The sequence below is a fragment of the Bradyrhizobium elkanii WSM2783 genome, from assembly GCF_000472865.1.
GTDB classification, from domain to species: Bacteria; Pseudomonadota; Alphaproteobacteria; order Rhizobiales; family Xanthobacteraceae; genus Bradyrhizobium; species Bradyrhizobium elkanii_A.
This window is the reverse complement of the sequence record NZ_AXAP01000059.1, coordinates 1-53,334: the sequence shown is the minus strand read 5'-3', so window position 1 is coordinate 53,334 and position 53,334 is coordinate 1. Positions and strand designations below refer to the sequence as shown.

Genomic DNA, 53,334 nt, shown 5'->3' with positions numbered 1-53,334 from the left:
CCGCTGGATCAAGCAGCACCTCGATATTCGCAAGTTCCTCGGCACCAACGACAATGCTATCCGCCTGCAGGTGCTCGCTGCGATGATTGCCTACCTGTTGTTGCGCATCGCCGCGCGCGCCAACTGCGTCAAGATGCTCCCTCTCAGGCTGGCCGAACTGATCCGCCAGTTTCTGTTCACCCGTCGATCCCTGGCCGCGATCAACGAGCCGCCACCTATCAATCCCAGTAAGCCCAAATCGCGAACTTCCCCGAACCAATTGGCATTTTGCTATGGCTGATTTTCCCCGGACAGCCCTGCGTAAGAACGGGGCGGGGAGAGGGAGAAGTCCGTGCCTAGCGCAATACCAGCCCGGTTGCCGCCTCAAGCTCGGAAATCGCCTGGTCCGCGCTGACCACCTTGATTGTGGTCATGCCCATTTCGCGCGCGGGCTTCAGGTTGACGCCGAGATCGTCGAGATAGACGCAATTGCTTGGATCGACCTTCAGCGTTTCTACCATCAGCTTGTAGATGCGCGGATCGGGCTTGCGCAGGCCGATCTTGGCGGATTCGATCACGTGATCGAACAGCGCCATCACCTCGGCGACATAGAGTGTGCGGCCGCTTCTGCTTCCGATTGCGTTCGCCGGCAGATTGTTGGTGATGCAGCCGGTCTTGAATTTGGCATTGATGCGCTTCAGCGCTTCTACCATTTCAGGGCGTAGGTCGCCCTGCAGCAGCGGCAGCACGTCCCTGCCGCGCACCTCGGCGCCGAGCGCCAGCGATTCGGCGGCGAACAGCATATCGAAGGTTTCGATATCGATCTCGGCGCGCTCGAATTTCGCCCAGGCGTTTTCGAGGTGGTTGGCGGCGTTGGTGCGGCGGACGATGTCGGCGGGCAGGCCGCGTTCGGTCTCGAACCGGGTGAATGCCTCGAACGGCGAGGTGGTCAAGACGCCGCCGAAATCCCAGATCACTGCCTCGATCATTTCCTGCTGCCTGTCGTTATGTGTGTTGACCGAGCCGCTAACACGGATCGATTTGCGGAGCCAGCCTGAATCCGCCGGCTTGGCGATGCGCGCGGCGCAAGCTATTGCTGTGCCCATGAAAGCCTTGCTCGCGATATCGGCAGCGCTCGCGCTGCTCTCCTCCATGCCGGCCTCCGCCATTGTCGGCGGCGGCGTGCCGTCCGCCGAAGGTGTCGGTCGTTCCATCATCACCATCGTCGGCTCGCGCGGCAACTTCTGCACCGGCGCGCTGATCGCGCCGAAAGTGGTGCTGACGGCGGCGCATTGCGTGCAGCCCGGCGCGGACTACAAGATCGTCGAATATGGCCCGGACCGGCAGCCGCAATTGAAGGACGTCAAGAGCATCGCGATCCATCCCGCATTCAGGATGGACGCCATGACGTCCCATCGTGCCACGGCCGACGTGGCGCTGCTGCAGCTTGCCGCGCCGGCCGCCGGCAAGGCGCCCGCGGCACTCGGTGCGCCGAACATTCCGGTTGTCGTCGGCAGCCGCTTCACCATCGCAGGGATCGGCGTCACCGTGCGCGGCGATGGCAAAAGCGGCGGCATGGTGCGCGTCGCCGGCCTGATCGCGACCGGCCAGCCCGGCACGCTGCAGATCCGCCTCGTCGATCCGCTCGCCAAGGGCGCGCGCGACGGGCTGGGGGCCTGCACCGGCGATTCCGGCGGCCCGGTATTCGAGGACAAGCAGACCGGGCCTGCGATAATCGGCGTCATCAGCTGGTCGACCGGACCGAACAATGCCGCCGGCTGCGGCGGCATCACCGGCGTCACGCCACTGACGCTGTATCGCGACTGGATCTTGCAGACCGCAAGGCAGTGGGGCGCGGGGTTTTGACGTCCACTCGCAATGGGTGGGCACGCGACGCTTTGCCCAGCCTACGGATTTCACGAATTTTCCGCTGTCATTCCGGGGCGCGCGAAGCGCGAACCCGGAATCCATTTCTCCGCCTGCGCCCGTGGCCCGATGGATTCCGGGCCTGCGTGCTTTGCACGCATCCCGGAATGACGACAGAGAATTCGCTCACAGCCTGCAGGATCAATGCCCCGCCGCTTTATTTGCCGCGGCGTTGTTCAGCACGATCAACGCATCCACTGCAATGCCCAGCTTCGTGTTGATCAGGAACGGATTGATATCGATCGAGGCGATGCGGTTGCCGGCATCCGCGATCAGGTTGGAGAGCCCGACCAGCGCCTTCACGGCGGAGGCTTCGTGCAGTGCCGGCCTGCCGCGATAGCCCTTCAGCTTGATGCCGGCTTTTGTCCTCGCGATGAGCTGTTTTGCCTCTTCCGCATCAAGCGGCGCGCCGGCCAGCGCGACGTCCTTCATTAGTTCGATATCGACGCCGCCGGTGCCGAACAGCACCACGGGGCCCATCTCGGCGTCGAGTGAGGCGCCGACCACGAGTTCCAGATCGGCCTTGACCTGCTGCGCGATCAGGATGCCCTCGAGCTTCGGCTTGTTCTTCAGCTTCCTGACCCGCGCCGTGATGTCGTTGAACGCCTTCTTCACCTCGGTCGCGCTGTTGAGGTTCAGCACCACGCCGCCGATATCGGACTTGTGCAGGATATCAGGGCTGACCACCTTGGCGACCACGGGGAAGCCGATCTTCCTGGCGATCGTCGCAGCTTCAGTTGCCGTCTGCGCGATCTCCTCCTTCGAGATCGGAATGCCGTACGCCTTGAGCAGCTTCTTCGACGCGACCTCGTCGAGCGCAGCCGTGCCGTTGGCGCCGTTCAGCGCCTTCTCCAGCATCGCGCGCGCGGATGCCGTCGAGCTCGAGACGATATCAGGTACTTCCTTGCGAAGCTGCGCGTATTCGATCAGCGACTTGATTGCGCCGACCGCGCGGTCGAGCCCCTGCAGCACGGCGACGCTCTGCAGCGTCTTGCGCAGAGCCTTGGTATGTTCGGTGAAGCCGATCGACATCGCGCTGATATAGATCACGGGCTTGCCCGCCTTGGCAGCCATCTCGTTGACGATGCGAAGATTGCGTTCACGCAATTCATGCGGCGCCTTCGGCAGTTCGGCGTCGATGATGACGATGTCGGTATCAGGGTCATCGATCATGATCTTGATCGACTTCATGTAGACGGAGGGATCGACCACGGCGGCAAAGCCGGCGTCCAGCGGATTGCCGACAATGCTGCCGGGACCGAGCATCTTGGCGAGTTGCTCGGTAGCGTTCGGGCTGAGCGGCGCGAAGTTCAATCCGGCCGCATAGAACGCATCGATCAGGAGCCCGCGCTTGCCGCCGGACAGCGATACCGCGGCGAGCCGGCTGCCCTTCGGCAGGTCGGCATGCACGAAGCATTCGGTGGTCTCGATCAATTCATCGAGGCCACGGACGCGGATCACGCCTTCGCGGGTCGAGATCGCGTCAAAGGTTTCGATCGAGCCGGCGAGCGCGCCGGTATGCGCCATCGCCGCGGCGCGGCCGCCCTCGGAGGCGCCGAGCTTGAGCGCGATCACCGGCTTGCCGGCGGCACGCGCGGCCTTGCAGGCATCGCGGAACGCCTTCGTGTTACGCACGCCCTCCAGGTACACCACGATGACGCGGATGCTCGGGTCAGTGGCGAAATAGGTCATCAGGTCGGGCGTGGTCAGCCCGCTCTCGTTGCCGGTCGTCACCATGTAGCCGACACCGACGCCGCGATCCTCCAGCGTCTGTCGGATCGCCATCACGATCGCGCCGGATTGGCCGGCGATCGCCACCGGCCCGGCTTCCATCGTGACGATGCGGTCGTCGATATTGGTGAAGAGGTTTTCGCCGGCGCTCAAATTGCCGAGGCAGTTAGGTCCGGTCACCGCAAGCCCGGTCTCCTGCACCGCCTGCTTCAATTCCACCGCGAGGCGTTGACTTTCTTCGTCCTGCAACTCGCTGAAGCCGGAGGTGACGATGGTCGCCGAGCGCGCGCCGGCGGCAGCCGCATCGCGGATCACCTGCACCGCAAAGCGCGCCGGCACAAGCACCAGAACATGATCTGGCTTGTCGGGGAGGCTCGCAAAATCCTTGTAGCAGGTGACGCCCCAGATCGTCTCGCGCTTGGCGTTAACCGGATAGAGCCCGCCACGGTATCCGTATTTGATCAGGTTGTTCCAGATCCGCTCGGCGTAGTTGCCGGGCTTGTCGGTGGCGCCGACCAGCACGATGTTGCGCGGGTGCAGCATCGCATGGATCTGCTTGACCACGTCGCTGGCATCACGCGACGGCGACCATTTCTCAGTCGGAGCAGACGCGGGGCTGAATTGAGCTTCCATGGACTCTGCCTTGTCGTTTCCTGTGGCGCTGCAGCGAACACTGTGCGCCATGTTTTTTGCTATTTCTATTGAGCCCTGCGCGGCGTGGCAACTCACCTTGGCTGCATGCCGCTACGCTTTGATGCGATATCCCACCGCGCGGACAATATTCACGGTGTTGTCATCCGCGAGGAGCCGGATTCGATCATCGTCGCGTGCAGGAGATAGCGTTCCGGCCCCGATGTCAGCGCGTCGAATGGCCAACAGGTCGAGAGCACCAGCTCGTATCCGTTCGAGAGCGGATCGATGCCGGAGGCATCGAAGCGCACCACGGAGCTTCTGTCGGCGCGATAGCGGAAGGTCTTGCCGTCGCTGCGGGTGATATCGATCGCGTCCTCGATGACGACATCTTTCAGGAAGCGAAAATGGGTGTCGCGATGCGCGGAGTAGACGGCAACGCCGCGTTCGCCGGCGTCGGGTGTGAGTTCGAGATGGCCCGGGCCGAAGGCGAGCGCCTGACCGCTGGAGCCCGCGAGCACGATGGTGCTGGCATCGAGCCGCTTCACCTCGATGCGTGCGACCGGCCAGGTGTCGGCCCATGACCATGGCTTTGTCGGATGCCCGGTTGCGATGGTTTTGCTGAAGGCGCGTTCGAGCAGGACCTGAGCGAGGAGGGCTTTGGCGTGGATGTAGGCGCCCTGGCCGAACAGGATCAAGCCGAGAAGGGCGAGGAGGAGAGGGGCAAGGAAACGCGGCATTTGACCGATACTCCGCCGTCATTGCGAGGAGCGCAGCGACGAAGCAATCCATCTCTCCGCAAGTGGTGGCATGGATTGCTTCGCTGCGCTCGCAATGACGCGTGTGGAAAGAGACGCGCGCGCCCTGGGGGACGGGAGGCCGCGCGCGCCAAGAGGAGGTGGGGACGCCTCCTCTGTTCATTCGGCATCAGTGGGCGAAGTTCTGACGCCGGATGAATGCGAACAGGAGCAGGCTGAGCACGAGCAGGATCGCGCCCGCGATCATCTTCAGTTCGGCGTCGGTCGCGGTCTTCGGCAGCTTGACCGTGTCGGGCGCCTGCACCACTGCCGGGCGTTTCAGGGCGGCGAGCTGCGTCCGGCCATCGCCTTCCGCGCGCCGCTCGATCGGTGCCACCGGCAATTGCGGGCCATCGCCGAAGACCTTTGCGAAATCCCAGCCGGCGGGCAGGTTGAGCGGCAATTCGCTCACTTTCAGCGGCTCGCCATCGGGCCGGCTCGGAGTCTTGTCGATCGCAACCAGGCTGGTGAGCCGGGTCACGAGCTGATGCTCGAGCGCCAGTGCCAGGATGGTCTTGTTGGCATCGTCAGGACTCGCCTGCCGCGTGGTGCGCGCAACCTCGGCATCGTCGATCTTGCGCCGCGCCCACAGCTTCGACAGGCCCTTGCCTTCGGCGGCGTTCGCCAGTGGCAGCGTCACGAGCCAGGGGCGATCGCCGATGCGGCCCTTGATCTCGACCGAGCCTGCGAGCTTGTCGAGCCTGGCTGCTAGCACCAGCGGCTCGCCGCGATAGAGGTCGGGAAGGATCGCCGGCGTGACCTCGGCATGCGCCTCGGAGAATTTGGCCGAAAGATTGGTCACCGCGGGATTCTCGAGCTTGGCGAACAGCGCGCGCATGCGCTCCTCGACCTGGTCGGTGGAGCCGATATGGGTAAAAGCGCCGCGGCCAAGCTCGGCGGCGCGCGTCATCAGATAGGTGTTGGGCGCCGAGCCGATGCCAACCATGAAGATACGCGAGCGGCCGCGCATCGCCGTGATCGTCTCGAACAATTGCTGCTCGTTGCCAACAGCGCCGTCGGTCAGGAACACGACCTGGCGGACATGATCGGAATCACCATCCGAACGGTCTGTCAGCGCCGCCCGCATCGCCGGCACCATTTCCGTGCCACCATTGGCCCGCAGCGCGCTTACGAAGGCGGTGGCGCGGCCGAGGTGCTCGCTGTCGGCCGGCACCGCTGATGGAAACAGCGCGTCCATGGTGTCGTCGAAACGGATCACGTTGAAGCGGTCGTTCGGCTGCAGCCGTCCGAGCGCGTAAATCAGGCTCGCTTTTGCCTGCACGATCGAGGTACCGCCCATCGAGCCGGAATTGTCGATCACGAAGATCACTTCGCGCGGTCGTGGCTTCTGCTCGGCCTCAACGACGGCAGGCGGGGTGACGAAAGCGAGCAGATAGTCGGCGTCGCCGACATGCTCGCGGAACAGGCCGACTGATGGCGCCTTTTCGGCGGCAGGCTTCCAGGTCAGTTCGAAATCGCGGTCCGCCGGCACGAGCCCTTCGGCGAGCTTGATGAGCCGCGTCGCATCGTCGACGTCTTCGATCTTCACGATGTGATGATGGCTTTTCACCTCGCCGAGCGGAAAGCCAGCCTGCAGGCGAACGGTGATGTTGGTCGGATTGACCGGCGCATGCTTGGCCGGGTCGAGCACCGTCGGCGTGATGCGGTCGCGATCGGGAACGGGATCGGACTTCGTTGCACCCCAGCCGCCGCCATCGGGGCGAAGGTCGACGCTCTGCACGATCGGCGCGGGATTGTAGCGTGGTGCCACCACCATCGGAACGCGCAGCGAGAATTCGTTGCCGGACTGCTGCACCGGCTCCTGATATTCGATCTGCACCAGCACGGTCTCGCCCGGGCCGATATTGGCGACCGAGTTGGTGAAGATGTTCGGCCGCTCCTGTTCGGTCAGCGCGGCCTTCTGGCCGTTCCGTTTGGCCTGCTCATAGATCACGCGCGCTTGGCGGCGCTCCTTGATGTCGCCGACCACGATGCGATCGCCGACCACCATCTTCAGCGTGTCGACTGCGCCGCCCGTCGGTAGCGGATAGACGTAGACCGCTTCGACCCAGTCCTTGGTTGGGTTGCGGAAAATTTGCGTGACGCGGGCGCGGATGGTCGGGCCCGACACCGTGAGGTCGACATCCGTGCCGAGCCTGACGGCGTCGTCATAACCCTCGTCGGTCTTCAGCAGCAGCGACCCGGAACGGGCATCGCCCGGCTTGATGTACGCTGCCGGTGGCTTGATCTCTGCCGACCATGCCGGCGCGAAGTTCACAAAGAGTGTCGCGAACCCGATCATGAGCGCGGCAATGCCTTCCGCCAGAAAGAACAGCGCTATTCGCATCCTGCGCGACAGGCGCGGGCGGCCGGTCGCGATACAATCGCACGTCGTCATTTCCTTCTCCCGAGGGACGTCTTGGATACGCAAAATCTTCGGGAAAGTGCGTCGAGGCGCGAGCAGAATGATCGGCATTGTTCAGCCGCGGGCAGGCGCCGTACGCCGCGCCGTCGGCGGCTTTGTGCGGTTTTGTGCTGAAATGTACGGTCTGGTAGAGTTGGCGTGAATCAGCATGGGGTGACGATGCCGACGCCGGACAAGCAGCTTTCCGAGGAACAAAGTCGGCAGATCGCGGAGCTGATCCGCGAGGAATTGGCGCGCCGGCGCATCTCGCGGCAGGCGCTGGCCGAGCAGGCCAAGCTCAGCCTGTCGACGCTGGAAAAGGTGCTGGGCGGGCGCCGCCCGTTCACGCTGCAGACCACGGTGCGGCTCGAACAGGCACTCGGCGTCTCCTTGCGCAAGGTCCAGCCGGCGCCGGCGATGCCGGTGGCCAATGGCGAAGTCGCGCCCGACGGGCTGGGGGCCTATTCGCGGCGGGCGGTGCAGTGGATCGAGGGCACCTATCTCACGGTCCGGCCCTCATTCGGGGACAAGGACGCGGTCTACGCCTATCGCACCGAGATCGCCTGGGATGACGCCGTCTCATCGCTGATTTTTCGCGAGGGTGAACGGGCTGATGCCGCCTACACCCAGTTCGGCGAAGTCGCCGTTCCGAACCAGTCCGGCTTCGTCTATCTCGTCACCAACCGGCACGGCCAGCATCGCCTGATCACGGTGTCCAGGCCGCGTAACACCGGCGAGATGTACGGCATCATCACGACACTGCTCGCCGGCCGCGGCTCACTGCTGACGCCGATTGCTGCACCCATCGCATTCGTACCGATCAAGAACATCGCCAATCCCTCGGTCGGTCGGGTATCGCCCGATGACGAGAACTACGCGCTCTATCGCGAGCATCTGCGCCGCACCGTCGACGAACCGTTTGCGATTTTCCTGCCGGGTTAGCGACGCGCTACGAGGCGCGGTGCAGGGGCGAGGGTGAAACGATGGCGGCGAGCAACACCGCGAGGATGCCGGTCAGGAACACGCCATCAAACGTGCCGGCGCCGCCAATCGAGGCGATGGGCGCGCCCAGGCTGCCGATCTTGTCCAGGTTGAGAATATCGGCGCCGATCAGTGTTCCGACTGAACCTGCGATATAGGCGAGCGGCGCGGCATAGATACGCGAGAGCAGGAGCGCGATGATCGCGACGCTGACAACGGGCACGAACACCGGCACCGCGATGCCGATGCCCGGCACCGGCGTCGCCAGCCAATGGACGATGAAGGCGATGATGGCGGTACCGATCGCGGCCCTGACCCAGAGCTCGTATCTGACGACCAGGTAGATCGACACGAATGTCGGAATCACCGCGCCGCCGACATTTACGGCCAGGATCGTGCTGGGCGCGGTCACCAGCGGCACGACATAACGCATGCCGAAGAAGTCGACGATCTCGCCGGATCTCACCGGCGGTCCCGACAATTCCGTGATCGGAATATTGACATAGCTGCCGATCAGCGAGCCGAACAGCAAAAGGAACGCAGCTCCTGGACTGACACCGAGGCTCAGATAGGCATAGCGGAGAATGCGGAGCTGGATCAGGATCACCAGCGCCAGTGCCAGGAACACCAGGATCGAGAACGATCCCGGTGTCATCGGCAGATAATGCATCTGGCTTTCCACGATCGGCGGCTCGCTTTGTTGGGCCACTCGTTCAAGTGGGGAGCCGTCCGCACGATCTCAAGGATACACAAAGATGAACCGTCATTCCGGGGCGCTCGCGACAGCGAGCGAACCCGGAATCCAGAGATTGTGGGGCGAGATTCCGGGTTCGCGCTTCGCGCGCCCCGGAATGACGGCAGACGATTAGCCGCCCGTCTCGGCGCTGATGATGTCGCCGAACAATTCCCACTGCCCCTTGGTGAACCGCATCATCTTGAGCTGCTCGATGGGGGCGAAATCATTCGGGCCGGTGTTGATCTTGATGCCGGGGATCAGCGTATCCGGTGCGAAATCCTTCAGGCTGGCGGCCTGCTTCATCACATTTTCGCGGGTGAGATTGTCGCCGCACTGTTTCAGCACCTGCACCAGCGTTTGCGCCGCGGCGTAGCCATAAACGGTGTTGGTGTCGGTGACGTTGGCGCCCGGCATGTATTTATCGATGAACGCCATGAACTTCTTCATGCCCTCATCGTCCTTCCATTGCGGGTCGGACGCATCCTTGAGATAGCCCGCCGACAGCACGCCTTCGGATGCATCGAGACCGGCCGGCTTCATGACGGCGCCGATCGAGATCGAGACGTCGGTCATCAGGTGCATCGGCTTCCAGTCCAGTTCGGCGATCTTCTTGATCGCTTGTGCTGCGAATTTCGGCGTCGCGATGTTGACGAAGACGTCGGCGCCGGTGCCCTTCAGCTTGACAATGTGGGAATCGATCGAGGGCTCGGTGGTCTCGTAGCTCTCCTCGGCGACGATCAGGCTGGAGGCCTTTTCGCCGAAGATTTCCTTGAAGCCTGCGACGTAATCCTTGCCGAAATCGTCGTTGGCGTAGAAGATCGCGACCTTGGCATTGGGCTTGTTCTTGAGAATGTATTTCGCGAAGATCCTGGCCTCGACGCGGTAGCTCGGCTGGAAGCCCATGGTCCAGGGAAAATCCTTTGGATCGTTCCACTTGCTGGCACCGGTGGCGAGGAAGAGCTGCGGCACCTTCTTGGCGTTGTGATATTTCTGCACCGCGGTCTGGGTCGGCGTGCCCAGCGCGTTGAACACCAAAAACACCTCGTCGCCCTCGATCAGCTTGCGGACCTGCTCCACCGTCTTCGGTGGCGAGTAGCCGTCGTCGTAGGAGATCCAGTTGATCTTGCGACCGTTCACGCCGCCCTGGTCGTTGATCATCTTGAAATAGGCTTCCTCGGTCTTGCCGATGATGCCGTAGGCGGAAGCCGGGCCGCTATAGGCCTCGACATTGCCGATCTTGATCTCAGTGTCGGACGCGCCGGTGTCGTATTTCTTCTGCGCAAATGCGCCTTGGGTCGAGAGCAGGGAGAACGCCGCGACGGCGGCAAGCAAAGCGATTTTCTTGTTCTGCATAAAGCAATTCCCTCGGGCTTTTTGTGGTTGGGGACGAACGCACGAAAATCGCCGCCGGTCCCGGCAGGCGGCGGCGAAACCTGTCAGCGTGTCATGTCACGAGGCTTGCGCCAGATCGGTCGGCTTCTGCTCGGCGAATTGCTTGCGCAGCGTCGGCTTGTGGATCTTGCCGGTCGCATTGCGCGGCAGCGCATCGACGAATTCGATTGTGCGCGGGCATTTGAAGCGTGCCAGATTGGCCGCGCAATGGGCGTGGATCTGTTCCGGCGTCAGAGTCTGTCCCGGCTTCACCGCGACGATCGCCATGCCGACCTCGCCCCATTGCTCATCAGGGATGCCGATCACGGCCGCTTCGGCGACCGCCGGAATCTGGTGCAGCACGTTCTCGACCTCGGCCGGATAGACGTTCTCGCCGCCGGAGATGTACATGTCCTTCCAGCGGTCGACGATATAGTAGAAGCCTTCCCCGTCGATGCGCGTTGCATCGCCCGTGTGCAGCCAGCCGTCGGTGAAGGAGGAGGCGTTGGCGTCAGGCCGGTTCCAGTAGCCCGGCGTGATGTTCGGTCCCCTGACCCAGAGCTCGCCGAGTTCGCCTACGGCGGCGTCGGTGCCGTCGGGGCGTACGATCCGCACTTCGGTGTGCAGCACCGGCTTGCCGGCCGATCCCGCCTTGCGCGCGGCATCCTCGCGATCGAGCGCCATCACCGCGGGCGAGGTCTCGGTCATGCCGTAGCCCTGCTGCAGCGCCACGCCGCGTGCTTCCCACACCTTCAAGAGCGGCACCGGCATCGGTGCGCCGCCGACGCCGCCGATGATCAGCCGGCCGAAATCGGCGCTCGCAAACGACGGATGCTGCGCCATGAACTGGTAGATCGCGGGCACGCCGAAGAAGGCGTTGATGCGCTCAGCGGGATCGCTGATCAGCCGCAAGGCTTCGCCAGGATCGAAGGCGCGCATGATCAAGACGGTGCCGCCGGCATGCAGCACCGGGTTGGTGTAGCAATTGAGCCCGCCGGTGTGGAACAGCGGCAGCACGCAGAGGAACACCGAGGATGGCGAGATGTAGGCGAGGCCGCCGAGATTGACGCAATTGAAGAACGTCATGCCGTGGGTGATGATGGCGCCCTTCGGCTGGCCTGTTGTGCCCGAGGTGTACATGATGGTCGAGATGTCATCGAGCGTGACGGGCTCGAATGTCTCGATCGGCTTTGCTGCTGCGATGCCGGCTTCATAGGAGCCATCGGGGCCGAGCCGCAGCGCCGTTGGCACGTTGCAGAGCCTGGCGACGCTGAGCGCGGTCTCGGCGAGGTCGCCATCATGGATCATGACTTTCGGCGAGGCGTCGCCGACGATGAACTGCAGTTCCGGTACCGTGAGGCGGGTGTTAAGCGGCACGAACACGGCGCCCAGGCGTCCGCAGGCGAACTGCACTTCCAGCGTGTCAGTGGTGTTCAGCGCCAGCACCGCGACTCGGTCGCCGCGCGCTACCTTGTGGGTATCCCGCAGATGCGCAGCCAGGCTCGAGATCCGCGCGTCGGATTGCGCATAGGTGAAGCGGCGGCCGCTGCCGAGGTCGACCATCGCGACCTTGTCAGGTGTCCGCCGGCCATGATGAGCGATCCAGTCGTAGTAACGAACCGGCAAATGTCCCTCCCACGGTGGGCGGTCTGGCGCCGCCTGATCATGATCCGCAGGGGTACCAGTGGACGGGCCGAGGCTGGAATCTGTCTTGCGTTTAGTGGCTGGACCGAGGGTAGGATCGGGGTCCATTCGCCGCCGGCAGCCACTTGACGCAAGTTGGCGCGGCGATTTCCGGACATCGTTCCGGACACAGGAATCGACGGAGCAAAGGGATGGCGAGCCCATTCTACAGCAGCGAGCACGAGGCCTTTCGCGAGGCGGTGCGCCGTTTCGTGCAGAAGGAGATCGAGCCTTACGCCCACGAGTGGGACGAAGTGGGCGAGTTTCCGCGCGAGCTGTATCGCAAGGCTTCCGAGATCGGTCTGCTCGGGCTGGGCTTCCCGGAGGAATATGGCGGCGTTCCCGCCGACCAGTTCATGAAGATCGTGGCCTCGCAGGAACTGGCGCGGGCCGGCGCCGGCGGCATCAGTGCGAGTCTGATGAGCCACACCATCGGCTCGCCGCCGATCGCGCGCGCTGCCCGTCCCGAGGTCAGGGCGCGTGTGCTGCCGGAAGTGCTGCGGGGCGAGAAGATTTCCGCGCTCGCGATCACCGAGCCGAGCGGCGGCTCCGATGTCGCGAACTTGCGCACCAAGGCGCGCCGCGACGGCGATCATTATGTCGTCAGCGGCGAAAAGACGTTCATCACCTCGGGCGTGCGCGCCGATTATATCACGGTCGCCGTGCGTACCGGCGGCGAGGGGCCCAGTGGCGTCAGCCTGCTGCTGATCGAGGGTGATACGCCCGGCCTGTCGCGGACCAAATTGAAGAAGATGGGTTGGTGGGCCTCCGATACGGCGACGCTGCATTTCGACGAGTGCCGGGTGCCGGCTGAAAACCTGATCGGCGAGGAAGGCCAGGGCTTCAAGATCATCATGCAGAATTTCAACAGCGAGCGCATGGGCATGGCGGCAAGCTGCACGGCCTACGCCCGTGTCTGCCTCGAGGAGGCGATCGCCTACGCCAAGGAGCGCAAGACCTTCGGCAAGCCGATCGCCCAGCACCAGGTGATCCGGCACAAGATCGTCGACATGGCGCAGAAGGTCGCAGCGTCGCAAGCGATGCTGGAGATGCTGGCCTGGCGGCTGGGGCAAGGCGAAAGCCCGGTCGCCGAGATCTGCATGATGAAGAACCAGGCGACCCAGACCATGGCGTTCTGCGCCTCCGAGGCGGTGCAGATCTTCGGCGGCGCCGGTTTCATGCGCGGCGTCAAGGTCGAGCGCATCTACCGGGAGGTCAAGGTCAACGCCATCGGGGGCGGCACCGAGGAAATCATGAAGGACCTCGCCAGCCGCCAGATGGGATTGTGACTAGCGATACACCACCGTCATGCCCGGGCTTGTCCCGGGCATCCACGTCTTTGGTCCCGCGTGATCGGACAGACGTGGATGGCCGGGACAAGCCCGGCCATGACGGCTGACCAAGAACGCCGATTGGAGCTTAGCAAAAAAATGATCTTCACCGCCGACCACGACGAACCCCGCCGTATCTTGCAGAAATTCATCGCGGCCGAGATCAACCCCTATGTTGACGACTGGGAAGACGCCGGCATCTTCCCCGCGCATGAGCTGTTCAAGAAGCTCGGCAGTCTCGGCTTCCTCGGCCTCAACAAGCCCATCGAATTCGGCGGCCAGGGGCTCGACTACAGCTTTGCGCTGATGATGGCAGAAGAGTTAGGGGCCATCAGATGCGGCGGCGTGCCGATGGCGATCGGGGTGCAGACGGATATGGCCACGCCCGCGCTGGCGCGGTTCGGCTCCGACGACGTGAGGCGCGAATTCCTCAGTCCCGCAATTTCGGGCGATCAGGTTGCCTGCATCGGCGTCTCCGAACCGGGCGCAGGCTCCGATGTCGCCTCGATCAAGACGAGTGCGCGCTCTGACGGCGACGATTACGTCATCAATGGCGGCAAGATGTGGATCACCAATGGCACGCAGGCCGATTGGATCTGCCTGCTCGCCAACACCAGCGACGGCCAGGTCCATCGCAACAAGTCGCTGATCTGCGTGCCGATGAAGAGCAAGGGCGTCACCATCGCGCGAAAGCTCGACAAGATGGGCATGCGCTCCTCCGACACCGCGCAGATATTCTTCGACAATGTCCGGGTGCCCAAGCGCAACCGGATCGGCGAGGAGGGCAAGGGTTTCACCTACCAGATGATCCAGTTCCAGGAGGAGCGTCTGTGGGGCGCCGCCGCCTGCCTGAAGGCGCATGAATTCATCATCAACGAGACCATCGAATATACCCGGGGCCGCAAGGCGTTCGGCGGCTCGATCCTCGACAACCAGGTGGTGCACTTCAAGCTCGCGGAGATGCAGACCGAGGTCGAGCTGTTGCGCTCGCTGATCTATCGTGCCGGCGAGGCGCTGGTCGCGGGCGAGGACGTCACCCGTCTCGCCACCATGGCGAAGCTGAAAGCCGGCCGGCTCGGCCGTGAACTCACCGACGCCTGTCTGCAATATTGGGGCGGGATGGGTTTCATGAACGAGACCCCGGTCAGCCGCGCCTATCGCGATAGCCGCCTGACCTCGATCGGCGGTGGCGCTGACGAAGTCATGCTGATGGTGTTATGCAAGATGATGGGTATGTTGCCCAGCATGAAGGGAAGCGCCTGAGATGGTCACGCTTTATCACTGCGAAGCCGCGCGTTCGTTCCGGCCGCTCTGGATGCTCGAGGAAATGGGACTGCCCTATGAACTCAAGATGCTGCCGTTTCCGCCGCGCGTGTTCGCGAAGGACTATCTGGCGCTGAACCCGCTCGGCACGATTCCCTTGCTGATCGATGGCGAGACGCGGATGACGGAGTCCTCAGGCATCTGCCATTACCTTGGTACTAAATATGGCCCGACACCACTGATCGTCGGACCCGACGAGCCGGCCTATGGCGCCTTCCTGAACTGGATGTACTTTTCCGACGCCACGCTGACCTTCCCGCAGACCCTGGTGCTTCGCTACGGCCAGCTCGAGCCGGAGGAGCGGCGCAATCCGCAGGTGGTCGGCGATTACGCCAAGTGGTTCTTCGGCCGCCTGCGCGCGGTGGAGGCCGCGACCGGCAAGGCCGAGACGCTGTGTGCCGGCCGTTTCACCGCCGCCGACATCGCCATCGGCTACGCACTCCGGCTCGCCGACAATATCGGGCTCGCCAAGGATTTCGGTCCCAATGTCGCAGCCTATTGGGCGCGGCTGCAGCAGCGCGAGGCATACCAGCGGGCCGTCGCGGCGGAACGCAAGGCTGGCGTGGAGCAAAACGTCGCGCCGCGGGTGCGTGGGTAAAGCGCCCGCCCCGGCCGTCATTGCGAGGAGCGACAGCGACGAAGCAATCCATTTCTCCACTCGTGGTGGCATGGATTGCTTCGCTTCGCTCGCAATGACGGAGAGAGCCGTTTCCTCGCCCCAATTGTAACGGTGACTTCAGCCAGATTTCGGCTATGGTTGGCGCCGCAACGGCCGGGAAGAGCCGTGCGAGGAGGAACCACCATGGACCACCAGGCCCGCGAAGTAGGCCATCTGATGCTGATCACGCCGGAGCGCGTGTTTTACGCCGGACTGCTCGGCCGCCCGCGCGAGCGCTGTCCGGGCGCATTCCATGTCTATGTCGCGATCAAAGGCGGCCTGCACCTTGCGACCAGCGATGGCCGCGAGTCCTATGGTGATCTCGTCGTGACCATGCCGAACCTGCGCCACACGATCGCGAGCGACTATCGCTCGGCGATCTGCGTCGCCATCGAGCCTGAGAGCGTTCGCGTCGGCGCGCTCGAGTCGTTCTCAAGGCTGTTGACGGGCTCGGAAAGCCAAATCTTCGCCGACCGCATCCGCGCCGCCTATGCCGCACTCGGACGTCGGCAATATAGCGACAACCTCTCGAACGCCGAGTTCGACATCATGTGCTTCGGAGAGGGGCTGCCGCAGCGTGTGCTCGATCCGCGCGTGGTGCGGGCCATCATGCGCATCGGCAAATTCTCCGGCGAGCCGGTGACGGCGGCGGATTGCGCGGCGGATGCCGCGCTGTCGCCCTCGCGCTTCCTGCATCTGTTCAAGGAGGAGACCGGGATCTCGTTCCGCTCCTTCCGTGCCTGGAAGCGGGCGCGGCATCTGTTGCATTTCGCCAACCAGGACATCAATCTGGCGCATCTGGCGCAGGACATCGGCTATCCCGACTCGACCCATTTCAGCCACTCGATCCGCCGCTTCTACGGCCTGAAGCCGCGCGCGATCTTCTCCGGCTCGCGCGATCTCGCGATCTATCGCAGCAGCGGATCGTTCACGGAAGCGGCCGCGTCCTAATCGTCATGCCCGAGCTTGTCCCGGGCATCCACGTCTTCCTTTGGTGTCGCCGGCACGTGGATGGCCGGGACAAGCCCGGCCATGACCGAGAGAGCGTCTACAATTCACTCCTGGGTCCAGCCGGTCGCTGGCCGCCTTCCGTCATCAGTGCGACAGCAGCACGGGCAGCGGCGGGTGTGACATCATGCTGAGCGTGGCGCCGCCGAGCACGAATTGGCGGAAGCGGGAATGGCCGAACGCGCCCATGACCAAAAAGTCGCTGTCATGGCTCGTCAACGCAGCCTCCAGCGCGTGCGCGACCGAGCGGCCCGCGGCATCGACGGTGTCGAGGATCACCTCGACGCCGTGACGGGCGAGATGCTTGGCAAGTTCCGGCCCGGACCGCTTGGTGTCGATGCGCTTCTCATTGGTCACTGTCACGATGTGGACGCGCTTGGCCTGCTTGAGCAGCGGCAGCGCATCCGCGACTGCGCGTGCGGCCGGACGGCTGAAATCCCAGGCCACCGTTGCCGTATTCAGGATGAACGGCTTGCGGCTGGTTTGCGGCAGCAGCAGGACGGGGCGACCGGATTCGAAAATGATCGGTTCGGCATTCCAGGCGCCGAACAGGGCATTGTCCTGGACCGGAATGATGGTGAGGTCGCGAAGCCGCGCATACTCGACCAATAGCTCGCGCTGCTCGGAGGTCAGGCAGCGTTCCAGGATGCGTTCCTCGAAGACGCCGCGCTTTTCCGCGGCGGCCTGGAACGCTGCGAGCGCGGCCTCGGCCTGAAAGCGTGATTTCTTTTCATCGGTCGCGGCGATTCCGGGAACGTCGAGCAGCGCCGGGCTCAGGAAGCTGCCGGGCACGGCGACGCGGATCTCGCAGGCGATCGCGGAAATCTTGGCACCGACGGCGGCGGCGAAATCGGTCGCAAGATCGATCGCCGCCGGCGGCGTCGTTTCGGGGTAGCTCGCGAGCGTCAAGAGGAGGTCTTTGTAGGCCATGTCGTGTCTCCCAGAATCTAGGGAAACTCATAGTCCCGTCGCAGCGTCCGGGTTTGATTCAGAGCAAACCTCCATGCGCGCTATTGCCACGGCGACCGGCCTGCCGCCGCGGCAATAGCCAGTCAACGCAAGAGGGCCCCGGCCAAATCCCGCATCATGCAAAAAACCGAGCCATTCAAACACTTTGGACTGGATGCATGAGCGACAAGGCCGTTATCACCTGCGCGCTGAACGGCGTGCTGACCGATCCAAAACAGCACAACGTGCCGGTGACGCCGGAACAGATGGCGCGCGAAGCCAAGGCGGCCTTCAACGCAGGCGCCAGCATCATGCATATCCATCTGCGCCAGCAGACCCCGGGCAAGGGGCATCTGCCGTCCTGGGAGGTCGGCGTCAGCAAGGAGATCCAGCAGGCGATCCGCGAGGCCTGCCCCGGTGTCATCATCAATCACACCACGGGCACCTCCGGCCCGAACTATCAGGGCGCGCTCGATTGCGTCCGCGAAACCAGGCCCGAGATCGCCGCCTGCAATGCCGGCTCGCTGAATTATCTGAAGGTCAAGGCCGACAACACCTGGGCCTGGCCGCCGATGCTGTTCGATAACGCGGTTGAGAAGGTGCAGGATTATCTCGACGTGATGAAGGATGCCGGCACGATTCCTGAGTTCGAATGTTTCGACGTCGGCATCGTGCGCTGCGTCGGCATGTACCGGCAGACCGGCATGTATTCCGGCCCGCTCGAATATAATTTCGTGATGGGCGTTGCCTCGGGCATGCCGGCCGATCCGGAATTGCTGCCGATCCTGCTCAAGCTGAAGGCGCCGGACGCGCATTGGCAGGTCACCGCGATCGGCCGCGCCGAGATCTGGCCGCTGCACCAGCGCGCCGCCGATCTCGGCGGGCACTTGCGCACTGGGTTGGAGGACACGTTCTATCTCGGCGACGGCACCAAGGTGACGTCCAATGGCCAGTTGATCGAAGCGATCGCCGCCTGCGCGCGCAAGGCCGGGCGCGAGATCGCGAGCCCCGCCGAGGCGCGGCAGATTTTCGGGGTGAGGCACTAGGGCTGCTCCGCTGTCATTCCGGGGCATCGCGAAGCGATGAGCCCGGAATCCATCGGGCCGCATGGACCTGTGGCGAAATGGATTCCGGGCTCGCGCTACGCGCGCCCCGGAACGACGACGGCGGGTGGAGGGGAGGGAATCAAATCAATGGATAGTCTCGCAGCAACCGGCGGCGTGCCGGGTCCGGGGCAGATCGGCCGGGTGGCAATCGGCGATCTGCTCAAGCGTGCCGCACGGCGCTTTCCTGATCGCGTCGCGCTCACCGACGGCGCGCGTCGCGTCACCTTCACCGAGCTCGAACGCGACGCCAATCGCTTCGCCAACTACCTAGTGCAGCGCGGCCTGAAGCCGGGCGAAAAAATCTCGACCATCTGCAACAACTCGGTCGAATTCGTCAAAGCGCTGTTCGGCATTCACCGCGCGGGCCTGGTCTGGGTCCCGATCAACACCATGCTCGGGCCTGCCGATATGGATTACATCCTCGGCCATGCCGAGGTCCGCTTCGCGCTGATCGACGACAATCTGCATGCGCAAGCGGAGCGGCGCGCGACGCTGGAACAGCGCGGCGTCGGGATGGTCGCGATCGATCTTGCCGGAAAAGTCGCGGCGACCGGCCTCGAGAATTTCAACGATCTCATTAAGGGTCAATCCGACATCGAACCCGAGATCGAGATCAACGACCGCGATCTCGCCATGATCATCTACACCTCCGGCACGACGTCGCGGCCGAAGGGCGCGATGCACTGCCACCTCGCCGTGGTAATGGCGGTGATGAGCAATTGCATCGAGATGCAGCTCTCCCGCGATGACGGCATCACCGGCCAGTTTCCGCTGTTCCACTGTGCCGGCCATGTGCTGCTGCTCAGCTATCTCTCGGTCGGCGGCCGCATGGCGCTGATGCGTGGCTTCGATCCCGTGGTCTGCATGGAGGCGATCGTCCGCGACAAGCTCACCGTCTTTGTCGGGCTGTCGCTGATGTATCAGGCGATCCTCGACCATCCGCGGCGGCGGGAATTCGATCTTTCGGGCTTGCGCTGCTGCATCTACACCATGGCCCCGATGGGCAAGCCGCTGCTCGAACGCGCCATCGCCGACCTGTGTCCAAACTTCGTGCTCTCCAGCGGTCAGACCGAGATGTATCCGGCGACCACGATGTCGCGGCCCGAAGTGCAGCTCAATCGCTTCGGCAATTACTGGGGCGAGTCGCTTGTTGTTAACGAGACCGCGATCATGGACGACAACGGCAATCTCTTGCCGCGCGGCGAGATCGGCGAGCTCGTGCATCGCGGGCCGAATGTAATGATGGGCTATTACAAGGACCCGAAGGCGACCGAAGAGGCGCGCAAGTTCGGCTGGCATCACACCGGCGACCTCGCGCTGATCGACGAGAACGGCGAGGTGCTGTTCCTCGATCGCAAGAAGGACATGATCAAGTCCGGCGGCGAGAACGTCGCGTCCGTGAAGATCGAGGAGACGCTGCTCGCACACCCCGCGGTGCAGAACGCCGCGGTGGTCGGCCTGCCGCACCCGCAATGGGGCGAGGCCGTCTCCGCCTTCGTCAAGCTGAAGCCGAATGCTGCGGCTGGCGAAGCTGACATCATCGAGCATTGCCGAAAGCATCTCGGTGGCTTCCAGGTGCCGAAACTGGTGCGTATCCTCGACGAAATGCCGATGACGGCAACCGGCAAGCTGCGCAAGGTCGAACTGCGGCAGGCGTATAGTGAGTATTTCTCGGAGAAGAGCTCGTGATGCTTGCCCAAAACACCACCGTCATTCCGGGGCGCGCCACTTGGCGCGAGCCCGGAATCCATCGGGCCGCGGGCGCCGCAGGAGAAATGGATTCCGGGCTCGCGCTTCGCGCGCCCCGGAATGACGGAGAGGGCTGAACCATGGCCATCATCGAAAACACCGTCTCCGCCGGCAGCGCCGCGTTCCAGGCCAACCGCGACGGCATGCTGGCGCTGATTTCCCGGATGCGCGCGCTGGAGGAACGCACCCGCGCGGCGTCTGCCGCCGCAAAGGACCGCTTCCACAAACGCGGCCAGCTCCTGCCGCGCGAACGGGTGGCGCTGGTGCTCGATCCCGGCTCGCCCTTCCTCGAATTGTCGACGCTCGCAGGCTACATGTTCGACGTCGCGGATGCGGAGAAAAGCGTGCCTGGCGGCGGGCTGATCGCCGGCATCGGCTTCGTCTCCGGCATCCGCTGCATGGTCAGCGCCAATGATGCCGGCATCGATGCCGGTGCGCTGCAGCCTTATGGTCTCGACAAGACGCTGCGGGTGCAGGAACTGGCACTCGAGAACAAGCTGCCTTATGTGCAGCTCGTCGAGAGCGCCGGCGCCAATCTGTTGCGCTACCGCGTCGAGGATTTTGTCAGGGGCGGCAACATCTTTCGCAATCTCGCGCGGCTGTCGGCAGCTGGCCTGCCGGTGGTCACGGTGACACATGGCTCGTCCACCGCCGGCGGTGCCTATCAGACGGGATTATCCGATTACATCGTGATGGTGCGCGGCCGCACCCGCGCCTTCCTCGCCGGGCCGCCGCTGCTCAAAGCCGCGACCGGCGAGATCGCAACCGAAGAAGAACTCGGCGGCGCCGAGATGCACACCTCGATCTCCGGTCTCGGCGATTACCTCGCCGAGGACGACCGCGACGCCATCCGGATCGCGCGGGACATCATGGCCAGCCTCGAATGGGACCGGGGCAAGCCCGCGAGCGCGTCGTTCAAGCCGCCGCGCTATGATGCGGAAGAGCTGCTCGGCATCATGCCGATGGACCACAAGCGTCCCGTCGACATGCGTCAGGCGATCGCGCGCTTCATCGACGATTCCGATTTTACCGAGTTCGGCGCCAATTATGGTTCGGCCACGATCTGCGGCCATGCCCGCATCGAAGGGCAGGCGATCGGCATCATCACTAATAACGGCCCGCTCGATGTGCCTGGTGCTAACAAGGCGACGCATTTCATCCAGGCCTGCTGCCAGTCGCGCACGCCGCTGCTCTATCTGAACAACACCACCGGCTACATGGTCGGCAAGGCCTATGAGGAAGCTGGCATGATCAAGCACGGCTCCAAGATGATCCAGGCGGTGACCTCGGCGACGGTACCGCAGATCACGATCTACTGCGGCGCCTCGTTCGGCGCCGGCAATTACGGCATGTGCGGCCGCGGCTTCCATCCGCGTTTCTGCTTCTCATGGCCCAATGCCAAGACCGCCGTGATGGGCGGCGAGCAGGCCGCCGAGACTATGGCGATCGTCACCGAAGCCGCCGCCGCCCGCCGCGGCAAGCCGGTCCCGAAGGAGAAGCTGGACGCGATGAAAGCCGAGATCATCGGCGTGTTCGACGGCCAGATGGACGTGTTCTCCACCAGCGCGCGCGTGCTCGACGACGGCGTGATCGATCCGCGCGACACCCGCAGCGTCCTCAGCGAGGTGCTTGCGATATGTCGCGAGGCGGAAGCCCGCAATCCTCAGCGCATGCAGTTCTCGGTGGCGCGGCCATGATTGGAGCATGATCCGGAAAAGTGGAAACCGGTTTTCCGAAAAGATCATGCTCAAACAAAGAGATGAGATCATGATCCGATTTTCGTCTAATCGGATCATGATCGAATGAAGGGGGCGGGATGTTCTACAGGATCCTGATTGCCAATCGCGGCGAGATCGCGCTGCGGATCATGCGCACCGCGCGGCGGCTCGGCTACGGCGTCGTCGCCGTTTATTCCGATGCCGACCGTGATGCCCTGCACGTACGCGAGGCCGATCACGCGGTGCGCATTGGCGAGGCGCTGCCGTCGCAATCCTATCTCAACATCGATGTGATCATCGCCGCCGCCAAGGCCAGCGGCGCCGGCGCCGTGCATCCCGGCTACGGCTTCCTCGCCGAGAACGAGGATTTTGCGCAAGCCTGTCGCGACGCCGGCCTCGTCTTCATCGGCCCGTCGCCGGAAGCGATCCGGGCGATGGGCAACAAGGCGGCCGCCAAGGAGATCATGCAAAAGGCCGGTGTGCCCTGCGTGCCTGGCTACCAAGGTGCCGACCAGAGCGACGAGGTCATGCTGGCGGAAGCGCGAAGGATCGGCTTTCCCGTGATGATCAAGGCGGTCGCCGGCGGCGGCGGGCGCGGCATGCGGCTGGTCACAGACGCCGCGTCGTTCCCGGATGCGCTGCGCAGCGCGCGCTCGGAGGCGCAGGGCGCCTTCGGCGATGCGACGGTCATCCTGGAGCGCGCGATCGTCGATCCCCGCCACATCGAGATCCAGGTGTTCGGCGATCGCCATGGCAACGCGATCCATCTCGGCGAGCGTGATTGCTCGGTGCAGCGCCGCCACCAGAAGCTGATCGAGGAGGCGCCGTCGCTGGCAGTGTCGCCCGGGCTGCGGGCGCGGATGGGCGCGGTCGCGGTCCAGGCGGTGAAGGCGCTTCGCTACGAGGGCGCCGGCACGCTGGAATTTTTGCTCGACGGCAACGGCGACTTCTATTTCATGGAAATGAACACGCGCCTGCAGGTCGAGCATCCCGTCACCGAGGCGATCACCGGGCTCGATCTGGTCGAGCTGCAGTTGCGTGTCGCCCGCGGCGAGCCGCTCGGCGTGAAGCAGGAGGACATCACATTCTCCGGCCACGCGATCGAGGTGCGGCTGTGCTCGGAGGACGCGGACCATGACTTCATGCCGCAATCGGGTACGATGGCGCGCTGGCAGATGCCGGACGGCGTCCGCGTCGAACATGCGTTGCAATCGGGTTCGGAAATTCCGCCATTCTATGATACCATGATCGCCAAGATCATCAGCCACGGCACTGATCGCCGCGAAGCCCGCAGCAAACTGATCGTCGCGCTGGAGCAGGTCGAAGCCTTCGGCGTCACCACCAACCAGGGCTTTCTGATCTCCTGCCTGCGCAATCCGGCCTTCGCCAGGGGCGAGGCAACGACGTCGTTCATCTCAGCGCATCGGAGCGAACTGCTGGCGCCGCGCGCCGACGAGAGCGCGGATGCGGCGCTCGCGGCGCTGCTGCTCTACGTCACCAATCCGCACGCGCCGTCGTGGCGGAGCGGCCGCTCGCTCGCTGCGACGTTCCCGCTCGGATTGCGCATTGATCTCGGCCGCTGCCTCCGCGAGGTCGAGATCGTGCGCGAGCGCGACGGCTTTTATGTCGCCGATGTCGCGGGACACAGGCATCGCTTCGAGATCGATGAACTCGGCCTGGACGCGATCCGCTATCGCACCAACGGCCTCATGGCGCGCGCAAAATTCCTGCGCGACGGCGATCGTCTCTACATCCTCAATCACGACGTCACGCTCTCGGTCCGCGATCTGACGCTGGCGCCGCCCGAGGCCGCCTCGGGGGCCAATGGCGACGGCAAGGTCCGCGCCGCCATGAACGGCCGCGTCGTCGCGGTGCTGGTCAAGCCGGGCGAGCAGGTTGCCGCCGGCCAGCCCGTGATGACTTTGGAAGCGATGAAGATGGAGCACGTGCACACCGCCGGCGTCGCGGGCACGGTGTCGGCCATCGATGTTGCCGAGGGCGAACAGGTGACGACGGGCAGGATTGTCGTCGAGATCGAGGCGGCGGCTTAGCCTCAACACGTAGGGTGGGCAAAGCGCAGCGTGCCCACCATCACGAGCACGACACTTGATGGTGGGCACGCTGCGCTTTGCCCACCCTACGGCGCGTTGGCGCGCCCCGTTCCCTCATTCAGCCAGCATGCCACCTGATGTCTTGCGCCCGCGTCCACCAGCGGCGGGCGCTCCAGCTTGCAGCGATCCATCGCGTAGCGGCACCTTGTATGAAACGCGCAGCCGCTAGGCGGGTTGATCGGGCTCGGCACGTCGCCTTCAACCAGAGGCGTCAGCCGCTTGATCCGGGGATTGGCGACCGGAACGGACGCCAGCAGCGCCTGGGTGTAGGGATGGCGCGGGTTGGCGAACAGTTCGGCCTTGTCTGCGATCTCGACGATGCGGCCGAGATACATCACGGCGACGCGGTGGCTGATATGAGCGACGACGGCGAGATCGTGCGCGATGAACAGATATGAGAAGTTGCGCTGGCGCTGCAGGTCGATCAGCAGATTGATCACCTGCGCCTGGATCGAGACGTCGAGCGCGGAGACCGGCTCGTCGCAGACGATCAGGCTTGGCCCGAGCGACAGCGCGCGGGCGATGCAGATGCGCTGGCGCTGGCCGCCGGAGAATTGGTGCGGATAGTTCTTCATCTGGTCGGGCCGCAGGCCGACCTGCTGGAACAGTTCGGCGACGCGTTCCTGCTTCCGCTCGCCCGAAGCCAGCCCGTGCACGCTTAGCGGTTCGCCGACGATGTCGCCCGCGGTCATGCGCGGGTTGAGCGAGGCAAACGGATCCTGGAACACGATCTGCATCGAGCGCCGGTAGGGACGCAACTCCGCTTTGCTCAAGCGTGTGATAGCCTCGCCGTTCAGCCGGATCTCGCCGCTCGATGGCTCGACCAATCGCAGCACGCTGCGCGCCACCGTTGACTTGCCGCAGCCGGATTCGCCGACCAGTCCCAGCGTCTCGCCGGGAGCCAGTGAAAAGCTGACACCATCGACCGCATGCACGGTGCCGACTTGCCGGCGCAGCACGCCGCCGCGCACCGGATAGTGCTTCACGAGGTCGGTGACCTCCAGCAGCGGGTGCGCTTCGGTCATGAGGCCTCCGCCATCTCGCCCGCGCGCCAGCAGGCGGCAAGGTGCCTGCCGCCGAAATCGCCGAGCGGCGGATATTCTTCCCGGCAGCGCGGGATCGCGAACCGGCAGCGCGGCGCGAACGCGCAGCCCGTCGGCAGTTTCGTCAGCGACGGCACCATGCCCGGGATTTCGACCAGCCGCACATCGGCCTTCGCGTCGAGCGAGGGGACCGCGGGGATCGAGGCCATCAGGCCGCGCGTATACGGGTGCAGCGGATTCTCGAACAGCGCCTCGACGCTGGCTTCCTCGACCTTCCTGCCGGCATACATCACGATCACGCGCTGCGCCGTCTGCGCGACCACGCCGAGATCATGCGTGATCAGGATCAGCCCGGTGCCGAGCTTCTTCTGCAGATCGACCATCAGTGCCAGGATTTGCGCCTGGATCGTGACGTCGAGCGCCGTAGTCGGCTCGTCCGCGATCAACAGCGCCGGCCGGCAGGCAAGCGCCATCGCGATCATTGCGCGCTGGCGCATGCCGCCCGAAAGCTGGTGCGGATATTCCTGCGCGCGCCGCTCCGGCTCGGGGATGCGAACGAGGCGCAGCATGTCGACCGCCTGCCGCCAGGCCTCCTTGCCGCTGATCTCCTGGTGCAGGCGCAAAGCTTCCGTGATCTGGTCGCCGATCCGCATCACCGGATTGAGCGAGGTCATCGGCTCCTGGAAGATCATCGAGATGCGGTTGCCGCGGATCTTGCGCATCGCCTCGTCATCGAGCGCGAGCAGGTTCTTGCCTTCGAGCACGATCTCGCCGCCAACGATCTTGCCGGGCGGGTCCGGCACCAGCCGCATCACCGAGAGCGCAGTCACGCTCTTGCCGCAGCCGGATTCGCCGACGATCGCCAGCGTCTCGCCGCGGCGGACGCTGAAGGAGACATCGTCAACCGCCTTGAACAATCCCGAATTGGTGAAGAACACCGTTTTCAGGTTCTTCACCTCGAGCACCGCTTCTGCCTTGCCTGCTTCGCTCATCAGCCGCGCTGCCTTGGATCGAGGATGTCGCGCAAGGCGTCGCCGAACAGATTGGTGCCGAACACCGCGAGGCTGATCGCGATCCCCGGGAAGATCACGAGCCACGGCGCGACGCGCACATATTCTGCGGCCGATTCCGAGAGCATGCGGCCCCAGGACGGATAGGGTTCGGGAATGCCAAGGCCGAGAAACGACAAGGATGCCTCCGTCAGGATGGTGGAGCCGAGCTGCGCGGTCGCGAGCACGATCAGGGGGGCCAGCGTGTTCGGCAGCACGTGGCGGAATGCGATCCGCATCTCGCTCATGCCGATCGATTTGGCTGCCTCCACGAACGGCAGTTCGCGCAGTGCCAGCGTGTTGGCGCGGATCACGCGCGCCACCGTCGGAATTAACGGGATCGCGATCGCGATGATGACGTTCGGCAGCGACGGGCCGAGCGCGGCCGTCATCACCAGCGCCAGCACCAACAGCGGCAGCGACTGCAGGATGTCGGTGATGCGCTGGAACAGAAGATCGACCCAGCCGGAGAGATAGCCGGAGGCGAGCCCGACGATGACGCCGATCGAGGCGCCGAGCGCGGTCGAGCCGAGACCGACCGCGAGCGAGATGCGCGCGCCATGGATGATGCGGCTCCAGACGTCGCGGCCGAACGAATCGGTTCCGAACCAGTGCAGCGCATTGGGCGCGGCCAGGCGGTGCGCCGAATCGACGGCAAGCGGATCGTAACGGCTGATCAGGTCAGCCGAGAGCGCCATCGCGACGAACAGCACCATGATGACGAGGCCGATCGTGCCGAGCAGGTAACGCTGCGCAAGGAACGTCAGCCGTCGCCAGCCGTGGGTGGCGTCAGCACCGGCGCGTTTCAGTTCGGCATCAAAGTTGATGACCGCCAAGAGCTAGTCTCCGTAGCGAATGCGCGGGTCGATCGCGGCGTAGAGCATGTCGACCGTGAAGTTGACGACGACCACGACGACGGCGATGAACATCACGAGGTTCTGCACGATCGGATAATCGCGCCAGCGCAGCGCCTCGACCAGGAAACGCGCGACGCCGGGGATGTTGAACACCGTCTCGGTGACGATCAATCCGCCGATCAAAAACGCCGCCTCGATGCCGATTACGGTGATCACAGGCAGCACCGCGTTCTTCAGCGCGTGGTGATAGTTGACGGAGGCGTCCGATGCGCCCTTGGCGCGGGCGGTGCGGATATAGTCCTGCCGCAGGATCTCCAGCATCGAGGAGCGGGTGATGCGCATGGTCAGTGCCGCGCTGCGGAAGCCGACCGCCATCGCCGGAATGCAGTAGATCGCGAACGCCTCGGCCCAGGTCTGCGGGTTCGGGTTGTAGATCGGCATCCAGCCGAGCATCGACACTGACGCCATCAGGATCAGCAGTCCGAGCCAGAATGACGGCAGCGACAACCCGCTCAGGCTGACCACGCGCAAGGCATAGTCCAGCCGCGTGCCCTGATGCACCGCGCTCAGTACACCCAAGGGAATGCCGATCGAGGCCGAGAACAACAGCGCCAGGCCGGCGAGCCTCGCGGTGATCGGGATCCGCGGCAGGATTTCCTGTAGCGCCGGTTTTTCGGAGACGTAGGAATAGCCGAGATCACCGTGCAGGAGGCCGCCGATCCACTTGAGATACTGGATCACGATCGGGTCGCTGAGACCGAGTTCTTTCTCCAGATTGGCCTTGTCGGCGGGATCGACATAGCCGGCGGCGTCGAACAGGATATCGACGATGTTGCCGGGCACGATGCGCAGCAGCACGAAGATGATGACCGATATCCCGAACAGGGTCACGAGCATCAGGAAGAGGCGCCGGACGATATAGGCTAGCACCTGGCCACTCTCCTCTTGTCGTCTGCGCCGCTACAGCAGGACGGTCGCGGTTACCACCTCTCCCCCGTGGGGAGAGGTCGGCGCAACGCGCCGGGTGAGGGGCCGCGGCGCCCTCGATAGAGCGTAACCCCTCACCCGCGCCTTCAGCGCGACCTCTCCCGATGGGAGAGGTGGGGATTCCCGACGCGGAGGCTGACCCGATCTCATCTCGTCACCTCGCGGACGCTACTTATCCATCCAGACGTCTTCGTAACGGTAGCCGTTGTAGGAGCTGTTGGACATCACCGTCACGTTCTTGACGTAAGGCTGCCAGCAGGTTCCGGTGCGGCTGTGCAGGATGATCGGCCGCGCCACGTCTTCCTGCAGTTTCTTGTCGATCTCCCACACCAGCTTCTTGCGCTTCTCGGGGTCGGTCTCGGACGACTGCAGGTCGAACAGCTTTTCGATCTCGCGATTGCAGTAGTTGGTGTAGTTCCGCTCGGAGTCGCAGGAATAGTTCTCGTAGAACGACTGGTCGGGCTCGTCGACCGCATTGCCGGTGAGGTTCAAGCCCAGCGAATAGTCTTTGCGCGCGACCTTCGGGAACCATTGCGCGGTGTCGACGACATCGAGCTCGGCGTCGATATAGATGGTCTTGAGCTGGTCGATCAGGATGATGGCAGGGTCGCGGTAGATCGGGATGTTGCGAGTCGACACCTTGATCTGCAGATGCTTGTCGGGGCCGTAGCCCGCCTTCTGCATCAACTTGCGCGCCTGCTCGCGGTTGGCGTTGACGTCGGGCCCATAGCCCGGGATCGTCTCCAGCATCTCCTTCGGCATCGCCCACAATCCCGCCTGCGCGGGCTGCATGGTGCCGCCGATGTCGGCCTGTCCCTCGAACAGGATCGAGATGAACGCCTTGCGGTCAAGGGCGAGCGCCAGCGCGCGGCGGACGTCGAGATTGTCGAACGGCGGCGCCGACGAATTGATGATGATGTTGGTGGCAACGTTGCTCGGTTCCACCACGCAGATCGCATTGGGCGCCTGCGATTTGACATCCTTCAAGAGCGGGATCGATACTTCAGTCGGGAACGTCATGTCGAACTTGCCGGAGACGAAGCCAAGGATCGCCGTCGAGCGGTTCGGCACAATGGTGAATTCAATGCCGTCGAGATAGGGCAGGCCCTTCCTGAAGTAGTCCGGGTTCTTCGTCAGCTTGATCGACTCGTTGGCCTTGAACTCGACGAACTTGAACGGACCCGTGCCGATCGGCTTGGTGCGCATTTCCGCCGGCGAGACATGGCAGGGATAGATCGGGCTATAGCCGGAGGCGAGCAGCGACAATAGCGCGGGCTGCGGCCGCTTCAGGTTGAATGAGGCCTCGTAATCGCCATTGATGGTGACGTCATTGACCTGATCGTACCAGGATTTCCGCGGGTTCTGGCGGAACTTCTGTTGCGACTTGCCCATCAACAGGTCGAAGGTGCATTTGACGTCGGCCGAGGTGAACGACTTGCCGTCATGCCATTTGACGCCGTTGCGAAGCTTGAATGTCAATTTCTTCTTGTCATCGCTCCAGGCCCAGCTCTCCGCGAGTTCCGGCACGATCGTATCGACGCTGTTCTGCGGAATATGCTGGTTGAAGATCACCAGGTTGTTGAAGATCGGCATGAAGGGAACGTTGAACGAATAGCTTGCGCCCTCGTGGATCGAGGCGCTGCCCGGACTGTCGCGGTGATACATCCTGAGAATGCCGCCGGACTTCGGTGTTTCCGCCAGCGAAACATCGTAAGCCGAAAGCCAACATAGCGCTGCCACGGCCAGCGCTCGCACGCTCCGCATCATTTCCTCCCGACATTCGGTCTCTATGGCCCGATTTGGTACCGAGGATACCATGGTGGGACGTCTGAGCAACCAGCGTCGCGCGCATGACGATCGGCAATTCGGATGAACGCCGAGCCTGCGACAATTAGCGCTGCAGTGCGGACGTGCTATTCCGCGGCCTGTGGCGACGGCAGGCCCATGCTGGCGAGACCGTCGGCCTCGGTCGCCGAGATCGTGGTGCGGATCATCAGTCGCGGCTCGTGCGCCGGCCACGGCCGCCCGCGATGCATGGTGGCGCGGTTGTCCCACATGACGACATCGCCCTGCCGCCATTTGTGCAAGTAAGCTGTCCCCGGCGCGGTGGCTGCCGCCATCAATTCATCGATCAGCTTCTTGCCTGCCGCAGGCGCCATGCCTTCGATCGCATAGGCGTGCGATGCAAGATAGAGTGCGCCGCGGCCGTTGGTGGGGTTGCGCCACACCATCCGCCAGCACACCGGAGGCAACACCGCCATCTCCTCAGGCGTTGCAAGGCCGGGCGCGATCTGGTCGCGCGAATGCGCGTAGGAATGCCAGGCGAAGGAATTTTCGAGCTGCTTTGCGAGTCCCTCGTCCAGCAGTTCGAACGCACGGCGGGTGGAGACGAATTCGGTCTCGCCGCCATGATCGGGAATCACTCGTGCCGACAGGATCGAGGTCAGCGCCGGCACGCGCTTGAAGGAGGAATCGGTGTGCCAGAGCTGGTTGGCCTTGCTGCGCAGCGCCTGGCGATGATCGGGTGGCACCATGTTGCCGTCGGGACCGATGGTCGTGAGGATCACGAAATGCGATCCCGTTCCCATGGAACCGATTTTTGTCACTTCCGGCGGGCCGAAGCGGCGCGAGAACGCCAATTGCTTTTCGTCTGACACGTCCTGGTCGCGAAACACCAGGACCGAGTGCGCTTCAAATGCTGCACGCACTGCAGCATAAGCGGCCTTGCTTCTGGCGACATCGCCCAGCGTCACACCGCGAATTTCCGCAGCGAATCCCGGACCCACCCGGACCACGTCCATCGGCCATCCTCCCTAGTCTTTTTGTTGCTCAAGACTTAGGGCAAAAGCTGCAGTCGGGCAACGCGATGATGCATCAACCCATCGCGATGAGGCTCTGCCGCTCGCGTCGGTTGGCGATTTCGACGCGATATGTGACAAAAGCAAAAATCCCCCAGCTTGCATGGAAGAGAACTCCCGCAAGAACGACCAGGCCGCCCGGAATGGGACCGATCGCGGCGCGCTCCCAAACCTCGCCAAGCGTGGTCAGCGGCACCGGATGGATCGCGAGCTTGCCGTAATAGGCGATCGCCTGGATCGCGAAGATCCAGCCATAGGTGCGGCGCAGCCTTCGCCCGATCGCGCGCGCATAGCTGATGTGATAGCTCGGATTGCGGTAGTCATTGGCGAGCAGTTCGGTCCAGGCCGAATCCGGGTTAAGCCGTTCGCCACGGATCATCGGTGCGAAGAAATCGGTTTCGAACAGCCGCGCGCGGGCGCGCCAGACATTGAAATAGCGGTAGCGGCGGGCCTCGAACAGCAGGAACACGGTGACAAGCAGGCCGACGAGGACCATCGGCAAAGGCGACGCGTCGGCGCTGCTGTAGGTGGCCGACAAGGCAATGCCCGTTGTGACCACCGCCCAGTTCGTGGAGCTGTCGAGGCGCGTGCGCCAGACCGTGCTTCGGTAAACTTCGCCCCGGTAGAGGTGGGCGAGGGCGCCAATCTCTGCGGCGGTGAATTCGAGCCTTGGGGCCGATAGCGGCGTTGGCTCGCGTGGCTCGGGCAATGCCATGGCGTGCCTCCCGACGAAGCTGGCAGACGGGCAGGCACTATAGCGCAGACACGCCCCAGCGAGCGAGTCCGGTCTCGGCGCACACGTCCACGCCTTCGTCGCAGCGCGAGCGCAGATAGGCCAGCTCACACGATACGCGAGGTCTTGTTGCCCCAATAGCGGTCGCGCAACAGGCGTTTGTAGAGCTTGCCGGTCGGCAGCCGCGGCAGTTCCGCCTCGAAATCGATCGAGCGCGGCACTTTCTGGCGCGACAGCGATTGCGCGCAGAACGCGATCAATTCCTCGGCAAGATCGGGTCCCGGCACCACGTCATGCATCGGCTGCACCACCGCTTTCACCTCCTCGCCGAGATCGGCGTCGGGCACGCCGAACACGGCGGCGTCCGCGACCTTGGGATGGGTGATCAGGAGGTTCTCGCACTCCTGCGGATAGATGTTCACTCCGCCGGAGATGATCATGAAGGTCGAACGGTCGGTGAGATAGAGATAGCCGTCATCGTCGACATAGCCGACGTCGCCGACCGTGCTCATGCTGCCGTCCGCCGAGCGTGCCTCGCGCGTCCTGGCGGGATCGTTGAAATATTCGAAGGCCGAGGCGGTCTTGAACCACACCGTGCCCGGCGTTCCCTTTGGGCTCGGCTGCATGTTCTCGTCGAGGATATGCAGGTCGCCGAGCAGCACCTTGCCGACGGTGCCGCGATGCGAAAGCCACTCCTCGGTGTTGCAGGCGGTGAAGCCGAGACCCTCGGTCGCGCCGTAATATTCGTGGATGATCGGCCCCCACCAGTTGATGATGTCCTCCTTGACGAGGGCAGGGCAGGGAGCGGCGGCGTGGATCGCGATCTCCAGCGACGACAGGTCGTAGCGTTTGCGCACCTCCTCCGGCAGCTTCAGCATCCGCGAGAACATCGTCGGCACGAGCTGGCTGTGCGTGATACCCCATTGCTCGACGAGCTGCAGATAACGCTCAGGATCGAAGCTCTCCATGATAACGACGGTGCCGCCGACGCGGATGGTGAGATTGACGGCCGCCTGCGGCGCCGAATGATAGAGCGGCGCGGGCGACAGATAGATCATTCCCTCGCGGTAGTGCCAGAGTTTCTGCAGGAAATCGAACAGCGGCAGTTGCTGTGACGGCGCTTGCTCCGGCAGCGGCCGCAGGATGCCTTTGGGCCGACCTGTGGTGCCGGACGAATAGAGCATCGCGGTGCCGATCGCTTCATCCTCGATCGGCGTCGCAGGAAGGCCCGCAGTCACCTGCTGTAGCCCGACGATGCGATCGCTTTCGCCGTCGCCGTCGGCGACGATGCAGAGCTCGACCTGCGGACATTCCTTCAGCGCCTCGCGCGCGACGTCGAGTTTTGCCCTCGACGTGATCAGGATGCGCGACTGGCTGTTGGTGAGGATGTAGGCGAGCTCGCTTGGGGTCAGATAGGAATTCACGCAGGTGAAATAGAGGCCGGAGCGCTCGCCGGCGCCGCAGGCCTCCAGATAGCGATTGTTGTTCTCCATGAAGATCGCATAGTGCTCCAGCCGCTTCAGGCCGCATTTTCGAAACAGGTGCGCCAGGCGGTTGCTGCGCACCTCGAGCTCGCGATAGGTGACGGTCTCGCCCGTCGCAGCCATGATGAAGGCCGGTTGCAACGGGCGCAGATAAGCGTGCTTTCCGGTATACATCGGTGGAAAATGTCCCTCATGCTGCCAACACAAGAATCTCGCGGACCTGCTCGGGGCCCGCGATGGTGCGCGGATTGCGTGGAACCCATGGCGTCTTCATCGCCTGCGCCGCGATATGGTCGAAATGTTCGGGGCCGATCCGCACGTCCTGAAGGCTGCGCGGCAGGCCCAGTCCGCGGATGAAGTTGTCGAGCACGTCGCCGGCGTCCTGACCGGGATGGCCCATGGCGGCGGCGACCTGCGCCTGCCGCTCGGCATTGGCGGACTTATTCCAGCGCATCATCGCCGGCAGCATCACGCACGAAGTATAGCCGTGCGGCACGTCGAATTCGGCACCGAGCACATAGCCGATGCCATGGCTCGCGCCCATCGGCACGCCAGCGGCGAGCGGCCCGGTCGACAGCCAGGTGCCGATCTGGCAGTCCAGCCGCGCGTCGATATCGGTTGCGTCGGCTTTGACCCGCGGCAGGGCTTGCGCCAGCATCGACAGTCCCTTCAGCGCCTGTGCATCGGCATAAGGGTGCGATTCATTCGAGCAGATGCCCTCGACGCAATGATCGACCGCGCGGATGCCGGTCGAAAGCCACAGCCATTCCGGCGTATGCAGCGAAAGCCAGGGATCGAGGATGACGGCGCGCGGCATCACCAGGGGATGGGTCAGCAGCTCCTTGACCCGTTTCTTCTCGTTGGTGACACCGGCGATCGCGGTGAACTCGCCGCCTGCGATCGTCGTCGGCACGCTGATCTGTCGTACGATGGGTGCATTGATTTGAGGCGTTACGCCGTGGCTGGTGCGGACTTTGTCGATGTCGTCGGCCTTGCGGATACCATTGGCGAGGCATAGCTGCACCGCCTTGGCGCCGTCGGTGATCGAGCCGCCGCCGATCGTGACGATAAGGTCGGCTTTCGCGGCGCGCGCCTGCTCGGCTGCCGCGACCACGGCGGAGCGCGGCGTATGCGGCGGCATCGCATCGAAGGTGCCGGCGCAGGCTGTGCCCAGTGCGGCGCGGATTCGCTCGATTTCGTCGGTCGTGCGGTTGAGCGTTCCGCTGACCATCAGGAAGGCGCGCTGCGCGGCCACACGCGCCACCTGCTCGACGATCGCCTCAGCCGCCTGGCGGCCGAACACGACCTCCTCCATTGCGCCAAATACGACACGTCCTCGGTGCACGAGCCGACCCTCCCTGAAAGATTTATTTTCTTTGACGACAATCTAACGGAGCCGGAACGGCTCGTCATGCCCTTAGATGCGCCATCGGCGTCCGCGGGTGGGCTTTGCGGAGGTGATTGCCGCCTGCGTTGGCGTGCGGCCACGAAAAATGGACAGCGATTTTGCTTGATCCCGTCCCTCTCTTGAACAGACTGTCCTCCGGTCACATCTGTGACCTCCGCTGCGCGTAAGCTGCGGATCCGAGCGGCGTTACCCGCGCCGCCTGTGCTGTTCAGGGGGAGATCGACTTGGGCGCGAACGACAGGACGGGGAACCTCACGGCCAACTCACGGCGCGGCGTCAGCGCGCTTGGCCTGCTCATTGCCTTGGCAACGTCTGCCTTGGCATTGTCGGGCTGTGGCGACAAGCAGCAGCCACAGGCGGCGGCGCCGGCCCCTGCGGTCACGGTGGCGCAGCCGACCAAGCGCACGGTCACGGATTGGGACGAATTCACCGGGCGGTTCGAAGCGATCGAGGAGGTCCAGGTTCGCGCCCGCGTCGGCGGCTTCGTCACCAGCGTCGAGTTTCGCGATGGCGCCATCGTCCGCGCCGGCGACCTGCTTTACGTGATCGATCCACGCCCGTTCGAGGCCGTCGCCAAGCAGGCCGAGGGACAACTTGCGGACGCGCGCGCCAAGGCGGAGCTCGCCAAGCGCGAGCTCGACCGCGGCCTGAACCTGGTTCAGACCAGTGCAGTCTCCGAACAGGTCGTCGACCAGCGCCGTCAGGCCTTGCAGGCAGCCCATGCCGCCGAGACGCAGGCCGAGGGCGCGCTCAAGGCGGCCCAGCTCAACATCGAATTCACCCATGTGCTGGCGCCGCTCACCGGCCGCGTCAGCCGCCATCTCGTCAGCGTCGGCAATCTTGTGCAGGGCAGCGAGGGCGGCGCGACCCTGCTCACCTCGATCGTGTCGCTCGACCCGATCTACATCTATTTCGACGTCGACGAGGCGACCTATCTGCGGAACAACCGGCTCTGGTTCGAGGGCAAACGGCCGAGTTCGCGCGATACGCCCAATCCGGTCCAGGTGACGCTGACCGGCGAAACCAGGCCCTCGCACGAAGGCAAGATGGATTTCCTCGACAACCGGCTGGATGTCTCGACCGCCACCCTGCGGAGCCGCGCGGTGATTCCGAACAAGGATCTCTCGATCCTGCCCGGACAGTTCGGCCGCGTGCGGATCATCGGCAGCTCGCCTTATGAGGCGCTGCTCGTGCCCGACACGGCTATCGCCACCGACCAGTCGCGCAAGATCGTGTTCGTGGTCAAGGACGACGACACGGTGGAGGCAAAGCCCGTGACGCTCGGCCCGCTCGACGAAGGTCTGCGCGTGGTCCGCGAAGGCCTCAAGGCGGACGACCGCGTGATCGTCGATGGTCTGCAGCGCGCCCGCGTCGGCGCCAAGGTGAGCCCGCATCCCGCACAAGCCGCGAGCGGTGGCAAATCATGAACCTCGGGCGGCTTTCCATCAACCAGCCCATCCTGGCGATGGTGCTGTCGATCGTGCTCCTGATCGTCGGCGCGATCGCCTACACCACGCTGCCGGTCTCGGAATATCCGCAAGTGGTGCCGCCGACGGTGGTAGTCACCACCAACTATCCCGGCGCCTCCGCGCAGACCGTCTCCGACACCGTCGCTGCCCCGATCGAGCAGGAGATCAACGGCGTCGAGGACATGCTGTATCTCTACAGCCAGGCCACCTCGAACGGCCAGCTCACCATCACCGTCACCTTCAAGCTTGGCACCAACCTCGACACCGCCCAGGTGCTGGTGCAGAACCGCGTCGCGATCGCGCAGCCGCGGCTGCCCGAAGAGGTGCAGCGCAACGGCGTGACCACGCGCAAGAATAGCCCTGATATCCTGATGGTCGTGTTCATGCTGTCGCCCGATGACAGCTTCGACCAGCTCTACATCTCCAACTATGCGCTGCTGCAGGTTCGCGACCAGTTGCTCCGGCTCGACGGCGTCGGCGACATCCAGATCTTCGGCGCGCGCGATTACTCGATGCGGCTGTGGCTGGATCCCGACCGCCTCGCCAATCTCGGCTTGACCTCAACCGAGGTGCTGGCGGCGATCCGCGCGCAGAACCTGCAGATCGCGGGCGGACAGATCGCGGAGCCGCCGATTGCGGATCGCGCGTTCCAGCCCAACCTTGTCTTTACCGGCCGTCTCAAGGATCCCAGGCAGTTCGAGGATATCGTGGTCAGGGCCGGCGCCGACGGCCGCACCGTGCGCCTGCGCGACGTTGCCCGCGTCGAACTTGGCGCGCTGTCCTATAGCACCAACAGCTTCCTGCTCAAGAAATCGGCGGTCGGCATGCTGGTGACGCAGCGGCCCGGCTCGAACGCGCTCGCCACCGCCAAGGAAATCTCCGATACGATGGTCAAGCTCAAGGCGAGCTTCCCGAAAGGGCTCGACTACAATATCGGCTACAACCCGACCGAATTCATCGCACAATCCATCCACGAGCTGATCAAGACCATCTACGAGGCGATGCTGCTCGTCGTCATCGTGGTGCTGGTGTTCCTGCAGGGCTGGCGGCCGGCGATCATTCCGATCATCGCGATCCCGGTGTCGCTGGTCGGCACCTTCGCGGTGATGGCTGCGCTCGGCTTCTCGATCAACAATCTGACGCTGTTCGGCCTGGTGCTGGCGGTCGGCATCGTGGTCGACGACGCCATCGTGGTGGTCGAGAATGTCGAGCGGCATCTCGAGCACGGAATGAGCCGGCGCGATGCCGCGCTCAAGACGATGGAGGAGGTCGGCGGAGCGCTGGTCTCGATCGCGCTGGTGCTGTGTGCGGTGTTCGTGCCGACCGCATTCCTCGGCGGCATCTCGGGCCAGTTCTTCCAGCAATTCGCCGTCACCATCGCGGTCGCAACCGCGATCTCCTGCTTCTGCTCGCTGACGCTGTCGCCGGCGCTGGCCTCGCTGATCCTGGTGCCGCATGAGGAGAAGCGGCCGGCGGCGCGCTGGAATATCATTGCCCGTGGCTGGGAGAAGTTCACGGGCGTCTTCAACCGCCTGTTCGACCGCCTGTCGCATGGCTATGCCGCAGCGGCCGACTTCGTGATCCGCCATACGGCGGTGATGCTGCTGATCTATGTCGCGCTGATCGGAAGCGCCGGCTGGTTGCTCGCGACCACGGCACAGGGCTTCATTCCGGCGCAGGATCGGGGCTACATCATTGTGTCGGTGCAATTGCCGGGGGCGGCATCGCTGGCTCGCACCACGGCGGTGGTGCGCGAGATCGAGCGGATCGCGCTCGATACGCCGGGCATCGTGCGCGTTGCGGCCTTTGCCGGCTTCTCGGGCGCAACGCGCACGCAGTCGGGCAATGCCGCGGCGCTGTTCCCCGTGTTCGATGAGCCGGAGGCGCGCCAGAAGAAGGGGTTGTCGGCGACCGCGATCACGGCCGAGCTGCGCAAGCGCCTGTCTGTGATCCAGGGGGCCTTCATCATCGTGATCCCCCCGCCTGCGGTGCCGGGTATCGGCACCGGCGGCGGCTTCACCATCCGTATCCAGGATCGGCAGGGCCGCGGCCCCGAGCTGCTGGCTGCCGCGACCGACGAACTTGTCGCTGCCGCGCGCAAGTCGCCATATCTCACCTCGGTGTTCTCGCCGTTCACCGCGAATACGCCGCAAGTGTTCGTCGACATCGACCGCATCAAGGCGCAGAAGCTCGGCGTGCCGATCGCAAGCATCAACGACACCATCCAGACCTATTTCGGCTCGACCTACGTCAACGACTTCAACCTGTTCGGCCGCACCTATCACGTCACCGCGCAGGCTGACCTGCCGTTCCGCAAGGAAACCTCCGATCTCGCGCGGCTGCGGACACGCAATGCCGCGGGCGACATGGTGCTGCTCGGCAGCGTGGTCGAATTCCGCGACGTCTCCGGGCCCGACCGCGTCGCGCGCTACAACCTCTATTCGGCATCCGAGCTGCAGGGCGAGCCGGCGCCCGGCACGAGTTCGCAGACCGCACTCGACACCATCAAACAGCTCGCCGATGCAACGCTGCCGAGCGGTTTTGCGTTCGAGTGGACCGACCTGTCGTATCAGCAAATCACCGGCGGCAATGCCGGGCTCTACGTGTTCCCGATCTGCGTGCTGTTCGTCTATCTCGTGCTCGCCGCGCAATATGGCAGTTGGAGCCTGCCGTTCGCGGTGATCCTGATCGTGCCGATGTGCCTGCTGGCCGCGACCATCGGCGTGCGCATCATGGGACAGGACGTCAACATCCTGACCCAGATCGGTTTCGTCGTGCTGGTCGGCCTCGCCGCCAAGAACGCGATCCTGATCGTCGAGTTCGCGCGCGACATCGAGGCCGAGGGCAAGCCGCGGCTGGAGGCGGTGATCGAGGCCTGCCGCCTGCGGCTGCGGCCGATCCTGATGACGTCGTTCGCCTTCATCCTCGGCGTGCTGCCATTGGTGGTCTCGACCGGCTCGGGCTCGGAGATGCGCCAGGCGGTCGGGGTCGCCGTGTTCTTCGGCATGCTCGGCGTCACCCTGTTCGGCCTGATCTTCACGCCGATCTTCTACATGGTGGTGCGCGGACTCGCCGATCCCAGGCATCCGAAGAAGCCGGTGGAAGCTTGAGGGACCGGCCCGCTTACCGTCGCCGTCATTCCGGGGCATCGCGAAGCGATGAGCCCGGAATCCATTTCTCCGCCAGCGTATGCCGGCCGATGGATTCCGGGTTCGCGCTTCTCGCGCCCCGGAATGACGAGAAGAGAGGTCGGCGCAAGCCCCACTAATGGCTGAGCCGAAAGTGATGGGCAGCCGCAGGGTTATAAAATATCATTCGCTTATATTCCGAACAGAAACTGCAGGGAGATCATTTATGAAATCGGGATTGCTCGCCGCCGTCGCCCTTGGCGGCCTTTTGCTGTCAACTCCGAGTTTTGCCCAGGGCGTCAAGATCGGCATCCTGAACGACCAGTCCGGCGTCTATGCCGATTACGGCGGCAAGTATTCGCTCGAGGCCGCCAGGATGGCGATCGAAGATTTCGGCGGCGAGGTGCTGGGGCACAAGATCGAGCTCGTCACCGCCGATCACCAGAACAAGCCCGATCTCGCCTCTGCGATCGCGCGGCGCTGGTACGATACCGAAGGCGTCGACATGATCACCGAGCTGACCACCTCTTCGGTGGCGCTCGCGGTCCAGGAACTCTCCAACGAGAAGAAGAAGATCGACATCGTCGTGGGCGCGGCGACCTCCCGCATCACAGGCGATGCCTGCACGCCCTACGGTTTCCACTGGGCCTATGACACCCGCGCCCTGGCGGTGGGCACCGGCGGCGCGCTGGTGCAGGCGGGCGGCGATACCTGGTTTTTCCTGACCGCCGACTACGCCTTCGGCTACGCGCTGGAAAAGGACACCAGCGACATCGTCAAGGAAAAGGGCGGCAAGGTGCTGGGCTCGGTGCGCGTGCCCCTGAACTCGTCGGATTTCTCGTCCTTCCTGCTGCAGGCGCAGAGCTCGAAGGCGAAGATCGTCGGCCTTGCCAATGCCGGCCTCGACACCACCAACTCGATCAAGCAGGCGGCCGAGTTCGGCATCGTCAAGAGCGGGCAGAAGCTTGCTGGCCTGCTGATGACGCTGTCCGAGGTCCACGGTCTCGGGCTGGAAGCCGCGCAGGGTCTTGTGCTCACGGAAGGGTTTTACTGGGACCACGACGACGCCTCGCGCGCCTTCAGCGAACGCTTCATCAAGCGCACCGGCCACATGCCGAGCATGATCCACGCCGGCACCTATTCGGCGACGCTGTCCTATCTGAAGGCCGTGAAGGCCGCCGGAACCAAGGACAGCGATAAGGTGGCGAAAAAGCTGAAGGAGCTGCCGGTCGACGACGCCTTCGCGAAGGGCAAGGTGCAGGAGAACGGCCGCATGGTGCACGACCTCTACCTGTTCGAGGTCAAGAAGCCCTCGGAATCGAAGAAGCCGTGGGACTATTACAAGCAGCTCGCCGTGGTGCCCGGCGACAAGGCCTTCTTCACCGCCAAGGAAAGCGGCTGCCCGCTGACGAAGTGATGCTTTAGCAACCACTCGGTCGTCATCCCCGCGAAAGCGGGGATCCATAACCACAGTCGGTCGTTGGGTGCGCGCGAGCGGTTGCGGCGGAGCACACCACGAGCGCTTGCGGTTATGGGTCCCGGGTCAAGCCCGGGACGACATGGGAGTTTGAAGAGCCGTCAATCTCAAATAACCCTCTCAGGAAATCACCTTCCACGTCGCGGCCCCCAACGCGCCACCCCACAGCACGATGCACACCAGCGCCTGGATGCCGAAGCCGGGGCCGCGCTTTTCGACGGCTTGGCGATAGCCGATGAAATAGACGATGCGGCCGATGATCCAGACCACGCCGAGCGCGGCTGCGATCGCGTCGCTGATGTAGATCGCAAACAGCCACAGCGAGGGCAGGAAGATCGGCATCCATTCCAGCGTGTTCATCTGCACCCGGAAGATGCGCTCGAAATCTGGATCCCCCGAGATCGCCGGCAGCTTGACGGCGAATGTGTAACGCGCCCGCGCAACGGTCGCCGAGGTGAAGAAATAGAACGCGATCGCAAGGCAGGTGACGATCGCCGTGTCGTGATACATGGAGAGCCTCCCTTGAAGTCGCCGCTCAATAGCCGGTCAGTTCGAGATAGCCGACGCCGGCATGGCTGCCGGCAAAGCTGATCGGGCCCTCCCAGTAGGAAAAGCCCGTTCCCATCCAGCTTCGCGCGTTGAGCGGCCTGGTTTCGATTTTGACCCCGCGCGCAGGAATTTCGACCCGCCACGCCGTCGGCACCTTGCGGTCGCCGATCTCGGTGAAGGCGGTGGGCCTGATGCTGTTATCGCTTGCAGCGATCTCGCTTGATCTGCCGTCCGGTTCGATCCAGTTGCCGAACAGGTTGCTCTTGCCGTCCTTCTGGCGCAGCCGGTAGAGCATCAGCTTTTCATCATTGGGCAGATGCAGCGAGAACCAGTCCCAGCCGGTCTGGTCGGACGCGAGCGGCTGGCTGCTCCATTCGCGGTCCATCCAGGCCTGCCCGGTGACGTTGACAGGCTTGCCGTCGATGACGATGCGGCCGGCCGCCTTGAAGAAGGGCTGGCTGTAGTAATAGGACGCCTGTCCGCGATCGGACTTCATGCTGTAGCCGCGGTCGCCCTGCAGCACCAGCGCCCGCTCCGCATCGAGCCGGAGCTCGTAACTGAAATCCGCGCCCGTCGCGCTGAGTTTCAGCGGCGCCACTTTGTCCGCATTGAAGCCGTCGAGCCCACGCATCTCCCAGGCATCGATCCAGCCGACAAACGGACTCGTCTCGACGCCGGCCTGCCCGACGCCGCCGCGCGCAAATGTCTCGGCATAGCGATGGATGTCGGCGCGGGTGACCGCGGCGTGTCCCATCCAGATTTGCTGGTTGGCCCAGCCTTCAAGCTGCGCGCCGGCGCGCATCGCCTGCCGGAACAGCGTCCATTGCACGCCATGGGCCGTGCCAGCCGGATCAACGAGGTTCGCGGTCACATACCACCATTCGATGCGGAATTCCGGATGCGGGCCGTGATCGAGCGGAAAGACGAAACGCTTGCCAGGCGTGACAGGCGCAAACCCGTCGGCGGTCTCGCCAAGCCCGGCGAAGCCTTGCGCATGCGCCTGGCTTACGACGCCAACTGCAAGCGCGCCGCCCATGAACGCGCGGCGCGAGATCGGGTTAGCGTTCATTGACAAAGATCCGTATCAGGCTCGCCGGCTGCATCCGCGCCAGCCGGATGACAGGCAATAGCGCAGCCAACAGCGCCGCCGCCAGGGCAACGCCGAGCAGCTCCACCAGTTGCAACGGGAACACCTGGAACGGCAACCGCCAGCCGAAAGCTTTCACATTCACGACCGCGAGCAGGCACCACGCCACCAGAAGGCCGAGCGGCAGCGCGAACAGCGACGTGATCAGCGCCACCGCCATCGTCTTCAACAGTTCGATCCTCGCGAGCCGCTGGCGCGTCAGCCCGATCGCCCACAGCGGCGCAAGTTGCGGCAGGCGGGAATTCGCCAGCGTCAGGAGGCTCGTGAGCAGCGCGACGCCGGCGACGCCGAGCGTGAAGGTGTTGAGTGCTGACGTAACCGAGAAGGTGCGGTTGAAGATGCGTTTCGACTCCGCCTTCACCGTCGTCTGATCGGCGACGCTGCGGTCATCAAGGCCGAACTTCTGCTGCAGCTCGGCAATCAGCGCGGGCACGGCGGGCGGTGGGACGCGGAGGCCGAACCGTGTCTGCGGCACTTCCGGAAAGTGCCGCGTCAGCGCGGCAAAGTTCACCGCCACCTGGCCCTTGGGATTGCCGTAGTCGGCATAGATGCCGACGATCTCGAGCGGCCAGTTGCCGCCGGGCGCGGGCACCTCGATCCGGTCGCCGATCGCAAGCTTCAGCCGCCGCGACAATTGCTCGCTGGCAAAGCAGGTGTCGCCGGCGCGCAGGCGGTCCCATCCATCCGATCGCGATTCCAGCAGCGGCCAGTTGTCGCGAAAAGTCGCCTGATCGGGCAGGCCGAGCACCTCGATCGGCATGCCCGCAAGCTGCGCATCCGCGCGGCCGCCGGGCAGGATCGCCTGCACCTCGCTCCGCCCGCGCAGCCAGGTCTTGATCCCACTTGCCTGCGCATCACTGGCCGCGTTGACATAGACATCGGCAGCGAGCCGTCCGTCGAGCCAGACCAGGAAAGTGCGGCTGAAACTCTCCACCATGGTACCGACGCCGACATTGACTGCGAGCGCTAGCAACAGCGCCATCAGCGCCAGTGACAATCCCGGAAGCTGCTGGCGGCTGTCGGCCCAGAACCAGATACTGACCGGCCGCCCGGCGTTGCGTTGGCCGAGCGCAAGTGCGATCTCCAGAATCATCGGCAGGATCAGCGCGGCGCCGAGCATCAGCGCGGCGAGCACGGCAAAGCCCGAAAGCAGGGAATCGCCAAACCAGAGAAAGCCGCCGGCCACGGCAAAGGCGGCAAGCGCGGCAGCGCTCTGAAACACCAGCCAGCGCCGCTGCGCCTGCTGCCAGGCCTGCGGCTGCGCTGATGAGAGCACCGGCATGCGGATCGCCTTGGCAAGGCTCGCGGCGGCGGCCGCCAGCGCGCCGAGGATGCTGATCGCGATGCCGGCGAGCCACCACTCGCCCTTCAATGTCAGTTGTCCCGGAATCTGCGCGCCATACAGCCCGCGCAACGAGGCCGCGACGTCGGGTAGCAGCGCCGCGGCGATGACATACCCGCACATCAGTCCCACCAGGCCCGCGACCAGCGCGAGCGACACCAGCTCGGCTACCAGCACGCTGTTCAGCATCCGCGCCGACACGCCGCAGGCGCGCAAGGTGCGCAGCATCGGCAGCCGCTGCTCGAAGGCAAGCCCGATCGCGGAGTTGACGATGAAGAGGCCAACGAAGAACGACAACAGCCCGAACGCGGTCAGGTTGAGATGGAAGCTGTCGGTGAGGCGCTCGAGATCGGTTTCCGCGTTGGGCTCGACCAGGCGCAGCCGGTCGCCTGCGATGCTTTCGAGCGGCGCGCGCCTGGCGCTGGATTTGCCGATCAACACGCGCGAGATTTGATCCGGCATCTTCAGGATCTGCTGCGCCATCCCGATATCGACGACGAGCACGCCGGGCACGAGCTGCGCCTGCACGCGGAGTGGCGGCAGCAGCACGCCGCCATTCGACGATGGCCGCTCGCCCTCTTTGAGGCCAAGGTCTGCCAGCGTCTCCGGCGCCACCAGCATTTCACCGGGCGGCGTGACAAAGGACTGCAGATCGGTCCGGCCGATCACGGGCGCAGTGCTGACTTCGCCCGGCAGCGTCACCGGCTCGATGCCGAGCAGCCGGAATGGTCGTCCGCCGATCTGCAGGCGCCCCTCGACTACGGGCGAGACCGGCCAGCCGGCGCGGCGCAGATCGACGAAGAGGTGTTGCGGAAAACTGGTGCTGTCGCGACTGACGAGCATCGCGGTGCGGGTGCCGCCGAAGGTCGCCGCCGCCCGATCATAGGCGTTGCGCGCCTGCTGGTTCAGCGCCTGCACGCCGCTCCACAGCGCGGTCGCGGAGATCAATCCGATCAGCAGCGTCGCAAGCTGCATCGGATGCCGACGCCAATGGCTGAGCAGAACTGCCAGCGTCCACAGCGCCCGGCTCATGCGATCACCCCCGCATGCAAATTGACCTGGCGGTCGAGCAATGCTGCGAGCCGCGCGCTATGTGTCACCATCAGGAAGCCGCACCCGGTCCGCGCCACCAGATCGCGCGCCAGCGCCAGCACCTCGTCGGCGGTCTCTTCGTCGAGATTGCCGGTCGGCTCGTCTGCGAGCAGCAGCAGCGGCTTGGGCGCCAGCGCGCGGCCGATCGCGACGCGCTGCTGCTGGCCGCCGGACAATTGCTCCGGATATCGCTTCAAGAGCTGCGCCAGTCCAAGCCGCTGCACCAGTTCGTCGTGCCATTTCGGATCATGCCGTCCGGCGATCCGCGACTGAAAGGTAAGATTGTCTGAAACCATCAGGCTCGGGATCAGGTTGAATTGCTGGAACACCAATCCCAGCCGGTCGCGACGCAGTGCAGCACGACCGGCCTCGCCGAGGTTGGAAAGGCTGACGCCGTCGAGAACGATCTCGCCGCCATCGGCGGCATCGAGCCCGGCGATCAGGTGCAACAGCGTGCTCTTGCCGCTGCCGGATTCGCCGGTCAGCGCCACGCTTTCGCCCGCGGCAACCGCAAGGTTGACGCCGCGCAGCACCGCGATGTCCTCGCCGGCCGAACGATAGCTTTTCCTCAGGCCGGTGACCTCGAGCACGGGACGATTTCCACTTGGCATGCGCTGTCGATGCCACGGCAGGGCCTGCAGGTCAAAATCCGCGGTTGCCTTGTCAGGAAACCCAAGGCTAGCATCGGGCACAACCTGGCCGACAGAGCCGAACAACCGAGCCGAGCAAGCGAGAAAACCACGGGGAGAACCAAGCATGACCGCACAGCCGACGCCGAAAGGCGCCTGGAAGATCACCTTCCTCCTGTTCCTGTTCATGCTGGTGAACTTCGCGGATAAGATCGTGGTCGGCCTCGCCGGCGTGCCGATCATGACCGAACTGAAACTCGATCCGGAGCAGTTCGGCCTGCTCGGCTCCTCCTTCTTCTTCCTGTTCTCGATCTCGGCCATCGTGGTCGGCTTCATCGTCAACCGCGTCGAGACCCGCTGGGTGCTGCTGGTGCTGGCGCTGATCTGGGCGCTGGCGCAGTTCCCGATGGTCGGCACCGTCGGCTTCGCCACGCTTCTGATCTGCCGCATCATCCTCGGTGCGGGCGAGGGGCCCGCGGCGTCGGTGGCGGCGCATGCCATCTTCAAATGGTTCCCCGACGAGAAGCGAACCTTGCCGATTGCGATCCTGTCGCAGGGCTCGGCGTTCGGCGTGATCCTGGCGGTCCCGGCGCTGAACTGGATCATCGTCAATCACGACTGGCACTATGCGTTCGGCGCCCTCGGGATCGTTGGGCTGATGTGGGTGGTGGCGTGGGCGATCCTCGGCAAGGAAGGCCCGCTGGTGGAGAGCGCGGCGACGGCGGCCAGCGAGCAGCGCATTCCCTATTCGCGGCTTCTCACCTCGCGGACCTTCGTCGGCTGCGTTGCCGCCACCTTCGGCGCGTACTGGGCGCTATCGCTTGGGCTCACCTGGTTCACGCCCTTCATCGTCAAGGGACTAGGCTATTCGCAGCATCAGGCCGGCTTCGTTTCGATCCTGCCATGGGTGTTCGGCGCCGTCGTCGTCATGCTCACGGGCTGGGTTTCGCAGTCGTTGCTGGCGCGCGGTTTCACCACCCGCGGCGCGCGCGGCGTGCTCGGCTCGGTGCCGCTGATCGTCGGCGGCATCATCATGGCCATCATGCCCCATGTCGCGCCGGGCGGAATGACGATCGCGCTGCTCGTCTTCGGCTCCGGTCTCTGCGGATCGATCTATGTGGTCTGTGCACCGATGATCGGCGAGTTCACCCCGGTGTCGCAGCGCGGCGCCGTGATCTCGATCTATGGCGCGCTCTACACGCTTGCCGGCGTCCTGGCGCCGGCGGTCATGGGCAGCGTGATCCAGCACGCGGGGAATCTGTTCGACGGCTACATGACCGGCTTCACCATCAACGCCGCGATCATGATCACATCCGGATTGTTCGGCCTGCTCTTGCTCTGGCCCAACACCGAACGCGCAAGGCTGCGCGGCGAAGTGGTGCCCTCAAGCGAATTGAAGAGCGCGGTATCCCCGACATAGTTTCGGTGTAGTGAGGCTAACACAGCATCCGCGCACTCGAACCGCCTCTCCCCTTGTGGGAGAGGCCGGATTTCGCGCGTAAGCGGGAAATCCGGGTGAGGGGTATGCCTCCACGAGTCGTGGTCCCTCGATAGGCCGCACCCCTCACCCGCATCGCATTCCGCTTCGCTGCATGCGGTACGGCCTCTCCCACAAGGGGAGAGGCGGGAGCGCGCAGCGCCGTTCTCGCGCTTTCTTCGCGCCGTTTTCGTGGGGCAGGCAAAGCGACTTGTCCGCCGTAACTCGAACAGCGAAGGCAAAGTCAGCATCATCACCCGATTGTGGATGTCTGCCGAGGTTTCCCCGAGTTACAAGCGAGCGTTGAAATGTCAGATGGAGTGTCGCAGTGAACAAGAAAGTGATATTCAGAACGCTGAATGGCCTTGCAATCGGGGGAGCCTTGGCACTGGGGTTGGGAGCCGTTCCGGCTACGGCTCAGCAGCCGGGGCGAGTGAGGGTCGGAACGCTTTCCTGCAATATCGCCCCCAGCGTCGGCATGGTTATCGGGGGACAGCAGCAACTGAGCTGCATCTATGCATCTGCACGAGGCAGGACGCGTGACGCCTATCAGGGCACTATCAGCACGTTTGGGCTGGACATCGGTGCAACGTCCGGCGGTCAACTCGCGTGGGCCGTTTTTGCGCCGACCACGCTGCGCCGCGGAGCGCTGGCAGGAAGCTATGGTGGCGCCACCGTCGACGGTACGATTGGCGTCGGACTCGGGGCCAACGTCCTGGTTGGAGGCTCAGACCGCACGGTCAGCTTGCAGCCGGTGTCGGTCGAGGCCCAGACCGGCCTGAACGTCGCGGCAGGTATATCCAACATGGAGCTACGGCCGGCCGCGCCGCCCGCACGTCGTAGACCCTCATGAGCCAACCATAATCGGCGCTGCCAAAGTTCTGCGGCAGTGTGCCTGATCGGGTAAGCAACATTTCGTCCTTGCAGGGTGGGCAAAGCGACTTGTCCGCCGTAGCTCGAACAGCGAAAGCGTGCCCACCATCGCGAGCACAGCGCGTGATGGTGGACACGTCGCTGCGCTCTTTGCCCACTCTACGCCGCTACGCGCCTAATGCATCGCCTGCGTACCGCGAATAAGCCGGCCTGGCCTTGCGCCGGTGGCCGCGCCGCCGCGCTGCGTCACTACGCCCGAGACGATCGTCGCGTCATAGCCGTCGACCTGCTGCAACAATCGGCGGCCGCCGACGGGGAGATCGTAATGCACCTTTGGCGGATGCAGATGCAGCCGGTCGTAATCGATCACGTTGACGTCGGCTTTGTAGCCGGGCGCGATCAGGCCGCGATCGGAGAGGCCGACCGAGAGCGCGGTCTTGCGTGATTGCACCGCGATCACGAAGGGGATCGAGAGCTTCTCGCCGCGGGTGCGGTCGCGGGTCCAGTGCGTCAGCAGATAAGTCGGGAAAGAGGCGTCGCAGATGATGCCGCAATGTGCGCCGCCGTCGGAGAGGCCGGGCACCGAATTCGGGTCCAGCAGCATCTCGCGGGTCGCGTCGAGATTGCCGTCGGAATAGTTGAGGAACGGCACGTAGAGCATGCCGCGGCCCTCGTCGGTCAGCATCGCGTCATAGGCGAGTTCTTCCGGGCGTTTGCCGAGCCGGCGCGCCTGCGCGCCCAGCGTGTTCTCCGGCGGCTGCTCGTAGTCAGGCGGATTTCCGAGCAGATACATCTTGTCGTAGTTCGGCCGGAAGAACAGCGGATCGTCGGTGTCGCTGGCATTCTCGGCGAGGATCGCGGCGCGCACGTCAGGTTGGCGCAACCGCGCCACCCGCTCCTTGAGCGGCAGGTGCGCGATCGCCTTGTAGCTCGCATGGGTCTGGAACGGGTTGCGCGACAATTCAAGCCCGAGCATCAGCCCGACCGGACGCGCGGCGATCTGCGCGGTGATCGAGAGGCCGCGGCGGCTTGCCTCGTTGATGGTGTCGAGCGTCTGGCGCCAGCGTCGCGGCGACTTGTCGTTCTGGGTGATCGAGAACGAGATCGGGCATTTCGTGTTCTCCGCCACCCGCAGCATCATCGGCAGGTCTTCGTGGACGGTGGAGAGATCGAGCACGAATTGCAGCACGCTGCGGCCGACGCCATGCATCGCGCCCGCGATCGCGGTCAATTCGTCCTCGCCCGCCTTCAAGGTCGGCGTGAAGTCGCCGGTCGAGGTGCGGTGGTTGAGGGTGCGCGAGGTGGAGAAGCCGAGTGCGCCGGCGCGTACCGCATCGCCCGCCAGCGCCGCCATCTGCCTGTTATCCTCCACCGTGGAAGGATCGCGCCGCGCGCCGCGTTCGCCCATCACATAGACACGCAGCGCCGCATGCGGCAGTTGCGCGCCGATGTCGACGTCGAAGCTGCGCTTCGACAGCCAGTTCATGTAGTCGGGAAAGCTCTCCCATTCCCAGGGAATGCCGGCGCTCAGGACCGGCTCGGGAATGTCCTCGACGCCTTCCATGAGCTGGATCAGTCTGGTGTGGTCGCTGGGCCGGCACGGCGCAAAGCCGACGCCGCAATTGCCCATGATCGCCGTGGTGACGCCGTTCTGCGAGGAGGGCGTGATGTCCTGGCTCCAGGTCACCTGGCCATCATAGTGGGTGTGAACATCGACGAAGCCTGGCGCCACCAGCTTGCCGCGGGCGTCGATCTCCTCCTTGCCTTTGCCCGCGACCTTGCCGACCTCGGTGATCTTGCCGTCCGCGATCGCCACATCGGCTTCATAGAGGTCCCCGCCGCTGCCGTCCGCAAGGGTGCCGCCGCGGATCACGATGTCAGGCGCTGAGGTCATGGCGCTTCATCCCGATTTGTTGTTGTTGCCGCGCATCATGGATCGCCCTCCGAGGCTGTCAACCGGCAGTGGTGGGGCTCTGCAATGCGCTATGGCGCCGCAACCTGGAAATATGCGGTGACGTCAAAGCCTAGTCCATGTCGCGGAAAGCGTGACCGTTGGTTTCGATCCTTTTCACAAGGTCTGGCGGCAATTCGGCTTGTGCCGCCGTGCCGTCAAATGCCCATTGCTTGGGATCGGCCAGATCAGGAAGACCGGCCCCTTTGCGCACATAGAGGCCTAACGTCGGCTTCTGCGGATTAATGTAAAGATCGTACTCCTGCATTGAGATGTCTCCTCTTCTGTTGCCAGCTCGGGATCGCATCAAGCCGCGTTGGCTCGTCTCCCTGTCAGATTATCGCGATCGGTTACAGCCGTAAGCATTTAGTTCGAGGCAGTGATCGGACCGTAACAGGCGCACCGCAGAGTCCCCTGGATCACTGCGGAGATCTCTCGTGACCGCGACCACCATAGCCAACGAGCGCGCGCTTTCCATGCAGCCAGCCGAGGCCGGCGATCACGCTATCGGCGCCACGCGCGTGCCGACACGTCGAGACCGGAGCGTTCGCGCGCTTCAGACCATCTATCTCGGTATCGCCTGTTATGTCGGCCTGAACGATTGCGCGGATCGTCTGGAAGCAATCGCTCGCGAGGACACCTGAAAAATAGGTCGTCAGGCCGCGGCGCGCGCTTCCGATCCCTGCGGCTTGCGGTCGGTGACGAGGGCGAGCAGCACCGTCGCCACCATGAACGCGGCGGACGCGCCGAACACCCAATGCGGCAGGTTGTGGTCCATGATCCAGCCGAACAGCAGCGGGCTTGCGATGCCGCCGAAGTTGAAACCGGTGGAGACGATGCCGAAGGCGCGGCCGGCCGCGCCCGGAGGCGCCGCGTTGCGCACCAGCATGTCCCGCGAGGGCGTGATCACGCCGCCGAGGAAGCCGGCCAGGCCAAGCGCTGCGGTCAGCACTGCCGATGGCAGGTTGACCAGCGCTATCAGCAGCACGATCGCGGCATTGACCACAAAGCAGGCCGCCGCCACCTGGCTATGACGGTGGGTGCGGTCGGCGAGATAGCCTCCGGCGAGCACGCCCGCCGCGCTGGCGCCGAGGAACGCGGTCAGCGCGATATTGGCCGACGAGAACGACACGCCATAGCCGCCCATCAGCGCCACCACGCCGAAATTATTGATCCCCGCGCTCGACAGGCTGAGCAGCGTGAAGAACACGGTCAGCACCATGATCGCCGGCGTCATCACGCTGGTTTTCACCTTCTCACTGCCCTCGGGCCTGTCCTTCGCGGCGCCCGCGTCGGGGATGCCCATGATGACGAGCAATAGCGCCACCAGCGGGCCGACGGCGCCGGCCACCATCAGCGCGCCGAGCCCGCCGATTGCCGCGACCAGCGCCGCCATGATCGCCGGCGCCACCGCGCCGCCGAGGAAGCCGGCAAAGGTATGGACCGAGAACGCCCGGCCCATCCGCGCCTCGTCCATATGCGCCGACAGGATCGCGTAGTTGGCAGGGTGATAGACGCTGTTGGCGAGCCCGAGCGCGATCGCGCATGCGATCAGCGCGGGATAGCTCAAATGCGTACCGAGCCCGATCAGGGCAAAGCCGCCCAGGCAGAGCCCGATCAGGAGGATTTTTCGCGCGCCGATATGGTCAGCGAGATAGCCGATCGGCGCCTGCGTCAGGCCGGAGACCAGCGCGAATACGGTCAGCGCGAAGCCGAGCTCGATATAGCCGACGCCGAGCCGGTCCTTCAGGAACGGGAACAGCATCGGCAGCACGAACATATGGAAATGGCTGACCCAATGGGCGATCGAAATCCCCGTCAGCGTGCGCACCGCGCTGTCGGTCTTCAATTGCTGCGGTGCGGCGAGAACATCAGCCATATCAGTGAGAAGCCCCTAAATGTGACGCCCGGCGGGGCTGCCACGAAAATATCCATCGCGAGTTATTTGTCCATGAAGGCCACTGCATGGCTGCCCCGGCGAACCGCGACCGAGCGACATGCGGCATTAAAGCGGCAAGACAAGCAACTCGCATTGCAGCAATGATCTGGCATGACCGATCCGGCGACAAAGCTGCGAGTCCTGATCCCCGAGGGGGCGAGCACCTCGGCGCGCGAGGCGATCACGATCCTCGGCCTTGCCGGGCACCATGTCGAAGTCTGCGATCCCTCGCCCTGGTGCCTGTCGCGCTATTCGCGCTTCGTGCGCAAATTCCATCGCTGCCCGGGGTTGCGGCACGATCCCGAGGGATTCCTCGGCTTCATCGAGCGGCTGCTGGAGGCGCCGTTCGACGTGCTGCTGCCGACCCATGAGCAGGGCTTTCTGTTCGCGCGCGCCGAGCCGCGGCTGAAGGGCCGCGTCGGCCTGGCGCTGCCGCGGTTTGGCAGCTACCGGATGGTGCACGGCAAGGCCGGCTTCAGCCGTCTGCTTGGCCAATTGGGCCTGCCGCAGCCGCCGACTCGGATCGCGACGTCGGAGAGCGAGCTGCGCGACGCCATCCGCTTTCCTTCCGTGATCAAGACCTCGGTCGGCACCGCGAGTCGCGGCATCTGGTTCGTGCGCGACGAAGCCGATTTCAACATCGCGCTGTACGAGCTCGGCGCCAGCGACGCCTTTGCCGATGAGGTTCTGATGCAGGATCTCGTCACCGGCACGACGGAGAAGGCGCAGTCGGTGTTTTGCTTTGGGAAGCTGGTCGGCTTCCACGCCTATCGGCAGATCGCGCCCGGCGTCGGCGGCGGCGAGGCGATCAAGGAAAGCATCAGCCGTCCGCAGGTGCGCGCCTATCTGGAAGCGATCGGGGGAGCGCTGGCCTGGCACGGCGCGCTGTCGGTCGATTATGTCGCGCCGATCGACAGCGCCGTACCGCTATTGATCGACTGCAATCCGCGTTTGGTCGAGCCGCTCAATGCCTTCCGCGCCGGCACCGACCTCGTCGATCTGCTGCTGCGCCTGTCGCTCGGCGAGACGCCACAACCCTTGCCTGAGAGTCGCGCCGGCGTGCGGACGCATTTGGCGATGCAGGCGCTGCTCGGCCACGCCTCCCGCGGCGGCACCAGGCGCGACATTCTGGTCGAGTGCGGCGATCTGTTGAAGACCTCGGGGCCCTACAACGCCAGCACCGAGGAGCTGACGCCGGTGCGGCTCGACTGGCTCAGCGCCGTGCCGCTGATGATGACGGTCGGCCTCACTCTGGTCTCGCCGAAACTGGCAAAGACGGTCGCCCGCGGCGGCTTCGGCGCGCATCTGCTCGATGTGAAGAGCATCCGCAAGATCGAGCGCGACGATTTCGCGGGACTGCATCAGCCGTCGTAGAGCCTGAGAACCAATTCGGTTTTCGGGTAGACGGCATCCGAAGTAGCGGATGTTGAAGACCTCGACGGTGGAGCGGGGCGGGATTTGCGCGCCGCTATGGTTTGGCGCAGCTATGGGTTGGCGAGGCGATGTCCCTGCAGGATGTTGTTGGTGAGGGCGTACCAGAGCACGACGGCTCGGACCTTTTCGATGCCGCGCACCGTCAATTGCCTGAGGTCCCAGTTGCGCCAGCGGGCATGGATGCATTCGCAGATCGAGCGGGCCTGGTACTGTGCCTT

General features: G+C 64.3%; 41 protein-coding genes and 2 pseudogenes. 18 read left to right on the top strand and 25 right to left on the bottom strand.

From position 1 onward, the window contains the following. A pseudogene (locus YY7_RS62205) lies at nt 1–280 on the top strand (IS4 family transposase); the annotation flags it as partial. Nucleotides 281–335: 55 nt separating this feature from the next. Here YY7_RS62205 and YY7_RS0135085 read toward each other — a convergent pair. Beyond that, nucleotides 336–968, bottom strand: coding sequence for an HAD-IA family hydrolase (locus YY7_RS0135085; protein WP_028167274.1), 633 nt, complete (start codon nt 966–968; stop codon nt 336–338). Between the two features lie 115 nt (nt 969–1,083). Here YY7_RS0135085 and YY7_RS0135080 point away from each other — a divergent pair, with 115 nt between their 5' ends. Next, nucleotides 1,084–1,845, top strand: a complete 762-nt coding sequence (locus tag YY7_RS0135080; protein ID WP_028167273.1) for a S1 family peptidase — start codon at nt 1,084–1,086, stop codon at nt 1,843–1,845. Between the two features lie 201 nt (nt 1,846–2,046). On the opposite strand, the gene YY7_RS0135075 is transcribed toward YY7_RS0135080, so the two are convergent. The 3 genes from YY7_RS0135075 to YY7_RS0135065 all read right to left on the bottom strand — a co-directional run bounded on the left by YY7_RS0135075 (nt 2,047) and on the right by YY7_RS0135065 (nt 7,410). Further along, nucleotides 2,047–4,269, bottom strand: a complete 2,223-nt coding sequence (locus tag YY7_RS0135075; protein ID WP_028167272.1) for an acetate--CoA ligase family protein — start codon at nt 4,267–4,269, stop codon at nt 2,047–2,049. A gap of 149 nt (nt 4,270–4,418) precedes the next feature. Further along, on the bottom strand, nt 4,419–5,006 hold the full coding sequence (locus YY7_RS0135070) for a class GN sortase (protein WP_028167271.1): 588 nt from the start codon (nt 5,004–5,006) through the stop codon (nt 4,419–4,421). Nucleotides 5,007–5,193: 187 nt separating this feature from the next. Then, nucleotides 5,194–7,410, bottom strand: a complete 2,217-nt coding sequence (locus YY7_RS0135065) for a marine proteobacterial sortase target protein (protein WP_433994546.1) — start codon at nt 7,408–7,410, stop codon at nt 5,194–5,196. A 237-nt stretch (nt 7,411–7,647) separates the two neighbouring features. On the opposite strand from YY7_RS0135065, the gene YY7_RS0135060 reads away from it, so the two are divergent. After that, a complete protein-coding gene (locus YY7_RS0135060) occupies nt 7,648–8,409 on the top strand; it encodes a helix-turn-helix domain-containing protein (RefSeq protein ID WP_028167269.1) in 762 nt (253 codons plus the stop codon). A 7-nt stretch (nt 8,410–8,416) separates the two neighbouring features. Here the strand turns inward: YY7_RS0135060 and YY7_RS0135055 are convergent, their stop codons facing one another. From YY7_RS0135055 to YY7_RS0135045, 3 genes are all read right to left on the bottom strand, one after another. Beyond that, on the bottom strand, nt 8,417–9,130 hold the full coding sequence (locus tag YY7_RS0135055) for a DUF1614 domain-containing protein (protein WP_028167268.1): 714 nt from the start codon (nt 9,128–9,130) through the stop codon (nt 8,417–8,419). Between the two features lie 183 nt (nt 9,131–9,313). Next, complete coding sequence (locus YY7_RS0135050; RefSeq protein ID WP_028167267.1) at nt 9,314–10,537, bottom strand: ABC transporter substrate-binding protein; 1,224 nt, start codon at nt 10,535–10,537, stop codon at nt 9,314–9,316. 96 nt (nt 10,538–10,633) lie between these two features. Continuing rightward, complete coding sequence (locus YY7_RS0135045; protein WP_028167266.1) at nt 10,634–12,181, bottom strand: acyl-CoA synthetase; 1,548 nt, start codon at nt 12,179–12,181, stop codon at nt 10,634–10,636. 209 nt (nt 12,182–12,390) lie between these two features. Between YY7_RS0135045 and YY7_RS0135040 the strand changes: the two genes are divergently transcribed. The 4 genes from YY7_RS0135040 (at nt 12,391) to YY7_RS0135025 (ending at nt 16,501) form a co-directional block, all read left to right on the top strand. After that, nucleotides 12,391–13,527 carry an acyl-CoA dehydrogenase family protein gene (locus YY7_RS0135040; protein WP_028167265.1) on the top strand — a complete coding sequence of 379 codons (1,137 nt, stop codon included), beginning with the start codon at nt 12,391–12,393 and terminating at the stop codon, nt 13,525–13,527. Nucleotides 13,528–13,668: 141 nt separating this feature from the next. Then, a complete protein-coding gene (locus YY7_RS0135035) occupies nt 13,669–14,832 on the top strand; it encodes an acyl-CoA dehydrogenase family protein (protein WP_028167264.1) in 1,164 nt (387 codons plus the stop codon). A gap of 1 nt (nt 14,833) precedes the next feature. Further along, nucleotides 14,834–15,490, top strand: a complete 657-nt coding sequence (locus tag YY7_RS0135030; RefSeq protein ID WP_028167263.1) for a glutathione S-transferase family protein — start codon at nt 14,834–14,836, stop codon at nt 15,488–15,490. Nucleotides 15,491–15,694: 204 nt separating this feature from the next. Continuing rightward, nucleotides 15,695–16,501, top strand: a complete 807-nt coding sequence (locus tag YY7_RS0135025) for a helix-turn-helix domain-containing protein (RefSeq protein ID WP_028167262.1) — start codon at nt 15,695–15,697, stop codon at nt 16,499–16,501. 144 nt (nt 16,502–16,645) lie between these two features. Here YY7_RS0135025 and YY7_RS0135015 read toward each other — a convergent pair whose 3' ends face one another. Beyond that, the gene (locus YY7_RS0135015) at nt 16,646–17,488 is read right to left on the bottom strand and encodes a universal stress protein (protein WP_028167261.1); all 843 of its coding nucleotides are present in this window, start codon (nt 17,486–17,488) and stop codon (nt 16,646–16,648) included. A 197-nt stretch (nt 17,489–17,685) separates the two neighbouring features. Between YY7_RS0135015 and YY7_RS0135010 the strand changes: the two genes are divergently transcribed. From YY7_RS0135010 to YY7_RS0134990, 4 genes are all read left to right on the top strand, one after another. Then, the gene (locus YY7_RS0135010) at nt 17,686–18,552 is read left to right on the top strand and encodes a 3-keto-5-aminohexanoate cleavage protein (RefSeq protein WP_028167260.1); all 867 of its coding nucleotides are present in this window, start codon (nt 17,686–17,688) and stop codon (nt 18,550–18,552) included. A 147-nt stretch (nt 18,553–18,699) separates the two neighbouring features. Beyond that, the gene (locus YY7_RS0135005) at nt 18,700–20,301 is read left to right on the top strand and encodes an AMP-binding protein (protein WP_028167259.1); all 1,602 of its coding nucleotides are present in this window, start codon (nt 18,700–18,702) and stop codon (nt 20,299–20,301) included. Between the two features lie 140 nt (nt 20,302–20,441). Further along, complete coding sequence (locus tag YY7_RS0135000) at nt 20,442–22,058, top strand: acyl-CoA carboxylase subunit beta (RefSeq protein ID WP_028167258.1); 1,617 nt, start codon at nt 20,442–20,444, stop codon at nt 22,056–22,058. A 119-nt stretch (nt 22,059–22,177) separates the two neighbouring features. Then, nucleotides 22,178–24,130 carry an acetyl/propionyl/methylcrotonyl-CoA carboxylase subunit alpha gene (locus YY7_RS0134990; protein ID WP_028167257.1) on the top strand — a complete coding sequence of 651 codons (1,953 nt, stop codon included), beginning with the start codon at nt 22,178–22,180 and terminating at the stop codon, nt 24,128–24,130. 86 nt (nt 24,131–24,216) lie between these two features. Here YY7_RS0134990 and YY7_RS0134985 read toward each other — a convergent pair whose 3' ends face one another. The 9 genes from YY7_RS0134985 to YY7_RS0134945 form a co-directional block, all read right to left on the bottom strand. Next, entirely contained in the window at nt 24,217–25,215 is a 999-nt protein-coding gene (locus YY7_RS0134985) for an ABC transporter ATP-binding protein (RefSeq protein WP_028167256.1), read from the bottom strand. After that, on the bottom strand, nt 25,212–26,225 hold the full coding sequence (locus YY7_RS0134980; RefSeq protein WP_028167255.1) for an ABC transporter ATP-binding protein: 1,014 nt from the start codon (nt 26,223–26,225) through the stop codon (nt 25,212–25,214). The genes YY7_RS0134985 and YY7_RS0134980 overlap by 4 nt, the downstream gene beginning before the upstream one ends. Beyond that, the gene (locus YY7_RS0134975; protein ID WP_028167254.1) at nt 26,225–27,118 is read right to left on the bottom strand and encodes an ABC transporter permease; all 894 of its coding nucleotides are present in this window, start codon (nt 27,116–27,118) and stop codon (nt 26,225–26,227) included. The genes YY7_RS0134980 and YY7_RS0134975 overlap by 1 nt, the downstream gene beginning before the upstream one ends. Nucleotides 27,119–27,121: 3 nt before the next feature. After that, a complete protein-coding gene (locus YY7_RS0134970; RefSeq protein WP_028167253.1) occupies nt 27,122–28,069 on the bottom strand; it encodes an ABC transporter permease in 948 nt (315 codons plus the stop codon). 225 nt (nt 28,070–28,294) lie between these two features. Beyond that, nucleotides 28,295–29,890 carry an ABC transporter substrate-binding protein gene (locus YY7_RS0134965; protein ID WP_028167252.1) on the bottom strand — a complete coding sequence of 532 codons (1,596 nt, stop codon included), beginning with the start codon at nt 29,888–29,890 and terminating at the stop codon, nt 28,295–28,297. Nucleotides 29,891–30,039: 149 nt separating this feature from the next. Then, the gene (locus YY7_RS0134960; RefSeq protein WP_028167251.1) at nt 30,040–30,927 is read right to left on the bottom strand and encodes a TauD/TfdA dioxygenase family protein; all 888 of its coding nucleotides are present in this window, start codon (nt 30,925–30,927) and stop codon (nt 30,040–30,042) included. Between the two features lie 73 nt (nt 30,928–31,000). Next, nucleotides 31,001–31,699, bottom strand: coding sequence for a DUF2270 domain-containing protein (locus YY7_RS53810; protein ID WP_051397090.1), 699 nt, complete (start codon nt 31,697–31,699; stop codon nt 31,001–31,003). 125 nt (nt 31,700–31,824) lie between these two features. Continuing rightward, nucleotides 31,825–33,375 (bottom strand): AMP-binding protein, encoded by a 1,551-nt coding sequence (locus YY7_RS0134950; protein WP_028167250.1) that lies wholly within the window; start codon nt 33,373–33,375, stop codon nt 31,825–31,827. A gap of 16 nt (nt 33,376–33,391) precedes the next feature. Continuing rightward, the gene (locus tag YY7_RS0134945) at nt 33,392–34,546 is read right to left on the bottom strand and encodes an iron-containing alcohol dehydrogenase (protein ID WP_028167249.1); all 1,155 of its coding nucleotides are present in this window, start codon (nt 34,544–34,546) and stop codon (nt 33,392–33,394) included. Nucleotides 34,547–34,899: 353 nt separating this feature from the next. Here YY7_RS0134945 and YY7_RS0134940 point away from each other — a divergent pair, with 353 nt between their 5' ends. The 3 genes from YY7_RS0134940 to YY7_RS0134930 all read left to right on the top strand — a co-directional run bounded on the left by YY7_RS0134940 (nt 34,900) and on the right by YY7_RS0134930 (nt 40,623). Then, a complete protein-coding gene (locus tag YY7_RS0134940; RefSeq protein WP_028167248.1) occupies nt 34,900–36,036 on the top strand; it encodes an efflux RND transporter periplasmic adaptor subunit in 1,137 nt (378 codons plus the stop codon). After that, nucleotides 36,033–39,188 (top strand): efflux RND transporter permease subunit, encoded by a 3,156-nt coding sequence (locus tag YY7_RS0134935; protein ID WP_028167247.1) that lies wholly within the window; start codon nt 36,033–36,035, stop codon nt 39,186–39,188. Before YY7_RS0134940 ends, YY7_RS0134935 begins: the two co-directional genes overlap by 4 nt. Before the next feature lie 244 nt (nt 39,189–39,432). Next, the gene (locus tag YY7_RS0134930; protein WP_028167246.1) at nt 39,433–40,623 is read left to right on the top strand and encodes an ABC transporter substrate-binding protein; all 1,191 of its coding nucleotides are present in this window, start codon (nt 39,433–39,435) and stop codon (nt 40,621–40,623) included. Between the two features lie 180 nt (nt 40,624–40,803). On the opposite strand, the gene YY7_RS0134925 is transcribed toward YY7_RS0134930, so the two are convergent. Genes YY7_RS0134925 through YY7_RS0134910 form a run of 4 tightly spaced genes read right to left on the bottom strand, consistent with a single transcriptional unit; the run spans nt 40,804 to nt 45,424 of the window. Further along, complete coding sequence (locus YY7_RS0134925) at nt 40,804–41,193, bottom strand: MAPEG family protein (protein WP_028167245.1); 390 nt, start codon at nt 41,191–41,193, stop codon at nt 40,804–40,806. Between the two features lie 25 nt (nt 41,194–41,218). Then, nucleotides 41,219–42,301: a lipocalin-like domain-containing protein gene (locus YY7_RS0134920; protein WP_028167244.1), complete on the bottom strand. Its 1,083-nt coding sequence runs from the start codon at nt 42,299–42,301 to the stop codon at nt 41,219–41,221. After that, entirely contained in the window at nt 42,291–44,753 is a 2,463-nt protein-coding gene (locus YY7_RS0134915; protein ID WP_028167243.1) for an ABC transporter permease, read from the bottom strand. The genes YY7_RS0134920 and YY7_RS0134915 overlap by 11 nt, the downstream gene beginning before the upstream one ends. Beyond that, on the bottom strand, nt 44,750–45,424 hold the full coding sequence (locus YY7_RS0134910) for an ABC transporter ATP-binding protein (RefSeq protein WP_035691701.1): 675 nt from the start codon (nt 45,422–45,424) through the stop codon (nt 44,750–44,752). The genes YY7_RS0134915 and YY7_RS0134910 overlap by 4 nt, the downstream gene beginning before the upstream one ends. Before the next feature lie 145 nt (nt 45,425–45,569). On the opposite strand from YY7_RS0134910, the gene YY7_RS0134905 reads away from it, so the two are divergent. Together YY7_RS0134905 and YY7_RS0134900 are read left to right on the top strand one after the other, a co-directional pair. Further along, a complete protein-coding gene (locus YY7_RS0134905) occupies nt 45,570–46,862 on the top strand; it encodes an MFS transporter (protein WP_028167241.1) in 1,293 nt (430 codons plus the stop codon). A gap of 385 nt (nt 46,863–47,247) precedes the next feature. Next, the gene (locus tag YY7_RS0134900; protein WP_028167240.1) at nt 47,248–47,772 is read left to right on the top strand and encodes a DUF992 domain-containing protein; all 525 of its coding nucleotides are present in this window, start codon (nt 47,248–47,250) and stop codon (nt 47,770–47,772) included. 195 nt (nt 47,773–47,967) lie between these two features. On the opposite strand, the gene YY7_RS0134895 is transcribed toward YY7_RS0134900, so the two are convergent. Next, on the bottom strand, nt 47,968–49,686 hold the full coding sequence (locus tag YY7_RS0134895) for an N-acyl-D-amino-acid deacylase family protein (RefSeq protein ID WP_028167239.1): 1,719 nt from the start codon (nt 49,684–49,686) through the stop codon (nt 47,968–47,970). A gap of 130 nt (nt 49,687–49,816) precedes the next feature. Next, nucleotides 49,817–50,011 (bottom strand): hypothetical protein, encoded by a 195-nt coding sequence (locus YY7_RS0134890; RefSeq protein WP_028167238.1) that lies wholly within the window; start codon nt 50,009–50,011, stop codon nt 49,817–49,819. Between the two features lie 169 nt (nt 50,012–50,180). Here YY7_RS0134890 and YY7_RS0134885 point away from each other — a divergent pair, with 169 nt between their 5' ends. After that, complete coding sequence (locus tag YY7_RS0134885) at nt 50,181–50,387, top strand: hypothetical protein (RefSeq protein ID WP_028167237.1); 207 nt, start codon at nt 50,181–50,183, stop codon at nt 50,385–50,387. 11 nt (nt 50,388–50,398) lie between these two features. Here the strand turns inward: YY7_RS0134885 and YY7_RS0134880 are convergent, their stop codons facing one another. After that, the gene (locus YY7_RS0134880) at nt 50,399–51,622 is read right to left on the bottom strand and encodes an MFS transporter (protein ID WP_028167236.1); all 1,224 of its coding nucleotides are present in this window, start codon (nt 51,620–51,622) and stop codon (nt 50,399–50,401) included. Between the two features lie 171 nt (nt 51,623–51,793). On the opposite strand from YY7_RS0134880, the gene YY7_RS0134875 reads away from it, so the two are divergent. Continuing rightward, nucleotides 51,794–53,056, top strand: a complete 1,263-nt coding sequence (locus tag YY7_RS0134875; RefSeq protein ID WP_028167235.1) for a hypothetical protein — start codon at nt 51,794–51,796, stop codon at nt 53,054–53,056. Nucleotides 53,057–53,166: 110 nt separating this feature from the next. Here YY7_RS0134875 and YY7_RS60920 read toward each other — a convergent pair. After that, nucleotides 53,167–53,334, bottom strand: a pseudogene (locus tag YY7_RS60920) (IS5/IS1182 family transposase); the annotation flags it as partial.

Coding starts and splice junctions, on each gene's coding strand:
- YY7_RS0135085 (WP_028167274.1), bottom strand. CDS start 968: ATGATCGAGGCAGTGATCTGGGATTTCGGCGGCGTCTTGACCACCTCG.
- YY7_RS0135080 (WP_028167273.1), top strand. CDS start 1,084: ATGAAAGCCTTGCTCGCGATATCGGCAGCGCTCGCGCTGCTCTCCTCC.
- YY7_RS0135075 (WP_028167272.1), bottom strand. CDS start 4,269: ATGGAAGCTCAATTCAGCCCCGCGTCTGCTCCGACTGAGAAATGGTCG.
- YY7_RS0135070 (WP_028167271.1), bottom strand. CDS start 5,006: ATGCCGCGTTTCCTTGCCCCTCTCCTCCTCGCCCTTCTCGGCTTGATC.
- YY7_RS0135065 (WP_433994546.1), bottom strand. CDS start 7,410: ATGCGAATAGCGCTGTTCTTTCTGGCGGAAGGCATTGCCGCGCTCATG.
- YY7_RS0135060 (WP_028167269.1), top strand. CDS start 7,648: ATGCCGACGCCGGACAAGCAGCTTTCCGAGGAACAAAGTCGGCAGATC.
- YY7_RS0135050 (WP_028167267.1), bottom strand. CDS start 10,537: ATGCAGAACAAGAAAATCGCTTTGCTTGCCGCCGTCGCGGCGTTCTCC.
- YY7_RS0135040 (WP_028167265.1), top strand. CDS start 12,391: ATGGCGAGCCCATTCTACAGCAGCGAGCACGAGGCCTTTCGCGAGGCG.
- YY7_RS0135035 (WP_028167264.1), top strand. CDS start 13,669: ATGATCTTCACCGCCGACCACGACGAACCCCGCCGTATCTTGCAGAAA.
- YY7_RS0135030 (WP_028167263.1), top strand. CDS start 14,834: ATGGTCACGCTTTATCACTGCGAAGCCGCGCGTTCGTTCCGGCCGCTC.
- YY7_RS0135025 (WP_028167262.1), top strand. CDS start 15,695: ATGGACCACCAGGCCCGCGAAGTAGGCCATCTGATGCTGATCACGCCG.
- YY7_RS0135015 (WP_028167261.1), bottom strand. CDS start 17,488: ATGGCCTACAAAGACCTCCTCTTGACGCTCGCGAGCTACCCCGAAACG.
- YY7_RS0135010 (WP_028167260.1), top strand. CDS start 17,686: ATGAGCGACAAGGCCGTTATCACCTGCGCGCTGAACGGCGTGCTGACC.
- YY7_RS0135005 (WP_028167259.1), top strand. CDS start 18,700: ATGGATAGTCTCGCAGCAACCGGCGGCGTGCCGGGTCCGGGGCAGATC.
- YY7_RS0135000 (WP_028167258.1), top strand. CDS start 20,442: ATGGCCATCATCGAAAACACCGTCTCCGCCGGCAGCGCCGCGTTCCAG.
- YY7_RS0134990 (WP_028167257.1), top strand. CDS start 22,178: ATGTTCTACAGGATCCTGATTGCCAATCGCGGCGAGATCGCGCTGCGG.
- YY7_RS0134985 (WP_028167256.1), bottom strand. CDS start 25,215: ATGACCGAAGCGCACCCGCTGCTGGAGGTCACCGACCTCGTGAAGCAC.
- YY7_RS0134980 (WP_028167255.1), bottom strand. CDS start 26,225: ATGAGCGAAGCAGGCAAGGCAGAAGCGGTGCTCGAGGTGAAGAACCTG.
- YY7_RS0134965 (WP_028167252.1), bottom strand. CDS start 29,890: ATGCGGAGCGTGCGAGCGCTGGCCGTGGCAGCGCTATGTTGGCTTTCG.
- YY7_RS0134960 (WP_028167251.1), bottom strand. CDS start 30,927: ATGGACGTGGTCCGGGTGGGTCCGGGATTCGCTGCGGAAATTCGCGGT.
- YY7_RS53810 (WP_051397090.1), bottom strand. CDS start 31,699: ATGGCATTGCCCGAGCCACGCGAGCCAACGCCGCTATCGGCCCCAAGG.
- YY7_RS0134950 (WP_028167250.1), bottom strand. CDS start 33,375: ATGTATACCGGAAAGCACGCTTATCTGCGCCCGTTGCAACCGGCCTTC.
- YY7_RS0134935 (WP_028167247.1), top strand. CDS start 36,033: ATGAACCTCGGGCGGCTTTCCATCAACCAGCCCATCCTGGCGATGGTG.
- YY7_RS0134930 (WP_028167246.1), top strand. CDS start 39,433: ATGAAATCGGGATTGCTCGCCGCCGTCGCCCTTGGCGGCCTTTTGCTG.
- YY7_RS0134925 (WP_028167245.1), bottom strand. CDS start 41,193: ATGTATCACGACACGGCGATCGTCACCTGCCTTGCGATCGCGTTCTAT.
- YY7_RS0134920 (WP_028167244.1), bottom strand. CDS start 42,301: ATGAACGCTAACCCGATCTCGCGCCGCGCGTTCATGGGCGGCGCGCTT.
- YY7_RS0134915 (WP_028167243.1), bottom strand. CDS start 44,753: ATGAGCCGGGCGCTGTGGACGCTGGCAGTTCTGCTCAGCCATTGGCGT.
- YY7_RS0134910 (WP_035691701.1), bottom strand. CDS start 45,424: ATGCCAAGTGGAAATCGTCCCGTGCTCGAGGTCACCGGCCTGAGGAAA.
- YY7_RS0134905 (WP_028167241.1), top strand. CDS start 45,570: ATGACCGCACAGCCGACGCCGAAAGGCGCCTGGAAGATCACCTTCCTC.
- YY7_RS0134895 (WP_028167239.1), bottom strand. CDS start 49,686: ATGACCTCAGCGCCTGACATCGTGATCCGCGGCGGCACCCTTGCGGAC.
- YY7_RS0134890 (WP_028167238.1), bottom strand. CDS start 50,011: ATGCAGGAGTACGATCTTTACATTAATCCGCAGAAGCCGACGTTAGGC.
- YY7_RS0134880 (WP_028167236.1), bottom strand. CDS start 51,622: ATGGCTGATGTTCTCGCCGCACCGCAGCAATTGAAGACCGACAGCGCG.
- YY7_RS0134875 (WP_028167235.1), top strand. CDS start 51,794: ATGACCGATCCGGCGACAAAGCTGCGAGTCCTGATCCCCGAGGGGGCG.